The sequence below is a fragment of the Mycolicibacterium llatzerense genome (assembly GCF_025331195.1).
GTDB classification, from domain to species: Bacteria; Actinomycetota; Actinomycetes; order Mycobacteriales; family Mycobacteriaceae; genus Mycobacterium; species Mycobacterium llatzerense.
Map to the genome: position 1 here is coordinate 227,667 of NZ_LXOV01000016.1, position 57,671 is coordinate 285,337.

Annotated in this window: 53 protein-coding genes and 1 pseudogene (2 of these 54 cut by a window edge); 37 read left to right on the plus strand and 17 right to left on the minus strand. The window is 68.6% G+C overall.

What is annotated here, in order from left to right:
* The 5 genes from A7G45_RS25870 to sigC all read right to left on the minus strand — a co-directional run.
* A protein-coding gene (locus tag A7G45_RS25870) for a copper resistance CopC/CopD family protein (RefSeq protein ID WP_260941207.1) crosses the window boundary here: on the minus strand, positions 1–1,198 show its 5' portion. 260 nt of this gene lie to the left of the window's left edge; the window shows 1,198 of its 1,458 coding nt (coding positions 1–1,198); its start codon is at positions 1,196–1,198; its stop codon lies beyond the left edge, outside the window.
* A complete protein-coding gene (locus tag A7G45_RS25875) occupies positions 1,195–1,875 on the minus strand; it encodes a YcnI family protein (protein WP_260941209.1) in 681 nt (226 codons plus the stop codon). The genes A7G45_RS25870 and A7G45_RS25875 overlap by 4 nt, the downstream gene beginning before the upstream one ends.
* A gap of 26 nt (positions 1,876–1,901) precedes the next feature.
* On the minus strand, positions 1,902–2,471 hold the full coding sequence (locus tag A7G45_RS25880) for a DUF5134 domain-containing protein (RefSeq protein WP_260941212.1): 570 nt from the start codon (positions 2,469–2,471) through the stop codon (positions 1,902–1,904).
* 28 nt (positions 2,472–2,499) lie between these two features.
* Complete coding sequence (locus A7G45_RS25885; protein ID WP_260941214.1) at positions 2,500–2,958, minus strand: hypothetical protein; 459 nt, start codon at positions 2,956–2,958, stop codon at positions 2,500–2,502.
* Between the two features lie 76 nt (positions 2,959–3,034).
* On the minus strand, positions 3,035–3,589 hold the full coding sequence (sigC, locus tag A7G45_RS25890; RefSeq protein WP_043403239.1) for an RNA polymerase sigma factor SigC: 555 nt from the start codon (positions 3,587–3,589) through the stop codon (positions 3,035–3,037).
* 202 nt (positions 3,590–3,791) lie between these two features.
* Between sigC and A7G45_RS25895 the strand changes: the two genes are divergently transcribed.
* The gene (locus A7G45_RS25895; RefSeq protein ID WP_377042132.1) at positions 3,792–5,960 is read left to right on the plus strand and encodes a heavy metal translocating P-type ATPase; all 2,169 of its coding nucleotides are present in this window, start codon (positions 3,792–3,794) and stop codon (positions 5,958–5,960) included.
* A gap of 10 nt (positions 5,961–5,970) precedes the next feature.
* Here the strand turns inward: A7G45_RS25895 and A7G45_RS25900 are convergent, their stop codons facing one another.
* Positions 5,971–7,929 (minus strand): cytochrome c oxidase assembly protein, encoded by a 1,959-nt coding sequence (locus A7G45_RS25900; RefSeq protein WP_260941218.1) that lies wholly within the window; start codon positions 7,927–7,929, stop codon positions 5,971–5,973.
* A gap of 113 nt (positions 7,930–8,042) precedes the next feature.
* On the opposite strand from A7G45_RS25900, the gene A7G45_RS25905 reads away from it, so the two are divergent.
* A complete protein-coding gene (locus tag A7G45_RS25905) occupies positions 8,043–9,416 on the plus strand; it encodes a PepSY-associated TM helix domain-containing protein (protein ID WP_260941220.1) in 1,374 nt (457 codons plus the stop codon).
* Positions 9,413–10,069 (plus strand): DUF5134 domain-containing protein, encoded by a 657-nt coding sequence (locus A7G45_RS25910; protein WP_260941222.1) that lies wholly within the window; start codon positions 9,413–9,415, stop codon positions 10,067–10,069. The genes A7G45_RS25905 and A7G45_RS25910 overlap by 4 nt, the downstream gene beginning before the upstream one ends.
* 5 nt (positions 10,070–10,074) lie before the next feature.
* Here the strand turns inward: A7G45_RS25910 and A7G45_RS25915 are convergent, their stop codons facing one another.
* A complete protein-coding gene (locus A7G45_RS25915; RefSeq protein WP_260941224.1) occupies positions 10,075–10,788 on the minus strand; it encodes a zf-HC2 domain-containing protein in 714 nt (237 codons plus the stop codon).
* Positions 10,789–10,900: 112 nt separating this feature from the next.
* Here A7G45_RS25915 and A7G45_RS25920 point away from each other — a divergent pair, with 112 nt between their 5' ends.
* Complete coding sequence (locus tag A7G45_RS25920; RefSeq protein ID WP_260941226.1) at positions 10,901–12,298, plus strand: class II 3-deoxy-7-phosphoheptulonate synthase; 1,398 nt, start codon at positions 10,901–10,903, stop codon at positions 12,296–12,298.
* 72 nt (positions 12,299–12,370) lie between these two features.
* Here the strand turns inward: A7G45_RS25920 and A7G45_RS25925 are convergent, their stop codons facing one another.
* The gene (locus A7G45_RS25925; RefSeq protein WP_276555646.1) at positions 12,371–13,612 is read right to left on the minus strand and encodes a protein kinase domain-containing protein; all 1,242 of its coding nucleotides are present in this window, start codon (positions 13,610–13,612) and stop codon (positions 12,371–12,373) included.
* Here A7G45_RS25925 and A7G45_RS25930 point away from each other — a divergent pair.
* Positions 13,602–14,006, plus strand: coding sequence for an Rv2175c family DNA-binding protein (locus A7G45_RS25930; RefSeq protein WP_043403214.1), 405 nt, complete (start codon positions 13,602–13,604; stop codon positions 14,004–14,006). The two genes, A7G45_RS25925 and A7G45_RS25930, sit on opposite strands and share 11 nt — an antisense overlap.
* Before the next feature lie 38 nt (positions 14,007–14,044).
* On the opposite strand, the gene A7G45_RS25935 is transcribed toward A7G45_RS25930, so the two are convergent.
* Positions 14,045–14,611: a TetR/AcrR family transcriptional regulator gene (locus A7G45_RS25935; protein ID WP_456094112.1), complete on the minus strand. Its 567-nt coding sequence runs from the start codon at positions 14,609–14,611 to the stop codon at positions 14,045–14,047.
* A 76-nt stretch (positions 14,612–14,687) separates the two neighbouring features.
* Here A7G45_RS25935 and A7G45_RS25940 point away from each other — a divergent pair, with 76 nt between their 5' ends.
* Positions 14,688–15,290: a class I SAM-dependent methyltransferase gene (locus tag A7G45_RS25940; protein ID WP_260941230.1), complete on the plus strand. Its 603-nt coding sequence runs from the start codon at positions 14,688–14,690 to the stop codon at positions 15,288–15,290.
* A gap of 2 nt (positions 15,291–15,292) precedes the next feature.
* On the plus strand, positions 15,293–15,682 hold the full coding sequence (locus tag A7G45_RS25945; RefSeq protein ID WP_260941231.1) for a PPOX class F420-dependent oxidoreductase: 390 nt from the start codon (positions 15,293–15,295) through the stop codon (positions 15,680–15,682).
* Here A7G45_RS25945 and A7G45_RS25950 read toward each other — a convergent pair.
* The 4 genes from A7G45_RS25950 to A7G45_RS25965 all read right to left on the minus strand — a co-directional run bounded on the left by A7G45_RS25950 (position 15,679) and on the right by A7G45_RS25965 (position 19,682).
* Complete coding sequence (locus tag A7G45_RS25950; RefSeq protein ID WP_260941232.1) at positions 15,679–17,187, minus strand: alpha-(1->6)-mannopyranosyltransferase A; 1,509 nt, start codon at positions 17,185–17,187, stop codon at positions 15,679–15,681. The genes A7G45_RS25945 and A7G45_RS25950 overlap by 4 nt on opposite strands.
* A 9-nt stretch (positions 17,188–17,196) precedes the next feature.
* Positions 17,197–18,255 carry a bifunctional (2E,6E)-farnesyl/geranyl diphosphate synthase gene (gene idsA2, locus A7G45_RS25955; RefSeq protein ID WP_260941537.1) on the minus strand — a complete coding sequence of 353 codons (1,059 nt, stop codon included), beginning with the start codon at positions 18,253–18,255 and terminating at the stop codon, positions 17,197–17,199.
* A 116-nt stretch (positions 18,256–18,371) separates the two neighbouring features.
* Positions 18,372–18,998 carry an LppM family (lipo)protein gene (locus A7G45_RS25960; RefSeq protein ID WP_260941538.1) on the minus strand — a complete coding sequence of 209 codons (627 nt, stop codon included), beginning with the start codon at positions 18,996–18,998 and terminating at the stop codon, positions 18,372–18,374.
* A gap of 90 nt (positions 18,999–19,088) precedes the next feature.
* Entirely contained in the window at positions 19,089–19,682 is a 594-nt protein-coding gene (locus A7G45_RS25965; RefSeq protein WP_260941233.1) for a GNAT family N-acetyltransferase, read from the minus strand.
* A 253-nt stretch (positions 19,683–19,935) separates the two neighbouring features.
* On the opposite strand from A7G45_RS25965, the gene A7G45_RS25970 reads away from it, so the two are divergent.
* From A7G45_RS25970 to A7G45_RS26110, 29 genes and pseudogenes are all read left to right on the plus strand, one after another.
* Positions 19,936–20,328, plus strand: coding sequence for an SCO2097 family morphological protein (locus A7G45_RS25970; protein ID WP_260941234.1), 393 nt, complete (start codon positions 19,936–19,938; stop codon positions 20,326–20,328).
* Positions 20,329–20,705: 377 nt separating this feature from the next.
* The gene (mraZ, locus tag A7G45_RS25975) at positions 20,706–21,140 is read left to right on the plus strand and encodes a division/cell wall cluster transcriptional repressor MraZ (protein WP_043403199.1); all 435 of its coding nucleotides are present in this window, start codon (positions 20,706–20,708) and stop codon (positions 21,138–21,140) included.
* On the plus strand, positions 21,115–22,263 hold the full coding sequence (gene rsmH / locus A7G45_RS25980) for a 16S rRNA (cytosine(1402)-N(4))-methyltransferase RsmH (RefSeq protein WP_260941235.1): 1,149 nt from the start codon (positions 21,115–21,117) through the stop codon (positions 22,261–22,263). Before mraZ ends, rsmH begins: the two co-directional genes overlap by 26 nt.
* Positions 22,263–23,426 carry a cell division protein FtsL gene (locus A7G45_RS25985; protein WP_260941237.1) on the plus strand — a complete coding sequence of 388 codons (1,164 nt, stop codon included), beginning with the start codon at positions 22,263–22,265 and terminating at the stop codon, positions 23,424–23,426. Before rsmH ends, A7G45_RS25985 begins: the two co-directional genes overlap by 1 nt.
* On the plus strand, positions 23,423–25,369 hold the full coding sequence (locus A7G45_RS25990; protein ID WP_260941239.1) for a peptidoglycan D,D-transpeptidase FtsI family protein: 1,947 nt from the start codon (positions 23,423–23,425) through the stop codon (positions 25,367–25,369). Before A7G45_RS25985 ends, A7G45_RS25990 begins: the two co-directional genes overlap by 4 nt.
* Positions 25,370–25,411: 42 nt before the next feature.
* The gene (locus tag A7G45_RS25995) at positions 25,412–26,959 is read left to right on the plus strand and encodes a UDP-N-acetylmuramoyl-L-alanyl-D-glutamate--2,6-diaminopimelate ligase (protein WP_377042119.1); all 1,548 of its coding nucleotides are present in this window, start codon (positions 25,412–25,414) and stop codon (positions 26,957–26,959) included.
* On the plus strand, positions 26,956–28,455 hold the full coding sequence (locus A7G45_RS26000) for a UDP-N-acetylmuramoyl-tripeptide--D-alanyl-D-alanine ligase (RefSeq protein ID WP_260941243.1): 1,500 nt from the start codon (positions 26,956–26,958) through the stop codon (positions 28,453–28,455). Before A7G45_RS25995 ends, A7G45_RS26000 begins: the two co-directional genes overlap by 4 nt.
* Positions 28,452–29,531 carry a phospho-N-acetylmuramoyl-pentapeptide-transferase gene (gene mraY / locus A7G45_RS26005; protein WP_043403184.1) on the plus strand — a complete coding sequence of 360 codons (1,080 nt, stop codon included), beginning with the start codon at positions 28,452–28,454 and terminating at the stop codon, positions 29,529–29,531. The genes A7G45_RS26000 and mraY overlap by 4 nt, the downstream gene beginning before the upstream one ends.
* Positions 29,532–29,599: 68 nt before the next feature.
* Positions 29,600–30,262, plus strand: a complete 663-nt coding sequence (locus A7G45_RS26010) for a DUF5642 family protein (protein WP_260941246.1) — start codon at positions 29,600–29,602, stop codon at positions 30,260–30,262.
* Between the two features lie 260 nt (positions 30,263–30,522).
* A complete protein-coding gene (gene ftsW, locus A7G45_RS26015) occupies positions 30,523–32,211 on the plus strand; it encodes a putative lipid II flippase FtsW (RefSeq protein WP_260941248.1) in 1,689 nt (562 codons plus the stop codon).
* A 13-nt stretch (positions 32,212–32,224) separates the two neighbouring features.
* Positions 32,225–33,376, plus strand: coding sequence for an undecaprenyldiphospho-muramoylpentapeptide beta-N-acetylglucosaminyltransferase (gene murG / locus A7G45_RS26020; protein ID WP_377042120.1), 1,152 nt, complete (start codon positions 32,225–32,227; stop codon positions 33,374–33,376).
* Positions 33,373–34,824, plus strand: coding sequence for a UDP-N-acetylmuramate--L-alanine ligase (murC, locus tag A7G45_RS26025; RefSeq protein ID WP_260941250.1), 1,452 nt, complete (start codon positions 33,373–33,375; stop codon positions 34,822–34,824). Before murG ends, murC begins: the two co-directional genes overlap by 4 nt.
* Positions 34,821–35,813 (plus strand): cell division protein FtsQ/DivIB, encoded by a 993-nt coding sequence (locus A7G45_RS26030; RefSeq protein ID WP_260941251.1) that lies wholly within the window; start codon positions 34,821–34,823, stop codon positions 35,811–35,813. Before murC ends, A7G45_RS26030 begins: the two co-directional genes overlap by 4 nt.
* Positions 35,814–36,051: 238 nt before the next feature.
* Positions 36,052–37,230 (plus strand): cell division protein FtsZ, encoded by a 1,179-nt coding sequence (ftsZ, locus tag A7G45_RS26035; protein WP_043403167.1) that lies wholly within the window; start codon positions 36,052–36,054, stop codon positions 37,228–37,230.
* 31 nt (positions 37,231–37,261) lie between these two features.
* The gene (gene pgeF, locus A7G45_RS26040) at positions 37,262–37,972 is read left to right on the plus strand and encodes a peptidoglycan editing factor PgeF (protein ID WP_260941252.1); all 711 of its coding nucleotides are present in this window, start codon (positions 37,262–37,264) and stop codon (positions 37,970–37,972) included.
* Positions 37,969–38,772 carry a YggS family pyridoxal phosphate enzyme gene (locus A7G45_RS26045; RefSeq protein ID WP_260941254.1) on the plus strand — a complete coding sequence of 268 codons (804 nt, stop codon included), beginning with the start codon at positions 37,969–37,971 and terminating at the stop codon, positions 38,770–38,772. The genes pgeF and A7G45_RS26045 overlap by 4 nt, the downstream gene beginning before the upstream one ends.
* 65 nt (positions 38,773–38,837) lie before the next feature.
* Complete coding sequence (locus A7G45_RS26050; RefSeq protein WP_043403160.1) at positions 38,838–39,476, plus strand: cell division protein SepF; 639 nt, start codon at positions 38,838–38,840, stop codon at positions 39,474–39,476.
* A 122-nt stretch (positions 39,477–39,598) separates the two neighbouring features.
* Positions 39,599–39,892 carry a YggT family protein gene (locus A7G45_RS26055; protein ID WP_043403156.1) on the plus strand — a complete coding sequence of 98 codons (294 nt, stop codon included), beginning with the start codon at positions 39,599–39,601 and terminating at the stop codon, positions 39,890–39,892.
* Between the two features lie 268 nt (positions 39,893–40,160).
* On the plus strand, positions 40,161–40,964 hold the full coding sequence (gene wag31, locus A7G45_RS26060) for a DivIVA-like cell division protein Wag31 (protein WP_133763079.1): 804 nt from the start codon (positions 40,161–40,163) through the stop codon (positions 40,962–40,964).
* Between the two features lie 10 nt (positions 40,965–40,974).
* Positions 40,975–41,325, plus strand: a pseudogene (locus A7G45_RS26065) (hypothetical protein); the annotation flags it as partial.
* 285 nt (positions 41,326–41,610) lie between these two features.
* The gene (locus tag A7G45_RS26070; protein WP_260941258.1) at positions 41,611–41,946 is read left to right on the plus strand and encodes a DUF2784 domain-containing protein; all 336 of its coding nucleotides are present in this window, start codon (positions 41,611–41,613) and stop codon (positions 41,944–41,946) included.
* Between the two features lie 386 nt (positions 41,947–42,332).
* Positions 42,333–43,826 carry a nitrate/nitrite transporter gene (locus A7G45_RS26075; protein WP_260941260.1) on the plus strand — a complete coding sequence of 498 codons (1,494 nt, stop codon included), beginning with the start codon at positions 42,333–42,335 and terminating at the stop codon, positions 43,824–43,826.
* A 116-nt stretch (positions 43,827–43,942) separates the two neighbouring features.
* Positions 43,943–44,647, plus strand: a complete 705-nt coding sequence (locus tag A7G45_RS26080; RefSeq protein WP_260941262.1) for a FadR/GntR family transcriptional regulator — start codon at positions 43,943–43,945, stop codon at positions 44,645–44,647.
* 12 nt (positions 44,648–44,659) lie between these two features.
* Positions 44,660–45,490, plus strand: a complete 831-nt coding sequence (locus A7G45_RS26085) for a sterol desaturase family protein (RefSeq protein ID WP_260941264.1) — start codon at positions 44,660–44,662, stop codon at positions 45,488–45,490.
* 149 nt (positions 45,491–45,639) lie between these two features.
* Positions 45,640–49,737 carry a bifunctional nitrate reductase/sulfite reductase flavoprotein subunit alpha gene (locus A7G45_RS26090; RefSeq protein ID WP_260941266.1) on the plus strand — a complete coding sequence of 1,366 codons (4,098 nt, stop codon included), beginning with the start codon at positions 45,640–45,642 and terminating at the stop codon, positions 49,735–49,737.
* 65 nt (positions 49,738–49,802) lie between these two features.
* Positions 49,803–51,098 carry a GTP cyclohydrolase II gene (locus A7G45_RS26095; RefSeq protein ID WP_043987143.1) on the plus strand — a complete coding sequence of 432 codons (1,296 nt, stop codon included), beginning with the start codon at positions 49,803–49,805 and terminating at the stop codon, positions 51,096–51,098.
* Positions 51,095–52,336 (plus strand): URC4/urg3 family protein, encoded by a 1,242-nt coding sequence (locus tag A7G45_RS26100; RefSeq protein WP_260941269.1) that lies wholly within the window; start codon positions 51,095–51,097, stop codon positions 52,334–52,336. The genes A7G45_RS26095 and A7G45_RS26100 overlap by 4 nt, the downstream gene beginning before the upstream one ends.
* A gap of 8 nt (positions 52,337–52,344) precedes the next feature.
* Positions 52,345–52,974, plus strand: coding sequence for a uracil phosphoribosyltransferase (gene upp, locus A7G45_RS26105; protein ID WP_043403134.1), 630 nt, complete (start codon positions 52,345–52,347; stop codon positions 52,972–52,974).
* 2 nt (positions 52,975–52,976) lie between these two features.
* Positions 52,977–53,561 (plus strand): nucleoside deaminase, encoded by a 585-nt coding sequence (locus A7G45_RS26110; protein WP_260941271.1) that lies wholly within the window; start codon positions 52,977–52,979, stop codon positions 53,559–53,561.
* A gap of 7 nt (positions 53,562–53,568) precedes the next feature.
* On the opposite strand, the gene A7G45_RS26115 is transcribed toward A7G45_RS26110, so the two are convergent.
* The 4 genes from A7G45_RS26115 to A7G45_RS26130 all read right to left on the minus strand — a co-directional run bounded on the left by A7G45_RS26115 (position 53,569) and on the right by A7G45_RS26130 (position 57,394).
* Complete coding sequence (locus A7G45_RS26115) at positions 53,569–53,922, minus strand: heme-binding protein (protein WP_260941273.1); 354 nt, start codon at positions 53,920–53,922, stop codon at positions 53,569–53,571.
* 79 nt (positions 53,923–54,001) lie between these two features.
* Complete coding sequence (locus A7G45_RS26120) at positions 54,002–55,396, minus strand: family 1 glycosylhydrolase (protein ID WP_377042121.1); 1,395 nt, start codon at positions 55,394–55,396, stop codon at positions 54,002–54,004.
* A 17-nt stretch (positions 55,397–55,413) separates the two neighbouring features.
* A complete protein-coding gene (locus tag A7G45_RS26125) occupies positions 55,414–55,995 on the minus strand; it encodes a TetR/AcrR family transcriptional regulator (protein ID WP_260941277.1) in 582 nt (193 codons plus the stop codon).
* Positions 55,996–56,053: 58 nt separating this feature from the next.
* Positions 56,054–57,394: an FAD-dependent oxidoreductase gene (locus A7G45_RS26130; RefSeq protein WP_260941279.1), complete on the minus strand. Its 1,341-nt coding sequence runs from the start codon at positions 57,392–57,394 to the stop codon at positions 56,054–56,056.
* A 232-nt stretch (positions 57,395–57,626) separates the two neighbouring features.
* Here A7G45_RS26130 and A7G45_RS26135 point away from each other — a divergent pair, with 232 nt between their 5' ends.
* Positions 57,627–57,671: the 5' portion of a DUF6636 domain-containing protein gene (locus A7G45_RS26135; RefSeq protein WP_260941281.1), read on the plus strand. The gene runs 375 nt beyond the window's last position; 45 of the gene's 420 nt are visible here — the first part of the coding sequence; its start codon is at positions 57,627–57,629; its stop codon lies beyond the right edge, outside the window.

A 57,671-nucleotide genomic window follows, 5' to 3' on the forward strand; every position in this document is an offset into this window, starting at 1 on the left:
GACGGCCCTGATCCAACGCGGCAGTGGCGGTGAGCGGCGGGCCGTAGGTGGTGCGGGCCGGTGGCTCGCCGGTGAGCACCGTGGTCAGCACCAGCACCAGCACCGCGAGCGCGGTTTCCAGTGGCACGGTGCGGCGCAGCCGCTCCGGCGTGAGTCGGCGCCGGCCGAGATACGCCAGAGCGGCCATCAGTGTCACCAGGAAAACCTTGGCGCACAAGGCCATTCCGTAGCCGGTCGACCACAACGATTCGATGGGCGACACCTGGCGCCAGGCCTGGTACTCGCCGGTGAGCAGCACCGCCGCGACGCAGCCGAACGCCACCCGGGACCACCGCTGTAGTTCGTCGCTGCGCCGAGCCGGCAGCACGACCAGTGTCAGGACGCACAGGCCGCCCACCCACAGCGCCATGGCCAGTAGGTGGATGGTGGTGACGGCGGTGGCCAGCCACGGGTCGGGCCCGGCCGCGGCGTGCCCCGAGGCGGCGACGCCGACCGCGAGCCACCCGGCGACGACGGCGAAGAGCGGCGTCCCCACCCGGGCGTTGCCGACCAGCGTTATCCCCGCCACACCCAGCAGCGCCACCTGGACATAGAGCCCCGTGCCGGTGGTGGCGGTGTCGATGACGGTCGCGGCGGCCAGCAGCACCCAGCCCGTGCCGGCCAGGATGCGGGTCCGGCCCAGCGCGAGTGCCCACCCCCACACCAACCGGGCCGCAGCGAGGACGCCGACGCACAACGCCAGGCCGGTGTACTTGAGACCGCGCGCGACATCCGACGCCGTCGATGACGAGACGACCGGACGAGCCTCCGGCGACGCGTCCGGCGCCTGCTGCACGCCGAAGCTCACCGAGCCGGACACCTCGTGGCCGTCGGCCGACATCAGCCGCCAGGTGGCGGTATAGCTGCCGCGCGGCAGGGCCGGCGGCAGCTCCAGCTCGACGGCGGTGTTACCCGACTGCTGCCGCACCGCCCGGTCGACCCGGACACCGGAGTTCGAAATCACCTGTACCGCACCGGGAATCAGTCGAACCGGCTCGTCGAAGGTCAGGGTGACCCGGCTCGGCGCGGCCGGCAGGGTGGTGCCGTCGACGGGATCGCTGGAGACCAGGACGGCGTGCGCGTGCGCGACGGGGGCCGGCAGCAGGAGCGCGAGCAGAGTCGCGAGCAGGACGACCGGCAGCGCGGCGACCGATCTCAATTCTTTCGTCGTGACATCGCCAGGTTAGCGATCCCCAGCAGCAGCGCGACCACCGACACGGCCAGCGCCGTCAGACCCGGCCACGCCGGTGCCGCGGACGCGGGGGCAGCGGCCGCGGGTCGGTCGTGGTCGCCGCCGCCGGCGGGCTTCAGGTGCAGGGCGGGCGCCGGGTGCTCGGGCTCGGGCTGCCCCGGGTTGGCCTTCTCGTTCCAGTTCACGACCTTGCCGTCGCTGTAGGTCTGCACCGCCGGCAGCGCCAGCGTGTTGACCTTGGGCAGCGGGCCGGCCGAGATGGCGAAGACGTTGAACTGATGCGGCGGGATGGCCGCATCCGGTGCGGTGGCCTTCCATTCGACGGACGAGACGTACTCGGTGACCTCGACGCCGTCGTCGTCCTTCTGCGGTGTGGGCAGCTTCTTCTTGGTGAGGGTGGCTGTCCAGCCCGCCTTCTGCTGGGTGCTGACCGAGATGATCGGCTGGTCGTCGGGCAGCACGACCAACAGGGCGGTGGTGGACGCGGTGTCCGACTCGGTCGGGACGCGGAAGTTCAGCACGCCCCAGCCGCCCTGGGTGGCGTCGCCGGTCACCTTGACGTGGGCCGCAGCCGGGGCGGCCAGGGCGACGGCGCAGGCGGCCGTCGCAGTGACGGCGGCGAAGGTCTGAAAAGGCTTGGGCATGTTGTCCTTTCGGGGCAATACGAGGGTTAGACGGCCATGACAGCGAAGGTGGCGCTCATTCCGAGCGCCATGAGCAGGTCGGCGTACGGGCGCTTCGGCCCGCGTACCAGCAGATAGAACCACCACAATGCGGCGACGCAGAACGCGACCGCGAGGGCGGTGCACACCACGACGAGCCAGACCGGGGGAGTCACCGCGATGGCGCCGTGGCCGAGATGCGCGCTGTGCGGACCCGAGGCCTGAGCTTCCGCACTGGCCACTGCGACCGGCAGCCCGGCGTTCGGGGCCATGAGCAGGCCCATCAGCGCCATCGCGGCCATCATCGCGCAGTGGTAGACGGGGTGCGGCAGGTCGAACCCGAACAGTGCCAGGTAGGCGAAATACAGCGCACCGGCGGTGAACACCAGGACGTACAGGAGCGGTGACACCCGCATACCGGCCGGCCACAGCATGGCGATCATGCCCACCGACGCCAGCGCGTGCATCGCCCCGACCCCGCGCTGCTGGGGTGCGCGCCGTCCGGCGCCCGCGAACAGCAGCGCCGCCACCGCGAACACGGCGGTCAGCGCCCAGCGCAAGGCGGAGTCGGCGATCACGCTGTCATTAGTCGTATGAAACCGGTCTTCAGTTCCCGGCGGCCTTGGCCCGCATGTCGGGTTGCGACCGGTCCAGCGGTGTCAGTGCCACACCCAGCCAGCAGACCGCGAGAACCGCGGCTGCCACGAAGCCGGCCAGCGGCCACCACACGGCGACGCGCGCCGGCGACGTCTGGCACCACCAGACCGCACCGAATCCCGCCGCAGTGGCCACGCCCGACAGGTACAGCGCCGCGCAACATGCGCGAAACCGTTTGCGCCACAGCGCTGTTGCCGATGCCACCGCGGCCAGGGTGAAGAGCACGGCGACGACCTTCAGTACCCACCGATGAGTTTCGGACCAGCAAATGCCGGCGGACACCGCGAGTACGACGACCGCGACGGCGGTGGGGTAGCGGCGCGCAGGGCCGATCCAGACCTCGTCGAACACCCGTCGCCCGATGGCGCTCAGGGTGTGTTCGAGGTCGATGGTGTGGCGGGTGGACAAGCCCAACTCCGTTCAGTCTGCAGAACAGTCTCGCAGAGTTGGTCGGATGGGTGGGGGCGCGGGTTCCGCGGCCGGCTCAGCCCGCGCTCTGGTCCTGATTCCCTGCCTTCAGCAGGTCGTCGCGGGCCCGGGCGACCCGGGAACGGATGGTGCCGACGGGGCAGCCACAGATTTCGGCGGCCTCGGCGTAAGACAGGCCCAGCACCTGGGTCAGCAGCAGCGCTTCCCGGCGGTCTGAGTCCACGCCGTCGAGCAGCATGCGAATTTCGACGATGTCCTCGAACCGGGCGGTCGGCTGGTGCATGTCGACGACGGTCTCGGGCTCGATGGCGGCGCTGCTGCGCGGACGGCACTGCTTGCGCCGGATGTGGTCCACGACGACGCGGCGGGCGATCGACAACAGCCAGGTGCGGGCGGTCGACCGGCCGCGGAACCGGGGCAGCGAACCGAGCGCCCGCAGGTAGGTCTCCTGCGTCAGGTCGTCGGCGTTGCCGGGCTCGTCGAGATAGGCGACGGTGCGCCAGACATCGCGCTGGGTAGCCTTGATGAACTGGTCCAATGCGGCGCGATCGCCCCGACCGGCAGCCAGAGCCAGGCGGGTCACTTCATCGTCGTCGCCGCGGCTGTTCACGGCCCGACCATATGCGACTGTTGCCGGGAACTCACAGCCGGGCACGTCCGACCAATGTTTTGGGTAGCTCCCGCTTCGCGGGGACAATAGGAGGATGATGACGGCCAGCTCGGTCAGCACAGTGGTTGGCAGCGCGGTCGACGCTGCCGCAACCGCCGACGACAGTGCGGCCGCGCGTCGGGTGCAGCTCGACGTGACCGGCATGTCGTGTGGCGCCTGCGCCGCGCGGGTCGAGCGGACCCTCAACAAGATGCCGGGCGTCCGCGCCACCGTGAACTTCGGTACCCGCGTCGCCACGGTCGACGCACTTCCCGAGATCGCCGACACCGAGCTGTGTGACGCGGTCCGCAAGGCCGGCTGCGATGCCGAGCCCCGGTCGGGGGCGGTCATCGGGGAGCGCGACGACGAGGACCTGTCGCAGGCCCGGTACCTGCTGCGCCGCCTGCTGGTGGCCGCGGTGCTGTTCGTCCCGCTGGCCGACCTGTCGGTGATGTTCGCCGTCGTCCCCAGCACCCGGATCACCGGTTGGCAGTGGATATTGACCGCGCTGGCCCTGCCCGTCGTCACCTGGGCGGCCTGGCCCTTCCACCGCGTGGCACTGCGCAACGCCCGCAACCGGGCCGTCTCCATGGAGACGCTCATCTCGGTCGGCGTGACCGCGGCGACCGTGTGGTCGCTGTACACGATGTTCGTCGGACACCACGCCACCACGACCACCGGCATCTGGCAGGCGCTGGCCGGCAGCGACGCGATCTACTTCGAGGTCGCCGCGGGCGTCACGGTGTTCGTACTGGCGGGCCGCTACTTCGAGGCGCGCGCCAAGTCCAAGGCCGGCAGCGCGCTGCGGGCGCTCGCCGCGCTGAGCGCGAAGAACGTCACGATCCTGCTGTCCGACGGCTCCGAGATGGTCATCCCGGCAGAGGAACTCGCCGAACAGCAGAAGTTCGTGGTGCGCCCCGGTCAGACGATCGCGGCCGACGGACTCGTGGTCGAAGGCTCGGCCGCGGTCGACACCAGTGTGATGACCGGTGAGGCCAAGCCGGTTCGGGCCACCCCGGGCAGCAGCGTCATCGGCGGCACGATCGTGCTCGATGGCCGACTCATCGTCGAGGCCGCCGCCGTCGGTGCCGACACGCAGTTCGCCGGCATGGTTCGGCTGGTCGAGGAAGCGCAGGCGCAGAAGGCCGAGTCGCAGCGCCTCGCAGACCGCATCGCCTCGGTGTTCGTGCCGTGCGTTTTCGGCATCGCCGCGCTGACCGCGCTGGGCTGGGCCCTGGCCGGCGCGGGTCCCGACAAGGTGTTCGCCGCCGCGCTGGCGGTCCTGGTCATCGCCTGCCCGTGCGCGCTGGGTCTGGCCACGCCGACGGCGATGATGGTGGCGTCCGGACGCGGCGCTCAACTCGGCATCTTCCTCAAGGGGCACCGGTCGCTGGAGGCGATCCGGGCCGTCGACACCGTCGTCTTCGACAAGACCGGCACCCTGACCACCGGGCACCTGGCCGTCACCGCGGTCACTGCTGCCGACGGCTGGCAGTCCGATGAGGTGCTGGCCCTCGCCGCGGCGGTGGAGTCGGCTTCCGAGCATGCGGTCGCGGTGGCCATCACCACGGCCGCGCCGGAACACGAGGCAGTCACCGATTTTCAGGCTGTCCCCGGCCGCGGTGTCGTCGGCACCGTGGGGGAGCGCGAGGTGCGGATCGGCAAGCCGTCCTGGGCGGCCGGCCGTGCCGCGGTGCCGCTGGCCCTCGCCGAAGCGCGCCGCAGCGCCGAATCCCGTGGGGAGACGGTGGTTTTCGTGGCCGTCGACGACCAGCTGTGCGGTGCCGTCGCGGTTGCTGACGCGGTCCGTGATTCGGCTGCCGGTGCCATCGCCGCGCTGCACGAACGCGGGCTGAAGACCATCCTGCTGACCGGCGACAACCCCGCGGCCGCCGCAGCGGTGGGTGCCGCGGTGGGCATCGACGACGTCATCGCCGACGTGCTCCCGGACGGCAAGGTCGACGTCATCCAGCAGCTGCGCGACCGTGGCCGCATGGTCGCGATGGTGGGTGACGGCATCAACGACGGACCGGCGCTGGCCTGCTCGGATCTGGGTCTGGCGATCGGCCGCGGCACGGACGTGGCGATCGGTGCCGCGGACATCATCCTGGTCCGCGACAGCCTGGATTCGGTGCCGCAGGCCCTGGACCTGGCCAAGGCAACCATGCGCACGATCCAGATGAACCTGGTGTGGGCCTTCGGCTACAACATCGCCGCCATCCCGGTGGCGGCCGCCGGCCTGCTCAACCCGCTGATCGCGGGCGGGGCGATGGCCTTCTCATCGTTCTTCGTGGTGTCGAACAGCTTGCGGCTGCGCAACTTCGGCCGCTGAGCCGAGGGAACTACTGCTGGCCGCGCTGGCGGGCCAGCTCGCGGAGCATCGCGTTGTAGGCATCGAGGTCGTCGTCGCCGTCGCCGTAGTCAGCATCGGCGTGCCGGTCGGCGCGGGAGGCGGCGCGGCGATCCTGCCGCGCCCACTGTGCCACCAGCGCGATGACCACCAGAATCACCGGCAGCTCGCTCGAGCCCCAGGCGATGGCGCCGCCGAGGTGCTGATCGGCGCCGATGCTGGACAGCCAGGGCAGGCCGACAAAGCGGTAGAACGAACCGCCGATCGTGGCGGTCATGGTCATGGTCGCGATGCCGAAGAACGCGTGAAAAGGCATGACCGCGAACAACAATCCGAGCCGGCCCAGGAACGGCAGGCGCTTCGGCCCCGGGTCGATGCCGATGATGCCCCAGTAGAAGAGGTAGCCGACCAGCAGGAAGTGCACGCTCATCAACTCGTGGCCCCAGTGGTAGCGGACCAGGGTGCTGAAGATCGGGGTGAAGTACACCGCGTACAGCGACGCGACGAACAGCACGAACGCCACGATCGGATTCGACAGGGCGGCCGTCACTTTCGAGTGCACGAGCCACAGGATCCATTCGCGCGGTCCGGGCGGGGCACCTTCGCCGGCGGCGGGCAGGGCGCGCAGGGCCAGGGTCACCGGGCCGCCCAGCACCAGGAGGACGGGGACGAACATGTTGAGGGTCATGTGCTCGCCCATGTGCACGCTGAACATCGCCGACCCGTAGGCCCGCACACCCGAGCTGCTGGTGAAAAGCAGTACCGCACAGCCGATCAGCCACGCGATCAACCGGCCGACCGGCCACTCGTCACCGCGGCGCCGCAACTTCAGATACCCGTACGCATAGGCGCCCGCGAGCACGATCGCACCGATGCCGATGAACGTATCGAACCGCCAGACCGTCAGCAGCCGAACCACATTCGGCGGGTCGGGCAGCTCGTAGCCGAGGAAGACGTCCCAGGTCGTGTACTTGTGGTGCAGCAGGCGCGGCGCCGTCTGCACTGCCATGGCGGCCACCGCGGCGAGCGCCGTGATCGCGGGCAGGCAACTGGCCAACCGGGACGGCTTGTCGCGGCGCAGTGCCGCGGCATCGGTGATCCAGGACGCGGCCAGCGCGATCGCGGCGACGATCGCCCACCGCCCGTAGCCGCTGCCCGTCAGCCCGGTGGGGCCGAGCTGTTCGGCCAGCAGCAGCACGCCGTAGATCAGGGCCGCGGTTCCGCAGGCAACCTGGATGATCAGCACGCGCCGGTAGAGGTCGGCGGCCGGCGGGCTGATGACTGCGGCGATCTTGGTGCCGGCCAGCACCGCCAGCGCCACCGCGAACACGATCACCGCGCTGGTTGTGTAGTCGTGGTCAGGACCTTCGCTCGCGTTGCCGGTGACCGGCAGCGCCAGCACGCCGATCACGCTGGGCAGCAGCAGCACGACCATGGCGATCCAGCGCAAGCTGAACCGCAGGGTCAGCGCGACCAGCGCGGCGCACAGGGTGGCGGCGATCCAGCCGCGGGACATCTCGGATGCGCCGATGGCCTCGCCCAGCCGGCCGCTCTCCACCAGCCGAAGAGCCGGCACCCCCGCATCTGTGGCCGCCTGCACCACCACCATGAGCGCCGAGGCGACCAGCCAGACCAGCGAAACCCGTTCCAGCACAAGGTGGACACGGAAGGCAGGTGGGTCGATGACGCCCTTGGCGTCGGGTCGCGCAGTGGTGACGACGTAGGCCAGGCCGCCGAGACAGATCGCGCCGGCGAAGAGTGCGGTGAAGTACCCGACCGGCTCGGCCACCGAGGTGAGCGTCCCGGGGAAGCTGTCGCCCGTCGCGACGAAACGCTGGTCACCCGAGATGAGCGCGTAGGTGACCAGGGCGGTCACCGCGGCCAGATAACCCAACATCGGCAGTGCGAACCTGCCGGCCTGGCGCGGCGTCGGCGCCTCGTCCGAGCCCATCGAAATACCGGCCTTCCACCTGAAGAACTGATCAGGCCCAGTCTACGACCAGGTGTCGTAGAAATTTTCCGGGCGCAGGAACTCTTGGCGCTGCGGGCCGACCAATACCAGTTGTGAGTCATACCCAGCTGCCCGAATCGGACGCCCCCGCCGCGACCGATCCATCGGTGTGGAAGCGCTTTCGCCCGGCATTGTTGCGGCTGCACTTCTACGCCGGCTTGTTCGTCGCGCCGTTCATCCTCATCGCGGCTGTCACCGGGCTGCTGTACGCGGTGATCCCGCAGATCGACAGCGCGGTGTACCGGCACGAACTCACCGTCGACCACGTCGGTGAGCACCGATTGCCGCTGGCCGAACAACTCGTCTCTGTTCGCCGCGCGCATCCCGAAGGCACCGTCACCAGCATCCGGCCGCCCGCCGCGCCGGACGAGACGACGCAGGTGACGCTCGCGGTGGACGACGTCCCGGCCGACTACGCGCGCACCGTGTTCGTCGATCCGTACACGGGCGCGGTCCGCGGCGCCCTGACCACCTACGGCCAGTGGTTGCCGGTCCGGGCCTGGTTCGACGAACTGCACCGCAACCTGCACCTCGGGGCGTTCGGGCGGAACTACAGCGAGCTGGCGGCCAGCTGGTCGTGGGTGATCGCCGGCGTCGGGCTGCTGCTGTGGATCGGACACAACCGGGGAGAGCCGCGTCGGTTGGTCGTCCCGGATGTGCGGGCGTCCGGGCGGCGCCGGCTGCTGTCGTGGCACGGGACGCTCGGGGTCTGGATCCTCGCGGCGGTGGCGCTGCTGGCGGTGTCGGGCATGACGTGGTCCCGGTTCGCCGGCGAGAACGTCGCGGCGCTGCGGACGCAGCTGAGCTGGACCAGCCCGTCGGTGGACACCGCACTGCCGGGGCAGGCCGCCGGGGCGACCCTCGATGAGGCAACCGCACTGCGCGGGGCCGACGCGACGCTGCAGGTGGCGCACGATGCGCATCTGCGGACCCCGATGTGGATGTATCCGCCGACGACGACGGGCCAGGGCTGGCAGGTCGCCGAGCGCAAGAGGGACTGGCCGACGCAGTACGACGCCATCGTCGTCGACCCGGCCACGAGCAAGGTGACCTCCCGGCTGGACTTCGCCGAGTGGCCGCTGATGGCCAAGATGACCGACTGGGTCATCGACCTGCACATGGGCGTCCTGTTCGGCCTCGTCAACCAGATCGCGCTCATTGCGGTCGCCGTCGCGCTGATCGTCGCGATCCTGCTCGGGTACCGCATGTGGTGGCGCCGGCGACCTACCCGCGGTGCCGGGTTCGCCCTGCCCACCGGCCAGCGGCGCGGCGCGCTGTCGGCGCTGCGTCCGTACGAGGCGGTGCTGTTGGTGGTGGTGCTTGCGGGCGTCGGGTACTTCGCCCCGCTGTTCGGCCTCACCCTGGCCCTGTTCGTCGCGGTCGATGTGGCTCTCGGTTGGCGTCAGCGTCAGCAGGTGACCAAGTGATCGCGGACATCTGGCTGCGGCTGCTCGTCACCGGCCTGTTCCTGCTGAGCGCCGCCCAATGCGTCTACGCCCTGGTCACGGCGCGCGAGAACCGAACCTGGGTCGACCAGATCAGCCGTCTGCTGCATCTGCTGATGGACGTGGCGATGCTGGTCATGGCGTGGCCGGCGGGCATGGGTGTGCCGAACCGGCCGCCGATGGTGTTCTTCCTGCTGGCCGCGGGCTGGTTCGCGGTCGTCCTGGTGACGCGCGCCGGCCACCGGGTCGCCGACGGCTATCACGCGGTGATGATGCTGGCGATGGCGTGGATGTACGCGGTGATGGACGGCCGGCTGCTGCCCGGACAGTGCGCGGGGACAGCCGCCGACGCGCCGCAGCCGACGTCCTCGATGCCGTCCATGCCGGGCATGGACATGTCCGGGCCGGCGTCGCATTCCGGCGCGATGGGCGGCTGCGGGCACCCGGCGCAATGGGTCACCGGCATGAACTGGGTGGTCACCGTGCTGTTCGGGATCGCCGCGGTGTGGTGGGCCATCCGCTACTTCGCGGTGCGCCAGCGGCGCCCGGACGCCCCGGCCCGCCTGTGGTTCGCCGTGGCCTGTCAGGCCATGGCGGCGGCCGGTATGGCGATCATGTTCGCCGTGATGGTCTAGCTGGGTTAAGCCGCGTTGCCGTCGGTCGGCCACAGGTGGCCCCGCCGGCGGCCGCGGGAGGCATTGCCCGGCAGCGTGATGTCGTCGAGCGTGGGTGCCGCGTCCCGGTCCGGCCGGGGCGGCTCGAGGGTGTGGCGGCGCCAGACCAGCACGGTCAGCACCACACCGGCCAGCGCCGGCAGATGGCTCAGCATGCGTACCGCACCTACCGCGCCGGTCAGTCCGTCGACGACGACATATCCGGTGAGTACCAGCGTGAACACCCCACCGACCACGGCCAGGCCCAGGGCCGCGGCGGGCCGGGCGGCGGCCACCAGCATGGCGACGCCGAGCGCGACGGACCAGGCCGTCGACTCGTTGACCACGTGCCCGCCCATCGCGTGCCCGACGTGCACCCCGATGCTGACGCCTGCCGCCTGGAGCACGGCCAGCACGATCTGGATGGACCCCACTGTCGCCAGGCTGATGCGCAGCCAGTCGATGCCGGCGGGGCTGTCGGGAAGGGCAGGTTGAGAGACCGTGTCGGCCACTGCGGTGATCCGGGTGCGGTCCGAGGCGATCAGTCCGCGCAGCAGCTGCATCTGGCTGTTCATCTCGTCCTGCCACTGCCGGCACTCGGGGCAGGACGTCAGGTGCTCGTCGACGCGGCGCGCGGGGACGGGTTCGTGCTCGCCGTCCATGCGCGCGGACAGCGCCTCCCGAGCAATCTCGCACTCCACATCGTCAATAGTCGCGCACCGGGCCCGGTTTTCTCCCGGTGGTCCCAAATCCGTCTTTCGGGGCCGTATTGGCGGGTAAATACCCGCTGGTCGGCGCCGGTACCATAGACACGTGAACTGGACCGTCGACGTACCCATCGACCAGCTGCCCGAGCTGCCCCCGCTGCCAGAGGACCTGCGCGCCCGTCTTGCCGACGCCCTGTCCCGTCCGGCGGCGCAGCAGCCCAGTTGGCCCGCGGACCAGGCCGCTGCGATGCGCAAGGTGCTCGAAAGCGTGCCGCCCATCACGGTGCCGTCCGAGATCGAGAAGCTCAAGCTCCAGCTGGCCGATGTGGCGCAGGGCAAGGCGTTCCTGCTGCAGGGCGGCGACTGCGCCGAGACCTTCGTCGACAACACCGAGCCGCACATCCGGGCCAACATCCGGACCCTGCTGCAGATGGCCGTCGTGCTGACCTACGGCGCCAGCATGCCGGTGGTCAAGGTGGCCCGCATCGCCGGGCAGTACGCCAAGCCGCGTTCGTCGGACATCGACTCGCTGGGCCTGACGTCCTACCGCGGTGACATGGTCAACGGTTTCGACCCGGACCAGGCCGTTCGCGTGCACGACGCGTCGCGTCTGGTGCGGGCCTACGCGAACGCGAGCGCCGCGATGAACCTGGTGCGCGCGCTGACCTCGTCGGGTCTGGCGTCGCTGCAGCAGGTGCACGAATGGAACCGCGAGTTCGTCCGTACGTCGCCGGCGGGTGCCCGGTACGAGGCGCTGGCGGGCGAGATCGACCGTGGCCTGAACTTCATGACGGCCTGCGGCGTCAACGACCGCAACCTGCAGACCGCCGAGATTTACGCCAGCCACGAGGCCCTGGTGCTCGACTACGAGCGCGCGATGCTCCGGCTGTCCACCGAGTTCCCGCTCGAGGCCCCCGAGCCCCGCCTGTACGACCTGTCGGCGCACTACGTCTGGATCGGCGAGCGCACCCGTCAGCTCGACCATGCGCACATCGCGTTCGTGGAGACCATCGCCAACCCCATCGGCATCAAGATCGGCCCGACGACGACGCCGGAAATGGCCGTCGAGTACGTGGAACGTCTTGACCCGCACAACATCCCGGGCCGGCTCACGCTGGTCAGCCGGATGGGTAACGGCAAGGTGCGCGACGTGCTGCCGGGCATCATCCAGAAGGTGGAAGCCTCCGGTCACCAGGTGATCTGGCAGTGCGACCCCATGCACGGCAACACCCACGAGAGCTCGACGGGTTACAAGACCCGGCACTTCGACCGCATCGTCGACGAGGTGCAGGGCTTCTTCGAGGTGCACCGCGCGCTGGGTACCCACCCGGGCGGCATCCACGTCGAGATCACCGGCGAGAACGTCACCGAATGTCTTGGTGGCGCGCAGGATATCTCCGACGACGACCTGGCCGGCCGCTACGAGACGGCGTGCGACCCGCGCCTGAACACGCAGCAGAGCCTGGAGTTGGCGTTCCTGGTCGCGGAGATGCTCCGCGACTAGACCACCCCGCCGAGTGGCCACTTGTCGCACGATTTCGTAAGAAATCCGTGCGGTAGGTGGCCTTTCGGCGTTTCAGAACAACCCGTTGAGATTGGTGCCGAGCGTCCAGGCGCCCGCGGCGGTGAGTGCCGTCAGGGTCAGGATCGCGATGAGCCAGAACAGCACGGCGCGCCGCGACCGCTGCCTGGCCCAGGCGAAATCGTCGAGGGCGATCCCGGCGAATTGCTTTGCCGCCACGGGTGATTCGAGCAGCGCGGGGTCCATCGCCGGATCCATCGTGAACTGCAGGGTGTGCTGGGGCGCCGGTTTCGGTGCCGCTGCCCGACCCGTCGCGACCGTGGTGCGCTCCGCGCGGCCGCGCTGGGCGGCTGCCGCGGTGTGCTGCGCGGAGTTCTGCGGCGCGGGCACCTGAAATTCGGGCAGGCCCAGATCGGTGACGATGGCAGCCAGCTCGGCGGCCATGTCGCCGGCGTCGTGGTAACGATCGTCCACGGCACGGGCCGTCGCGCAGGCCACCAGGTCGTCGAATTGCGTTGGCACACCCGCGATTGCCGCGCTCGGTGGCGGCACGTCCTGGTCCAGCCGCTGATACGCGACGCTCAGGGGGGTGTCGCCGGTGAACGGTGTGGTGCCCGTCAGGAGTTCGTACGCCAGGATGCCGACGGAGTAGACGTCGCTGCGCGGGTCGGCATCGCCGGTGCTGACCTGTTCGGGGGAGAGGTACGCCGCGGTGCCGAGGATGACGCTCGTCGACGTGATCTTGGCCTCAGCGACGGCCCGCACCAGCCCGAAATCGGCGATCTTGACCTCGCCGGTGTCGGAGATCAGGACGTTCTCGGGCTTGATGTCACGGTGCACCAGGCCTGCTTGGTGGGCCACCGCCAGGCCGTCGAGCATCGGGGCCAGTACGGCCGCGACCGCGTGCGGCGGCATGGGGCCGCGCTCGCGCAGCAACTCCCGCAGCGTGCCGCCCTCGACCAGTTCCATCACCAGGAACGGATGGCGGCCGTCGAATCCCTGGTCGTAAACCGCAACCAGCCCAGCGCTTTTCAGGCCGGCGGCGGCGCGGGCCTCGCGCTGGAACCGGGTCAGGAACTGCTCGTCGCCGGAATACCGCGAATCCATCACCTTCAGCGCCACCAGGCGGTCGAGCCGGGTGTCGAGGCCGCGGTACACCGTCGACATGCCGCCGCTGGCGATCGGGGCATCGACCCGGTAGCGCCCGTCCAGTACCGCACCGATCAGTGGGTCCAGTTGGTGGGATGGCTGCACCCGGCAATGGTACGGCTCTAGAATCTCCTGCGTGAGCAGCATTCCGGCCGCCGAGGACGTTATCGATCCCGATGAAGCGGTCTACGATCTTCCCGCAGTGTCAGCCATGCTGGGTATTCCGGTGACCAAGGTGCACCAGCAGCTGCGGGACGGTCACCTGATCGGAGTGCGACGCAACGGCGCCATTGTGGTGCCGAAGATCTTCTTCGACGCCAAGGGCCATGTCGTCAAGCAGCTGCCCGGCCTGCTGGTGCTGTTGCGCGACGGTGGCTACGACGACACCCACATCGTGCGGTGGTTGTTCACTGCCGACGAATCGCTCACGCTGACCCGCGACGGCAGCACCGACCGCATCGCCAATGCGCGTCCGGTCGACGCGCTGCATTCGCACCAGGCCAGGGAAGTGCTGCGCCGCGCCCAGGCCATGGGTTACTGACGGCACCGCCGTCTACACGCCACTGACGGCACCGCCGTCTATGGGCTGCTGAGTAACCCAGCCAGCACCGGCGCCATGATCCGCACGATGTCCTCGTCGGAGGCGGCGGCCAGGTCGGGGAACTGCAGCAGGTAGCGCTGGCTCGCGATACCCATCAGCGCCGCGCTCAGCAGGGCCGCCCGCAACCGCGCGTCGGGTCCGTCGATGTCTGCCGCGACTGACGTGACGACCTGGTCGGTCACCTTGGCCCGCAGCAACTCCAACGCGTCCGGGCTGGTCATCGCGGTGCGGAGCAGCACTGCCATGGGGCCGTCGGGGTCCGCGGCCCAGGCGGTCAGCAGGCCCTGCAGGAAGTTCTGTGCGGTCTCGGCGGGGTCGGCCGTCGTCATCTCCTCGACGGGAATCGTCCACTGCACCGCCTCGTGGAACAGCTCCTGCTTGCTGCCGAAGTGCTTGATCACCGACGCCTTGTCGACGCCGGACAATTCGGCGATGCCACGGATGGTGGCTTTCTCGTAGCCGGCCTCGGCGAACACCTTTCGCGCGGCCAGCAGAATCCGCTGCCGCGTGCGCTGGCCCTTGCGCTCTGGGGTCGGTGCAGTCACGGTCACATCCTCTCAGGGAACAAAAGTAAACATGCGGTGCGTTATTCTGGCGGACATTCGACGAGGAGGAAATGTGATGGATTGGGATGGCGCTTACCGCAACGAGGACGCGCCCGCATGGAACATCGGCGAGCCGCAACCTGAGTACGCCGCACTGATCGACCAGGACGGAGTCGTTCAGGGCGAGGTGCTCGACGCCGGCTGCGGTTACGCCGAACTCGCCCTGGCCCTCGCGGCGCGGGGCCATACCGTGCACGGGATCGACCTGACGCCGACGGCCGTCGCGGCGGCCACCGCTGCCGCGGCCGAACGGGATTTGCGCACAGCCACTTTCGAGCAGGCGGACATCAGCGCGTTCACCGGGCACGACGGGCGATTCGGGACCATCTTCGACAGCGGCCTGCTGCACGCTCTGCCGGCGGAACTGCGGGACGGCTACCTGCAGTCCGCCTACCAAGCGGCGGCACCCGGCGCCACGTTCTACATCCTGGCCTTCGGCACCGGAGCGTTCTCCGACCACGACGGTCCGGGACCCACCCAGTTCACGGCAGACGAACTGCGCCAGATCGTCTCGAAGCACTGGCAGGTGGACAGCATCCGGCCGGCGCAGCTGCAGGCCGGCGCCGGTGCTGAACAGGTGCGGCTGCCCGGACACCTCGTCGTCGCCAGGAAGGCGTGATCATGTCGTTCACCCCGGCCGAGCAGGACTTCCTGGGCATCCAGCCCATCGGGCGCCTCAGCACCATCGGGCCTGGGGGACAACCGCAGATCCGGCCGGTGGGAGTGCACCTGGGGCCGGACGGGACCGTCGACATCGTCGGCCACGCCCTCGCCTCAACCCAGAAGTGGCGCAACGTCATCGCCAATCCGAAGGTGGCGTTCATCGTCGACGAGGTCACCTCGGTGGTGCCGCCGCGGGCGCAGGGGATCGAGGTCAGGGGCACCGCGCAGGCACTGCTCGGCGAGGGGAGCACCGACGGCGGGCTGAGCGGAGACATCGTCCGGCTGACGCCCACCCGGATCGTCAGCTGGGGCATCGAAGGCGAGGGCACGCAGGCCCGTAACGCCTAGCGGGCGGGTTCGGCGGGCTCGGTCGCGACGGCCGGCTCTGGTGCGTGTGCCAGCCAATACCACGCTGCCACAGCACAACCCGTGGCCAGGATGACGTGTAGCCAGGAGTACATGCCGTGCGATCCGTCGGGTTTGAAGATCACCATGATCCAGGTCGAGAACCCGGCGATCAGCGCGATCGCCGACCGGCTCTGCGCCAGTGCCGAGACGATCGCCAGTGGCCAGGTGTAGTACCAGGGCAGCGCGGCGGGCACGAACAGCACGACGACGGCCATCACCAGCGCGATGCCGATCAGCGCTTCCCGGTCGGTGTGGCGGAATCGCCACCACAGCAACGGGAGTGAGATCGCGATGATCGCGATGCCGGTGATCCGGGTGACGTCGAGCACCGCGTAGAAACTGACGGTGGTGAACAGCCCGCCGATGGCGTGGATCAGGTTGGCTATGGCGGTCGGGATCGTCAGCCAGTTGACGATCTTGACCGAGCCCGCCAACGCCGTCAGCCACCCGAGCCCGACGCCTGCCGCCACCGTCACCACGGCGAACACCACGGTGAAGATCGCCCCGGACGCGGCGGTGGCCGCGAGCCAGGTGCGCACCGCGCCCCACGGGTGTCGTTCGCGCAACTGGCGCATCCAGACCCACACCATGAACGGAAGTGCCAGTCCTGCGGTGGCTTTCACCGCCACCGCGAGGGCGATCAGGCTGACGCCGGCGATGGGATGGCGTTCGAAGGTGAGCGCGATGGCGGCCATCATCAGCCCCACCATCAGCATCTCGTTGTGGACGCCGCCCATCAGATGGATGATCACCAGCGGGTTGAGCACGCAAATCCACAGGGCGGCAGCGCTGTTGGCGCCGACGTGCCGGGCCACCCGGGGTGCCGCCCAGATCAACATGATCAGACCGGGCAGCATGCACAGCCGCAGCAGCATGGTGCCCTGCACGACGTGGTCGCCGACGATCATGGTGACGAACTTGGCCACCAGGATGAAGGCCGGTCCGTAGGGCGCGGTGGTGGTGGTCCAGATGGGACTCACGTTGTCCAACAACGAGTTCGGATTGTCCACCGGCCCGACCAGGTAGGGGTCGAGGCCGTCGCGCAGCAGCGCGCCCTGCGCCAGGTACGAGTACGTGTCGCGGCTGAACACCGGGACGCTCAGCAGCAGCGGTGCCAGCCAGAATCCGGTCGTTGCGATCATCGTGTAGTCGGTCGCGGTCCGGTCCACCACGCGCCGGCCCAGCGCCAGCCAGGCGATCAGCATCAGTGCGACGCCGGTCCACAGCAGGATCGACGACACCACCAGCCCATGGCCGAACCGGAACCACGACAGGTGCATCGACTCCAGCAGCGGATCGTGCTGCCGGGTGCTCCCGGCGCCCAAACCGCCCAGCGCGATCAGGATGGCGCCGGTGAAGCCGAGCAGCGCGGGGCGGCCCTCGTCGGATCGCCCGAACGCGATCAGCCGGGCCAGCGCCCCGGGCGCGGTAGTCGAGGTGGTCATCGTCGGCGCCTACGCGGACCGGTTCGACGCGCGCCGGGCGAGCTCGGTGAGCCCGGTCTTGGCGCCCTCGTCGATGGGGGCCGCGGCCAGCGCGTCCAGTCCACGTTCGGTGAGCAGAGAGATGCGCTGTTCCACGGCGGCCAGCGCACCCACGGACTCGATGACGCCGCAGAGCTCGCTGACCTGGCCGTCCGTCAAGTCGGTGCCGATCGCGCTGCGCAGCAGGTCCGCCGCGGTCGGGTCGGAGCTTTCGGCCAGTTCCACGGCCTCGGCCAGCAGCACGGTGCGCTTGCCCGAGCGCAGATCGTCACCCGACGGCTTGCCGGTGACGGCCGGATCGCCGAACACTCCCAGCACGTCGTCGCGCAGCTGGAACGCGATGCCCAGATCGGTGCCGACAGCGTGGAAAATCTTCTGCACGTCGGGCCGGTCGGCGGCTGCGGCGGCGCCCAGCTGCAGCGGCCGGGTGACGGTGTACGACGCGGTTTTGTACAGGTTCACGTTCATGGCCGAGGCCACGGTATCGGCGCCGCTGGATTCGGCGACGATGTCGAGGTACTGCCCGCCGAGGACCTCGGTGCGGATATGTGCCCACACCTCGTTGACCCGCCGCCGCGCGTCGGCCGACAGGTCGGCGTTCGAGACCACGTCGTCCGCCCAGGACAGTGCGAGGTCGCCGAGCAGGATGGCTGCGGACAGCCCGAACTGCTCGGACGAGCCACGCCAGCCCTGCTGGCGGTGCCGCTCGGCGAACAGCCGGTGCACCGTCGGCAGGCCGCGCCGGGTCGCCGAACAGTCGATGACGTCGTCGTGGACCAGGGCGCAGGCCTGCAGCAGCTCCAATGCGGAGAACAGGCGCAACACCGCCGGGTCGGCCGGGTGGCCGGGATCGGGCGCGACCGCGCGCCAGCCCCAGTAGGCGAACGCCGGGCGGACCCGCTTGCCGCCGCGCAGCACGAACTCTTCGAGTGCTCCGGTGACCTCGGCGTAGGCGTCGCCGATGTAGGCGCTGTCCCGCCGGCGTTCGGCGAGATAGTCGCGCAGTTGATCTGTGATGGCATTCGCCAGCTCGCCAGCCGACGGACCTGCGGCATCGACGCTCAGCGCGCGTCCCCTCTCCTGACCCCGGAATTGTGCATCCAGATTAGAGGGTGCCGGGTCGCCGGTCGGACACAGTGACAAAGTCACTCATCGGACACTGCGGCGAGCTTGGGGGAGCGGTCGCGGCTCCAGTAGGCGAGGCCGCCGATGATGCCGGCGATCGCGAAGGCCAGGACGGCCATCCAGATCGCGGCCGTGGTGAACGAACGCGCGCTCGGGTCGGTGTAGCGGGCCTGGGCTTTCATGGTGCTCACGACGCCGGGTTTGAGCTTCCACTGGACAATGTCGCTGGCCACCCGCTCGCCGTTGGTCGACGTGACGTCGCCGGGGAATGCCACCGACAACGTGACATCCGAATCCGGGTCGGTCACCGTGGTCAGGTCGACGCGGCCTTCGAGGATCACCAGGTCACCGGCACGGCGCAGCGAGATGTCGGCGCCGGCCGAGTCCCGGCTCAGGTTGGCCAGCTGGGGCACCTCGGAGAAGCTCAGGTCCGAGAACACGGCCTCGGAGCCGACGTAGTCGTCCTTGCGGTAGTCCGAGACCGCGACCTTCTGCGCGAACGGCAGGTTGTTGGTCAGCTGCGGGCCCCTGTCGTCCGCGTCCTTGGCCTTCGCGGAGGCGACGATCTGGCCGGACACCCGGTCGTCGGGCGAGACGGTGAGCGAGGTGTGGACGCGCACGCAGCCGACCGCCAGGGGGAGCAGCATCAGAAACAGCAGCAAGGCACGCAGGTGGCGGCGGCGGTTCACGCCGTTATCGTGCCAGATCGGGGCAGGGTCAGCGGCACACCGGATGGATCACAGTGGCAGGGCGCGGCCCAAAATGGCGAACGGCCGTGGATCACCGGGGAAGAAGTAGCTGCGCATGACGTCGTGGAATCCCAGCCGGCGGTACAGCCGCCAGGCCCGGTTGCCTTCGCCGAGGATTTCCGGGGTGGACAGCAAGACATGGGATTCCGCGCAGCCGACAAGCAGTCGACGGGTCAGTGCCTCGCCGAGTCCCAGGCCCTGGGCCCGGGGGTGGATGTGCAGCTCGGTGAGTTCGAAGTACCCGTTCAGCAATTGGTCGATGCGTTCGCTGGGCGTGCCGACCTGGCGCAGGCCGGCGGCGACCTGTTGGTACCACCACTGATCGGGAGCGCCGCGGTACCCGTAGGCGACGCCGAGCATGGGGGCGGATCGAAGTGCCGCGTCCGGGGTCTCGTCCTGGCTGAGGACGTCGAACGCGGCGACGCCGGTCCAGCCGTCGCGTCGGGTGTGGTCCAGCCACATCGACGCGCGCTGACGTTCGGTGCCCCGCGGGTAGCGCATGGCGTCGACGTAGACGGACAGCGCGTCGTCGAGTCGGTGCTGCATGTCAGCCGGCGACAGATCGGTCAGGAGCGTCGCCACGGTGTGAGCCTTTCGGTGCAGCAGGGAGGTCTTGGGAGGTGGGTGGGAACGTTGAAGGAGGTGGGTGGGAACGTCGAAGTCGGGTTGCGCAGCAGGCGCTGTCGCCCGGCCGACGTCCCAGTCTTACAATTCGGGAGTCTGAAGTATGTGGTACGTGTCTGTGTGACCTCGTATCATGACTGTTAGGGATCCGTGACCACGGGTGCAGACGTCAGGAGCCGCTGCGGGCAGCGGTGTGAGTTGGGAGGCGCGGATGCCACTCTCCGATCATGAGCAGCGCATGCTCGACCAGATCGAGAGTGCGTTGTACGCCGAGGACCCGAAGTTCGCTTCGAGCGTCCGGGGCGGCACGCTGCAAGCGCCGTCGGCACGGCGGCGGCTGCAAGGCGCGGGGCTGTTTGTCCTCGGTCTGGCGTTGCTGGTGCTGGGTGTGGCGTTTCGGATCCTGTGGATCGACCAACTCCCGATCCTGAGCGTCATCGGCTTCGTGGTGATGTTTGCCGGTGCGGTGTTCGCGGTGACCGGTCCCCGGAAGCTCTCCAAGGAGAAGTCGGCGCCGTCTGCCGGCAAGTCCAAGCGCGCTCGCGCTGGTAACTCGTTCACCAACCGCATGGAAGACCGGTTCCGTCGCAGGTTCGACGACTAAACGCTCACGCGTGACACAGGGGTAGCCGATTCGGCTGCCCCTGTTTTGTTTTTCGCCGGTCCGGTGACGGTGTGACGCGCGACACGCCGGGCTGGTAGCGAAATTTGCCGGCGGCGGCGTCCGCCACGATTTTTCAGGGCTTGCGCTCCGCGGCCCCCCACAACGCCCCACCGCACTCCCACATGCCCTTCCAGCTGGGATTTTGGCGCACAGCCAGGCCGTTTGATGCCGTCCTCCACCCCTGAGTTTCCGTGGTTGCTGCGTCAGGTGGGGCAGATAAGGCCATTTTTAGACTTGGAATGGAGTGAAGTGGGGGATTGTGGGGTAATGTGGCGGACATCGGAGAGACCGGACTCCGGAGTGGCGGGAGGTGCCTGGTGTTTTTGGGTACCTACACGCCGAAGCTCGATGACAAGGGGCGACTGACGTTGCCCGCCAAGTTTCGCGATGCACTGGCAGGAGGGTTGATGGTCGCCAAAAGTCCAGATCACAGCCTCGCCGTGTATCCGAGGGTTGAGTTCGAAGCCGAGATTGCCCGCCGCGTGGCGAGCACTCCTCGAAACGATCCCGCCGCTCGTGCCGACCTGCGCGTTTTCGCCGCGGGCGCCGACGAGCAGCACCCCGACGCTCAGGGCCGTGTCACCCTGTCCGCTGATCACCGTCGCTACGCGAGCCTGACCAAGGAATGCGTCGTGATCGGTGCGGTGGACTACCTCGAAATCTGGGATGCCGCGGCCTGGCAGACCTACCAAGACACTCACGAAGAGAACTTCTCCGCGGCAAGCGATGAAGCGCTCGGCAGCACCCTTTGACCTGCAGGCCCGTGCAGCGTGGCCTCTGTCCGAACCGGCCCTGGCGTACTTCCCCAGCGTCAGGTCCGCGAACTCGGACAGAGACCTCGCTGCGGGGGCCGCACAAATCCACCAGCTGAAGCCTTTTGGGGGTGTTGCGTTGACCGATCGTCGGCCGCACATTCCGGTGCTGCTGGACCGCTGCGTCGAGCTGCTGGCCCCAGCACTCACCCGGCACAGCGCCGACGGCGCCGGCGCCGTCATGATCGACGCGACGCTGGGCGCCGGTGGCCACTCCGAAGCCTTCCTGACTCGCTTTCCCGGTCTGACGCTGATCGGCCTGGACCGGGACCAGACCGCGCTGCGGCTGGCGTCCGAGCGCCTCGCACCGTTCGCTGACCGGGTGCACCTGGTGCACACCGCGTATGACGGCATCGACGATGCACTGACCCAATCCGGTTACCGCCCAGGTGAATTGGACGGCATCCTGTTCGACCTCGGGGTGTCCTCGATGCAGCTCGACCAGGCCGAGCGTGGCTTCGCCTACGCGAAGGACGCGCCGCTGGACATGCGGATGGACCAGACGTCTGGCCTGACGGCGGCAGACATCTTGAACACCTATGACGCCCGGACGCTCACTCGCGTGCTGCGCGAGTACGGCGAGGAGAAGTTCGCGTCCCGCATCGCAGGCGCGATCGTCCGCGAACGGGCCCAGCGCCCGTTCACCACGACGACCCAGCTGGTCGAGCTGCTCTACGCGGTGATCCCGGCCCCGGCCCGTCGCACCGGTGGGCATCCGGCCAAGCGGACGTTCCAGGCGCTGCGCACCGAGGTCAACGGGGAGCTGGACTGCCTGCGCGCGGCGATACCCGCCGCGCTGAACGCGCTGCGGCCCGGCGGCCGGATCGCCGTCGAGGCCTATCAGTCGCTGGAAGACCGAATTGTCAAGGGGTACTTCACCGATGCCATCGCATCGCGTACCCCGGAGGGCCTGCCGATGGAGCTGCCCGGCTACGAGCCGCTCTTCACCTCGTTGACCCGGGGTGCCGAACGGGCCGACGACCACGAACTCGAATTGAATCCGCGTAGCGCGTCGGTTCGCCTGCGTGCATTGGAAAAAGTTGTCACAAGGGGAGGTCTGTGATGGCAAAGCGGCCAGCGCCGGTACGCGGCGGCAACGCTCGACGGGGGACCCGGTCCGGCGAGGCAGAGCCGCGCCGGCGCACAGCGGTACGGCAGGACCCCGTGGACAAGCGGGATGTCAAGCGTGACAACAAGTCCGGTAGCAAGGGCGAAGCCCGCGTCAAGCGCGGCAAGCGCGACGTCCGGCCGCAGCGGTCCAAGCCCACCGGTGCCGGTCCACAGACCACGCCGTTCGCACGGCCGACCGCGGCGCCGTCACGCCCCAAGAGCGCGTCGCAGGCCAAGGCCCGGGCCAAGGCGCGTAAGGCCAAGGCGCCCAAGGTTGTTCGCACCCCGCTGCGGGAGCGGATGCTCATGCGTATCGCCGAGATGGACCTCGACCCGCGGCACCTGATCGCGCGGGTGCCGTTCGTCGTGCTGATCATCGGGGCGCTGGGCATGGGCCTTGGCGTCACGCTGTGGCTGTCGACCTCCGCTGCCGAACGGTCCTATGAGCTGGGCCGCGCCAAGGAGATCAATCAGGCGCTGCAGCAACAGAAAGAGGCGCTCGAGCGTGACGTGCTGGTGGCGCAGGCCGCGCCGGCGCTCGCCGATGCGGCCCGCAACCTCGGCATGATCCCGTCCCGCGACACCGCGCACCTGGTGCAGGACCCGACCGGCAACTGGCTGCTGGTCGGCAGTCCCAAACCGGCGCAGGGGGTTCCGCCGCCACCGCTGAACACACCGCTGCCCGAGGTGGCCCCGCCCGCCCCGGCCGCCCCACGTCCGGTCCCGGCACCTGCCGCGGCTCCCGCCCCGGTCCCGGCACCTGCCGCGGCTCCGGTCCCGGGTGCAGTTCCGGTCCCCGGCGCTGTTCCGGCCCCGGCCGCCGCTCCGGCGCCACTCGTGATTGACCCGCGGGAACAGGTCGTACATGCGCCGGCGCCCGCGGCACCGGTGCTCCCGGTCCCGGCTCCCGCCCTCGCGGCGCCCGTCCCGGCGGCACCGGCCCTCCCGGTGCCCGGACTGGGCACGCTGCCCGGCCCGGCTCTGCAGCCTGAGAGCGTGCTCCCGGCTCAGGCCGCGCAGGTTCCGGCGCCGCTGCCGGTCCAGGTCCCGGCACAGATTCCGGCCCCGGTGCCGGCCCCGCTTCCGGTGCCGTCGGCCCCCGGCGCCCCCGCATGAGCGGCAAGAGCCCGCGCAGGACCGGCGCGCAGCGGACGGCCGCGCCGGGCAAACGGCAACCCGCCGCCAAACCGCGTACCGCGCAACCGCATTCGGCGCACGAACGGCGCACCCGCGAGGCCGTCGTACCGGAGGGCCGCACGGGCTCGTTCGGGTTCCGGCACAAGACCGGCAACATCGTCATCGCGCTGGTGCTGCTGGCCTCGGCAGTGCAGCTGTTCTTCCTCCAGGGCCCGCGGGCTGCCGGTCTGCGCGCCGAGGCGGCCAGCCAGCTCAAGGTCACCGACGTGGAGAAGGCGGTGCGGGGCAGCATCGTCGACCGCAACAGCGCCAAGCTGGCCTTCACCATCGAAGCCCGTGCGCTGACCTTCCAGCCGAACCGGATTCGCCAGCAGCTCACCGAGGCGAAGGCCAAGACCCCGGCGGCACCCGACCCGGACAAGCGACTCAACGAGATCGCCGTCGGCGTGGCCGGTCTGCTGAACAACAAGCCCGACGCCGCGACCCTGGCCAAGAAGATCACCGGCCGGGACTCGTTCGTCTACCTGGCCCGCGCGGTCGATCCCGCCATCTCCGACGCCATCACCAAGAAGTACCCCGAGGTCGGCGCTGAGCGTCAGGACATCCGGCAGTACCCCGGTGGCTCGCTGGCCGCGAACATCGTCGGCGACATCGGCTGGGACGGCCACGGCCTGCTCGGCCTCGAAGATTCCTTCGACGCAAAGCTTTCCGGCACCGACGGCTCGGTCACCTACGACCGCGGCTCGGACGGTGTGGTGATCCCCGGCAGCTACCGGGACCGGCATGACGCCATCAACGGCGCCACCGTGCAGCTCACCCTCGACAACGACATCCAGTACTACGTCCAGCAGCAGGTGCAGCAGGCCAAGGACATGTCCGGCGCGCGCGACGTGTCCGCGGTGGTCCTGGATTCCAAGACCGGCGAGATTCTGGCCATGACGAACGACAACACGTTCGATCCGGCGCAGGAACTGAACCGGCAGGACGACAAGCAGATGGGCAATCTGCCCGCGACGTCACCGTTCGAGCCGGGTTCGGTCAACAAGATCGTCACCGCGGCGTCGGTCATCGAGTTCGGTCTGTCGAATCCCGATGAGGTGCTGCAGGTTCCGGGCAGTTACAACATGGGCGGCGTCACCATCCGCGACGCCTGGGGCCACGGCGTCGACCCGTACACCACCACCGGTGTCTTCGGGAAGTCCTCGAACATCGGCACCCTGATGCTGGCCCAGCGGGTCGGCCCGGAGCGCTTCGCTGACATGCTCACGAAGTTCGGCCTCGGCCAGCGCACGGGCTCGGGTCTGCCGGGTGAGAGCGCGGGCCTGGTTCCGCCGATCGATCAGTGGTCGGGCAGCTCGTTCGCGAACCTGCCCATCGGACAGGGCCTTTCGATGACCCTGCTGCAGATGACCGGCATGTACCAGGCCATCGCCAACGACGGTCTGCGCATCCCGCCGCGCATCGTCAAGTCGGTCGTCTCGGCCGACGGCACCCACCAGGATCAGCCGGCACCCGAGAGCGTCCAGGTCGTGTCCCCGCAAACCGCGGCGACGCTGCGCAACATGTTCCGCGCGACCCTCCAGCGTGACCCGCGCGGCACCCAGCAGGGCACCGGCTGGCCAGGCGCCGTCGAGGGGTACCAGATGGCCGGCAAGACCGGTACCGCGCAGCAGATCAACCCGGCCTGCGGCTGCTACTACGACGACGATCACTACTGGATCACCTTCGCCGGCATGGCACCGGCGGACGATCCGCGCTACGTCGTCGGCATCATGGCCAACAACCCGCTGCGCAATGCCGACGGCACGCCCGGACACTCGATGGCACAGCTGTTCCACAACATCGCGGCGTGGCTGATGCAGCGGGAGAACGTGCCGCTGTCGCCGGACCCCGGTCCGCCGCTGGTCCTGCAGGCCACCTGACGGGCCGGTTGCCCGTCACCGGCCCGGTACTGTGTCATGGCCATGTCTTTGCCTACCTTGCGCCCCGCTGATCCCGCCGGAGCCGCGCTGGGCTCGTTGGCCGACCACGTTGGCGCAGCGCCGCCAGCCGGTGCCCAGGCCCGGGAGCTGCGGGTCACCGGCGTCACGCTGAGCAGCCGGGACGTCGTCGCCGGTGATCTGTTCGCGGCGCTGCCGGGATCGGCCGCACACGGCGCGCGGTTCGCCGCCGACGCCGTCGCTGCCGGGGCCGCCGCGGTACTGACAGACCCGGAGGGTCTGGAGCTGCTCGACATCGGTGTCCCGGTGCTGGTCCACGCCGACCCGCGGGCGGTGCTGGGTGAGATCGCCGCCGAAATCTACGGCCGGCCATCCGAGCGGCTGCGTGTCATCGGCATCACCGGGACCTCCGGCAAGACCACGACCACCTATCTGGTGGAGGCGGGGCTGCGTGCCGCGGGGCGAGTGGCCGGACTGATCGGCACCGTCGGTATCCGGATCGACGGCCGCGACCTGCCGAGTTCCCTGACCACCCCCGAGGCGCCGGCGCTGCAGGCGCTGCTGGCCGCGATGGTCGAACGCGGCGTGGACACCGTCGTCATGGAGGTGTCCAGCCACGCGTTGTCGCTGGGCCGGGTGGACGCCCTGCGCTTCGCCGCCGGCGGTTTCACCAACCTGTCGCGGGACCACCTGGACTTCCACCCGACCATGGACGACTACCTGGACGCCAAAGCCCGGCTGTTCCAACCGGATTCGCCCAACCACGCGGCAGTGTCGGTCGTCTGCGTGGACGACGACTGGGGCCGCCGGATGGCCGCCCGCGCCGCCGACCCGGTGACCGTCAGCACCACCGGTGACGCCAACTGGACCGTCGCCGATATCGAAGCGGACCGCGAGGGCCAGCAGTTCACGGCCGTCGGGCCCGACGGCGCCCGGCACGAGCTGCGGATCGGCCTGCCCGGCGGCTACAACGTCGCCAACGCGCTACTGGCCGTGGCGCTGCTCGACGCCGTCGGCGTCACCCCGGAGCAGGCCGCACCGGGACTGGCCACCGCCAGCGTGCCCGGCCGCCTGCAGCCCATCGACCGCGGGCAGGACTTCCTGGCCCTCGTCGACTACGCGCACAAGCCGGGTGCTCTGGAGGCGGTGCTGCAGACGCTGCGCCCGCAGACCCAGGGCCGGCTGGCAGTGGTGTTCGGCGCCGGCGGCAACCGGGACGCCGGGAAGCGCGAACCGATGGGACGCATCGCCGCCGCACTGGCGGATCTGGTGGTCATCACCGACGACAATCCGCGCGACGAAGACCCCGACCTCATCCGGGCGACCATCGCGGCGGGCGCCGCGGACGGATCGGCCGAGGTGGTGGTGATCGGTGACCGGCGGGCGGCCATCGACCATGTCGTCGGCTGGGCCCGTCCGGGGGACACGGTCCTGATCGCGGGCAAGGGACACGAGTCGGGCCAGACCCGAGCCGGTCAGACCCGGCCGTTCGACGATCGTGATGAGTTGGCTGCCGCTCTGGATAAGGCCCTGCATGCTGCGACCTTGAAGACTGGAGAGTCACCCGCATGATCGACCTGACCCTGGCGGAGATCGCCGACATTGTCGGCGGCGAGCTGTCCGACGTCACACCTGAGGCTGCCGCCGCGACGCACGTGACCGGGACCGTCGAGTTCGATTCGCGGGCCGTCACCGCGGGCGGTTTGTTCCTGGCGCTGCCGGGTGCCCGGTCGGATGGGCACGACTTCGCCGCGGGCGCGGTGGCGGCGGGCGCCGTCGCGGTGCTGGCGGCCCGGCCGGTCGGAGTGCCGGCCATCGTCGTGAAGCCGGTTGCCGGACAGGTCGATTCGTCCTCGGGTGCGCTGGAGTACGACACCGACGGCTCGGGTGCCGCGGTGCTGGCGGCATTGGGCAGGCTCGCCCGCGCAGTCGCCGACCGGTTGGCCGCCGGGGGACTGCGGATCATCGGCGTCACCGGCTCGTCGGGCAAGACGTCGACCAAGGATCTGCTGGCCGCGGTGCTGGCGCCGCTGGGTGAAGTGATCGCGCCGCCGGGATCGTTCAACAACGAGCTCGGCCATCCGTGGACGGTGCTGCGGGCCACCCCGGAGACCGACTTCCTGGTGCTGGAGATGTCAGCGCGGCACCCCGGCAACATCGCCGCCCTCGCCGCGATCGCACCGCCGTCGATCGGTGTGGTGCTCAACGTCGGCACCGCGCACCTCGGTGAGTTCGGCTCGCGCGACGTCATCGCGGCGACGAAATCCGAACTGCCACAAGCTGTCCCGGCGACCGGTGTTGTCATCCTCAATGCCGACGACCCAGCGGTGGCCGCCATGGCGGAGCGCACCGAAGCCCGCGTGGTGCGGGTATCCCGGTCTCCCGGAGCCGATGTCTGGGCCGGTGACGTCACGCTCGACGAGCTGGCCCGCCCGCGCTTCACCCTGCATGCGGGGGAGCAGCACGTCGACGTCGCGCTGGCGGTGCACGGTGATCATCAGGTGTCCAACGCGCTCAGTGCCGCCGCGGTCGCGCTGGAATGCGGCGCGAGCCTGCAGCAGGTGGCCGACGCGCTCGCCGGTGCCGGCCCCGTCTCCAAGCACCGCATGCAGGTCAGTGCCCGCGCCGACGGTGTGGTCGTGGTGAACGACGCCTACAACGCCAACCCCGACTCGATGCGCGCGGGTCTCAAGGCGCTGGCCTGGATGGCCAAGTCGGCGCGTGCCGAGTCCGGCGCGCAGGTGCGTAGCTGGGCGGTGCTCGGCGAGATGGCCGAACTGGGTGACGACGCCATTGCCGAGCATGACAGCATCGGTCGACTGGCCGTGCGTTTAGATGTGTCACGACTGGTTGTCGTCGGAACCGGGAGGGCTATGGGCGCCATGCAACACGGCGCGGTGATGGAAGGTTCGTGGGGCAGCGAGGTATCGCCCGTCCCCGATGCCGCTGCCGCACTCGATTTGCTGCGTGCCGAGCTTGCGCCCGGCGATGTCGTGCTGGTCAAGGCCTCGAACTCGGCCGGGCTGGGCACGCTGGCTGAGGAACTGGCGCGGGAGGGGCAAGCGTGATTCAGATCCTGTTCGCCGTCGGCATCGCGCTCGCGGTGTCGATCGTGCTGACGCCGGTGCTGATCCGGCTGTTCACCCGCAGGGGTTTCGGCCACGAGATCCGCGAAGACGGTCCGGCCAGCCACCAGAAGAAGCGCGGCACGCCGTCGATGGGTGGCGTCGCGATCGTGACCGGCATCTGGTGCGGCTATCTCGGCACCCACGTCGTCGGGCTGTTGGTCGACGGCGAAGGGCCGTCGGCCTCGGGTCTGCTGGTGCTCGGGCTGGCCACCTCACTGGGTGCCGTCGGCTTCCTCGACGATCTGATCAAGCTTCGTCGGGCCCGCAACCTGGGTCTGAACAAGACCGCCAAGACGGTCGGTCAGCTGGTGTCCGCCGTCCTGTTCGGTGTGCTGGTGCTGCAGTTCCGCAACGCCAACGGGCTGACGCCGGCGAGTGCCGGCCTGTCCTATGTGCGCGAGATCGCGACCGTCACCCTCGGGCCGCTGCTGTTCGTGTTGTTCATCGTGGTGCTGGTCAGTGCCTGGTCCAACGCGGTCAACTTCACCGACGGCCTGGACGGCCTGGCCGCCGGTGCCATGGCGATGGTCAGCGCGGCGTACGTGCTGATCACGTTCTGGCAGTACCGCAACGCGTGCGCCACCAGCCCGGGACCGGGCTGCTACAACGTCCGTGATCCGCTGGACCTGGCACTGGTCGCGGCCGCGACGGCGGGCGCCTGCATCGGATTCCTCTGGTGGAACGCCGCGCCGGCCAAGATCTTCATGGGCGACACCGGCTCGCTGGCGCTCGGCGGCATCATCGCCGGTCTGTCGGTGACCAGCCGGACCGAGACGCTGGCCATCGTGCTCGGCGCCCTGTTCGTCGCCGAGGTCACCTCGGTGGTGGTCCAGATCCTGGCGTTCCGGACCACCGGTCGCCGGGTCTTCCGAATGGCGCCGTTCCATCATCACTTCGAGCTGGCCGGCTGGGCCGAGACCACGGTGATCATCAGGTTCTGGTTGCTCACCGCGATCGCCTGCGGGCTCGGGGTGGCGCTGTTCTACAGCGAGTGGCTGTCCGCGGGTGGCCGCTAGACACGCGGCTCCCAGCCAACATCCAGTATGTCCGCGGTGGCACCGGAACCGCTGTTAGGGTTCGCGCCATGAATGTCGAGAAATACCTGGTCGGGCCCGTTGTCGTGCTGTCGGGTGTGGCGTTGATCGCGGGCTGCGGCGGTTCGGACGGCAAGTCCGGGACCAGCCAGGCCGCGGCGAAGTACGACATCTCGAAGGTCGGCGGCGTCAAGAGCAGCTTGCCCGCGGGCTATGACCCCATGGATCTGGAGCAGGACACCGTCACCCAGGAGAAGCTGGACGCTCCCGGTGTCGGCGCGCTCACCACCACGCCGCCGTCGGTCGTCACCCCCGCCGAGTGCGCGTCGCTGCTCAAGCCGCTCGCGCCGGCCGGCGTCGGGGCCAAGGCCGAGGGATTCGTCGGCAGCAACCAGGAGGGCCACACCATCATCGTGGTGGCGGCGGAGGCGGCCAAGAACGCCGGCGAACTCGGCCACGCCGGCTGCGATCACATCACCGTCGACACGACCGACGGTGTCACCGCGACGGTCGACCGCGTCCCCGGCCCCGATATCGCGGGGGCGAAGACCATGGGCGTGCAGGCGCACATCACCGCCAACGGGAAGTCCATCGAGGAAGCGACCTACACCGCGGTCATGGGCGACAAGACCGTGGCCGTCGTCCAGGCCGACATCGACCCGCAGGTGGCGAAGGACCTGCTCGTCAAGGTGGTCGCCGCGCTCAAGGGGTAGCGCACAGGATTCTTCGCGCGCCGCTCGCCGGCTCGTCACGAGTGCAACTGAGCGGCGGAGAAACGGCCCGAAATTCGCCGTGCAGTTGCGTTCGCGACGGAAACGCATCGCGGCAGCGCACCAGCTGTGGCAAATCACCCCATTCCGGCGACACGCGCCGGATGTGCCGCCCCCGACGGCGGTGACAGGGGAGGATTTTGGGATGCAAGGGACAGTTGTGGTTTTTGTGACCAATGTGAATGACGAGGTCGGGTAGTCACATGCCGGACATCCTTGCAAAGCTTCGCCGGAGCAAAGCCGGCCCGGACGAGCCACAGGCTCCGGACGAGAAGAACCAGAGCGCATCCGAAGGTGCGGCCGCCAAGCCCGCCGAGCCCAAGCGGCAGGGTCCCCGGGCCCGGGTCGGGGCCTGGCTGAGCCGGCCGATGACATCGTTCCACCTGGTCATCGCCTGCGCGGCACTGCTGATCACGCTGGGCCTGACCATGGTGCTCTCGGCCTCGGGCGTGCACTCGTACGACGAGGACGGCTCGCCCTGGACGATCTTCGCCAAGCAGGTGCTGTGGACGATCATCGGCCTCGTCGCGTTCTACATCGCGCTCCGGCTGCCCATCGCGTTCATGCGCCGGATGGCGCTGCCGGCGTTCATCGTCAGCCTCGTGCTGATCGCCCTGGTGCTGATCCCGGGCGTCGGCCACCTGTCCAACGGTGCCCGCGGCTGGTTCGTCGTCGCCGGCTTCTCGATGCAGCCGTCCGAGCTGACCAAGATCGCCTTCGCGATCTGGGGTTCCCACCTGCTCGCGACCCGCCGGATGGAGCACGCCGGGCTCAAGGAACTGCTGTTCCCGCTGCTGCCCGCGGCGGTGCTGGCGCTCGCGCTGATCGTCGCCGAGCCCGACCTCGGCCAGACGGTGTCAGTGAGCATCGTCCTGCTCGGCCTGCTCTGGTACGCCGGTCTGTCGCTGCGGGTCTTCCTCAGTTCCCTGGTCCTGTGCATCGGTGCGGCGGCCATCATGGCGGTCTCGGCCGGCTACCGCTCCGACCGCGTGCGGGCCTGGCTGGACCCCGATTCCGACCTGCAGGGCATCGGTTACCAGTCGCGGCAGGCCAAGTACGCGCTGGCAAACGGCGGCATGTTCGGCGACGGGCTGGGACAGGGCACCGCGAAGTTCAACTACCTGCCCAACGCGCACAACGACTTCATCTTCGCGATCATCGGCGAGGAGCTGGGTTTCATCGGTGCGGCGGGCCTGCTCGCGCTGTTCGGCCTGTTCGCCTACACCGGCATGCGGATCGCCCGCCGGTCGGTCGACCCGTTCCTTCGGCTGCTGACCGCCACCACGACGCTGTGGGTGGTCGGCCAGGTGTTCATCAACGTCGGCTATGTGCTCGGCCTGCTGCCGGTCACCGGCATCCAGCTGCCGCTCATCTCCGCAGGTGGAACAGCAACGGCCACAACACTTCTGCTGATAGGCCTGATCGCCAATGCGGCGCGCCACGAACCCGAGGCGGTGGCCGCCCTGCGGGCCGGCCGCGACGATCGGATGAACCGGATCCTGCGGCTGCCGCCGCCGGTGCCGTACTCGCCGACCACCTTGGACTCGGCCCGGGACCGGATGCGTGGCCGCGGCGACAAGCCCGCCCGTAAGCCGGCTGCCCGGCAGGCCCAACCCACCAAGCCGGCCAGGCCCACGAAGTCGGCACGCCCCACCCGGCAGGCGGCCAGGCAGGAACCGCCGGCCCGGCAGCGCCGCGCCGACGCCCCGAGGCGGGCACGACGCACCGAAGAACCCGACCGGCGATCGGGCCACAGCCGCCGAAACCCCGTACCGGCCGACGGCGCCGGACGGCGGACAAGGCAAAATGATGACCCGAAGGGTCACGGGCGACGTGATCCGCGCCGGTCGGACCCGAGAGTCCGCACATTGGAAGGTCAGCGGTACGGGTGAGTCAGGAGTTGGTGTGAGTTCGGGTCGAGGCGAGCGCAGCGACGGGGGAACTCACGGCATCTCGGTGGTTCTGGCCGGCGGCGGCACTGCAGGTCACATCGAACCCGCGATGGCGGTCGCCGACGCACTGGTGGCGCTGCGGCCTGACGTCCGGATCACGGCTCTCGGCACGGCCCGCGGGCTGGAAACTCGGCTGGTCCCCGAACGCGGCTACGACCTGCAGCTGATCACCCCGGTTCCGTTGCCACGCAAGCCTTCTGCCGACCTGGCCCGGCTGCCGCTGCGGATTCGTGCCGCTGTCCGTGAGACACGCGAGGTCCTCGACTCGGTCCAGGCCGACGTCGTCGTGGGCTTCGGCGGCTATGTCTCGCTGCCCGCCTACCTGGCCGCCCGTGGTGGCGGGCTGCGCCGGCGCCGCCGCATTCCGGTCGTGGTGCACGAGGCCAACGCCAGCGCGGGCTGGGCCAACCGGGTCGGTGCCCGCTCGGCGCGCCGGGTGCTGGCCGCCGTGCCGGATTCCGGTCTCAAGGGCAGCGAGGTCGTCGGCATCCCGGTGCGGGAATCGATCACCTCGCTCGATCGGGCCGCGCTGCGTGCGCAGGCCCGGGAATTCTTCGGTTTCGCCGACGACGCCCGCGTGCTCCTGGTGTTCGGCGGTTCCCAGGGTGCGCAATCGCTGAACCGTGCCGTCTCGGGCGCGGCCGAAAACCTCGCCGCGCAAGGCGTTTCGGTCCTGCACGCCTACGGGCGCAAGAACACCCTTGAGCTGCCGGAGCCGGTACCGGGCGGCGCGCCGTATGTCGGCGTGCCGTACCTCGATCGCATGGATTTGGCTTATGCGGCAGCGGATCTGGCCATCTGCCGGTCCGGGGCCATGACCGTCGCCGAGGTCAGCGCGGTCGGTCTGCCCGCGGTCTATGTCCCGTTGCCGATCGGCAACGGCGAACAACGACTCAACGCACTCCCGGTGGTCGATGCCGGCGGCGGCCTATTGGTCGAGGACGCCGAGCTGACCCCGGACTTCGTCACCGAACGGATCGGAACTTTGATGGGCGACACCGCCGCACTGGATCAGATGACGACGGCGGCCTCGCTGGCCGGCCACCGCGACGCGGCGCGGCGCGTCGCGCAGATCGCGCTGGACGTGGCAGCGGGTATCCGGTGACGGCGCGCGAGCTGCCACCCGAGCTGGCTCGGGTGCACATGGTCGGTATCGGCGGTGCCGGCATGTCCGGTATCGCCAGGATCCTGCTGGACCGCGGCGGCCTGGTGTCCGGCTCTGACGCCAAGGAATCCCGGGGTGTGGCGGCGCTGCGGGCGCGCGGCGCCGAAATCCGGATCGGGCACGACGCGTCGTCGCTGGACATGCTGCCCGGCGGCCCGACCGTCGTGGTCAGCACGCACGCCGCCATCCCCAAGGACAATCCGGAGCTGGTGGAGGCCCAGCGGCGCGGCATCCCGGTGATCATGCGTCCGGTCGTGCTCGCCAAGCTGATGAACGGCTACCGCTCGGTGCTGGTGACCGGCACCCACGGCAAGACCACGACCACCTCGATGGTCATTGTGGCGTTGCAGCACAGTGGTTTCGACCCGTCGTTCGCCGTCGGTGGCGACCTGGGTGAGGCCGGCACCAACGCGCACCACGGCAGCGGTGACTGCTTCGTCGCCGAGGCCGACGAGAGCGACGGCTCGCTGCTCGAATACACCCCCGACGTGGCGGTGGTGACCAACATCGAGGCCGATCACCTCGATCACTTCGGCAGCGTCGAGGCCTACACCGCGGTGTTCGACGACTTCGTGGCCCGGCTGCGTCCCGGCGGTGCGCTCGTGGTGTGCGCCGACGATCCGGGTGCCGAAGCCCTGGCCCAGCGGTCGGCGGAGCGCGGTGTCCGGGTACTGCGGTACGGCATGGGCAATGGGCAGCGCACGGATCTGGAAGCGACGCTGCTGACCTGGCAGCAGCAGGGCACCGGTGGGGTAGCGGCCGTTCAGCTGGCGGGCGAGCCACACCGGCGCGGCATGCGGCTGTCGGTGCCGGGCAAGCACATGGCGCTCAACGCCCTGGCCGCGCTGCTGGCGGCACGGGAAGCCGGCGCCGATCCGGAGGCCGTGCTCGACGGCCTCACCGGCTTCGAAGGCGTGCGGCGGCGCTTCGAGTCGGTCGGAACCGCTTACGGTGTCAGGGTTTTCGACGACTACGCGCACCATCCCACCGAGGTCCGGGCGACGCTCGACGCGTTGCGGGCAGTGGCCGGCACATCGCGGTCCATCGTGGTCTTCCAACCCCACTTGTATTCGCGGACAAAGACTTTCGCGAAGGAGTTCGGCCAGGCGCTGGATCGTGCCGACGAGGTGTTCGTCCTCGACGTGTACGCCGCGCGGGAAGCCCCGATGGCCGGCGTCAGCGGCGCGAGCATCGTCGAACACGTTTCCGCCCCGGTGCATTACGTGCCGGACTTCTCCGCGGTCGCCGAGCAGGTGGCGGCCAAGGCCGGACCCGGTGACGTCATCGTCACCATGGGCGCCGGCGACGTCACCCTGCTGGGTCGCGAGATCCTGACCGCGCTGGAGGCCAAGGCCGACCGCGCAGCTCCGGGACGGCCCACGCCGTGACAGTGGAGGACGGCTCGGGGGAGCCGGTTCCGGAACCTGTTGCGGCGCAGGACGACCTGGTGCAAGAAAACGCGGCGGAGGACATCGCAGCTGAGGCCACCGAGCCGGACACCGCGGTTGACGAGCCCGCGGCCGAGGCCGCCGACGCCGCGGCGGTCGATCCCGCGTCACCCGACTATGAGGGTCCGCGCCGCCGCGCCCGGCGCGAGCGGGAGGAACGCCGGATCGCGCTGGACCGGGCCAGGGCCCTGGAACAGGCGCGCCAGGAGGCGCGGCGCCGGGCGGCCGGCCTCTCGGAGCAGCCCAAGGCACCCACCCGGGGCGTCATCCGCGGGCTGAAGTTGTTGCTGTGGTCGGCGGTGACGGCCGTCGTCGCGGTCACGTTGGGCCTGGTGCTGTACTTCACGCCGATCATGGCGGTCCGCCACACGGTGGTCACCGGCGTGGCGACGCTGACCGAGGACGAGGTGACGCTGGCGGCCGCGGTCAAACCGGACACGCCGCTGCTGCAGGTCAACACCGACGCGGTGGCCGAACGCGTGGCCACCATCCGGCGGGTGGCCAGTGCCCGGGTGCAGCGGGAGTACCCGTCCACCCTGCGGATCACGGTGGTGGAGCGGGTTCCGGTGGCGGCCAAGGAGTATCCGGACGGTCCGCACCTGTTCGACCGGGACGGCGTGGATTTCGCGACCGAGCCGCCGCCGCAGGGGGTGCCGTTCCTGGACGCAGACAATCCCGGGCCGAAGGATCCCGCGACCCTCGCCGCCCTCGAGGTGCTGTTGTCACTGCGTCCCGAGGTGTTCGGCCAGGTCGCTCGCGTCGGGGCGCCGTCGGTCGCCGGCGTCACCCTGACCCTGAACGACGGTCGCGAGGTCATCTGGGGGACCACCGACCGCACCGAGGAGAAGGCCCTCAAGCTCGGGGCGCTGCTGACTCAGCCGGGACACACCTATGACGTGTCCAGTCCTGACCTGCCGACTGTGAAGTAGCTCATCCGTTTTCAGTCGTTTCGCACGACTGGGGCCATTTCCCGTCGCTTCGCTCGCCCTGGGCACGAGAAAAAACGCGTGAACTCTCGGCGCGCCTGCGCGGCAGCGGCGCGGCGGCACCCTACCGTTCTGTTTGCGCGGAACAACTTGACATAACTCTAACCCTATGGTTGAGGTTTAGGGTTTTAATTCGAGAAGTTTTGCTCCGGACAAACCGAGCCAGGGAGGAAGACGACACATGACACCCCCGCATAACTACCTCGCCGTCATCAAGGTGATCGGTGTCGGCGGCGGCGGCGTCAACGCCGTCAACCGCATGATCGAACAGGGCCTTCGCGGCGTCGAGTTCATCGCGATCAACACCGATGCACAGGCGCTGCTGCTCAGTGAGGCGGACGTCAAGCTCGACGTCGGCCGCGACTCGACGCGTGGCCTGGGTGCCGGTGCCGACCCCGAGGTGGGGCGCAAGGCTGCCGAGGACGCCAAGGATGAGATCGAGGAGCTGCTGCGCGGCGCCGACATGGTGTTCGTCACCGCTGGTGAGGGTGGTGGCACCGGCACCGGTGGCGCTCCCGTCGTCGCCGGCATCGCCCGCAAGCTCGGCGCGCTGACCGTCGGTGTGGTGACCCGCCCGTTCTCCTTCGAGGGCAAGCGCCGCTCGAACCAGGCCGAAACGGGTATCCAGGCGCTGCGCGAGAGCTGCGACACCCTGATCGTCATCCCGAACGACCGCCTTCTGCAGATGGGCGACGCCGCCGTCTCGCTGATGGACGCGTTCCGCAGCGCCGACGAGGTGCTGCTCAACGGTGTTCAGGGCATCACCGACCTGATCACCACGCCCGGTCTGATCAACGTCGACTTCGCCGACGTCAAGGGCGTCATGAGCAGCGCCGGTACCGCGTTGATGGGCATCGGTTCCGCCCGCGGCGACGGTCGTGCCCTCAAGGCCGCCGAGATCGCCATCAACTCGCCGCTGCTGGAAGCCTCGATGGACGGCGCCCAGGGCGTGCTGATGTCGGTGGCCGGTGGTAGCGACCTGGGCCTGTTCGAGATCAACGAGGCCGCGTCGCTGGTGCAGGACGCCGCACACCCCGAGGCCAACATCATCTTCGGAACCGTCATCGACGATTCGCTGGGCGACGAGGTCCGGGTCACGGTCATCGCGGCCGGTTTCGACACCGCCGGTCAGAGCCGCAAGCCGGTCACCTCGGCGGTGCCCGGTGCCGCGGCAGCCGCCTCGGCTGCCGGTGGTGCCCATCGGGCCCAGACGTTCTCGGCCGCCAGCGCGGGCAAGCTCGGTGCCTTCGGGACCGATCCGGGCAGCGTGCCGGCAGCGACCAACGGTGTGACGGTGAGTGTTGGTGGTCGCGGCGACGACGACGATGACGTCGATGTGCCGCCCTTCATGAAGCACTGATTGTGACTGCGCGACGCGGATACTTGGAATCGTGACGTTCCGTATCCGCAGAGTGACTACGACGCGTGCGGGCGGGGTCTCCAAGGCCCCGTTCGACACGTTCAACCTGGGTGACCACGTCGGCGATGATCCAAAGGCCGTGTCGGCCAACAGGACTCGGCTGGCCGACGCCATCGGGCACGGCCCGCTGGTGTGGATGAACCAGGTGCACGGTGACCATGTCGAAGTTGTCGAGGGCCCTGGAACTGGAGCCGGGGGAGCCTACGACAACACCGACGCTGTGGTCACCGCGACACCGCGGCTGCCGCTCGCGGTGATCACGGCCGATTGCGTGCCGGTGCTGTTGGGTGATGCGCGCGCGGGTGTGGTGGCCGCCGTGCACGCCGGACGCGTCGGTGCGGCGGGTGGCGTGGTGCTGCGGACGGTCGAGACCATGCAGAAGCTCGGCGCGCAGCTCGAGGACATCACTGTCCTGCTCGGCCCGGCGGTCAGCGGACGTAACTACGAGGTGCCCTACGAGATGGCCGACGACGTGGAGGCCGTGCTGCCCGGCAGCATCACCACCACCGCCCGCGGCACCGTGGGTCTCGACCTGCGGGCCGGCATCGCCAAGCAGTTGGCGGGGTTGGGCATCAAGGCCATCGACATCGACCCGCGCTGCACGGTCGACGATCCGAATCTGTTCAGTCACCGACGTGGCGCCCCGACCGGGCGGCTGGCGTCGGTGGTGTGGATGGAATGAGCAGCGCGCCGCGCGAGGCCGAACTGGCCGCGTCGCTGGCCCGGATTCAGGCGCGGATCGACGCTGCGGCGGCGGCTGCCGGCCGGGATCGGGCCGACATCGAATTTCTTCCGGTGACCAAATTCTTTCCGGCGACTGATGTTGTCGCGCTGTTCGGATTGGGGTGCCGGGCATTCGGCGAATCGCGGGAGCAGGAAGCCGCGAGCAAAGTCGCTGAGGTGTCGAACGCTTTGTCGAACAGGAAATTGATCACAGCGTCCGGGGAATTGTTGGATGCGTCATCGAACATAGGGTCGAATTCGGCAATTCGGTGGCACATGATCGGCCGAATTCAACGCAACAAAGCGCGGGCTGTCGCCGGCTGGGCGTCGGTGGCGCATTCGGTGGACGCCGCGCCTTTGGTCGCGGCGCTGTCCCGTGGCGCGGTCGAGGCGCTGGACCAAGGCCGCAGGTCCGAGCCGTTGCAGGTCTACATCCAGGTCAGCCTCGACGGGGATCCGGCCCGCGGCGGCGTGCCGGTGGACCGGCCCGACCTGGTCGACGAATTGTGTGCCGCCGCGCACGCCGCCCCGGGCCTGGGTTTGGCGGGTCTGATGGCGATCCCGCCGCTGGCCAGTGCGGCCGACGAGGAGTTTGCGCGGCTGGAGGCTGAATTGCTCAGAGTCCAAACGCAATACCCGCAGCGGCTGGGGTTGTCCGCGGGCATGTCGAACGACCTCGAAATCGCGGTGCGACACGGGTCAACGTGTGTGCGTGTCGGTACCGCGCTAATGGGACCGCGTCCTCTAACGTCACCATGAGTAGTCACTCCAGTCACACTTACATCACAGTCACCAGACACCACATTCTTAGCTAGGGGCATCCGATGAGCACACTGCACAAGGTAAAGGCCTACTTCGGTATGGCGCCGATGGACGATTATGACGACGAGTACTACGACGACGAAGACCGTCCCGCGCGCGCCTACGCGGCCCCGCGTCGCCCGCGCGAGGAGCGCTTCGAGGACGAGGACTACGGCCGTGGCGAGGCGCGCGGCTACGACGACCGCATGGGCCGCGATTACGAAAGTGCCCCAATGGGTTACCGCGGTGGCTACGAAGAGATGCCGGCTCGCGGGCCGCGTGAGTTCGAGCGTCCCCGCTTCAACACCCTGCGTGGCGCCACCCGTGGCGCCGTCGCCATGGAGCCCCGCCGCATGGCCGAGCTGTTCGAGGCCGGCAGTGCCCTGGCCAAGATCACCACGCTGCGGCCGAAGGACTACAGCGAGGCCCGCACCATCGGTGAGCGTTTCCGCGACGGCACCCCGGTGATCATGGACCTGGTGTCGATGGACAACGCCGACGCCAAGCGCCTGGTCGACTTCGCCGCCGGCCTGGCCTTCGCGCTGCGCGGGTCGTTCGACAAGGTCGCCACCAAGGTGTTCCTGCTGTCGCCGGCCGACGTCGACGTCAGCGCCGAAGAGCGTCGCCGGATCGCCGAGGCGGGCTTCTACAGCTACCAGTAATCCCTACGCAGCTCTACGCAAGACCCCTTCGGCCCCCGGCCGGAGGGGTCTGCGTTAGGTAGGCTCGTGCTCAAGCGCCGACATCGGTCGGCGCTTTTCCCGCGCTAGTGAGGTCTGTTGCATTGACCCTGTTCTTCGACATTCTGGGTTTTGCGCTGTTCGTCTTCTGGCTCCTGTTGATCGCCCGCGTGGTGGTGGAGTTCATTCGCGGATTCAGCCGGGACTGGCAGCCGAGAGGGCTGACGGTGGTGATCCTCGAAGCGATCATGACGATGACCGATCCTCCGGTGAAGCTGTTGCGGCGCTTGATCCCTCCGCTGACCATCGGGCCGGTCCGGGTCGATCTGTCCATCGTGGTGCTGCTCATGGTGGTGTTCATCGGTATGCGGCTGTCTTTCGATCAGGTCGGTGCCTGAGCGCGACGTTCCCCTGACCTGCGAAAGCGCATTAATTACATTTATGTAATTAATGCGCTTTCTCTGTTTAGGTCTATTGGCGCCGAGCGTCGGGTGGCGCCCGCGAATTCCAATGAAACATTGAAATTCGTTCTTAATTCCGGCCCTCGCCTGCAACCGACGGGTCTGCTGTGACAGGATGGACGCCAGTTACTCCACGATCGCTCTACACTTTGATCGCTCTACACTTTGACACCGATTGACGGTCCAGACTGCAAGGGGGCAGAAGATGCCGCTAACTCCGGCTGACGTCCACAACGTCGCATTCAGCAAGCCGCCGATTGGCAAGCGCGGTTATAACGAGGACGAGGTCGATGCATTCCTCGATCTCGTCGAAACCGAGCTGACCCGGCTGATCGAAGAGAACAGCGATCTGCGGCAGCGGGTCGCCGAGCTCGACGCCGAGCTCCAGTCCGCCCGTACCGGACAGCCGGTCGCGGCACCTGTGTTCACCAAGCCCGAGCCCAAGCCGGAGCCCGAGCCCGTCGCAGCGCCCGTCCCGGTCGCCGCGCCCGTGGCCGCGCCGGTCGGCGAGGACCACCACGTCCGCGCGGCCAAGGTGCTGAGCCTGGCCCAGGACACCGCCGACCGACTCACCGGTTCGGCCAAGGCCGAGGCCGACAAGACCCTCGCCGACGCCCGCGCCCAGGCCGATGCTCTGGTCAGCGATGCCAAGCACACCGCCGAGACCACGGTCGCCGACGCCAAGGCACGTGCCGAGGCCATGCTGGCCGACGCGCAGACCCGTTCGGACACCCAGCTGCGTCAGGCCCAGGACAAGGCCGACGCCCTGCAGGCCGACGCCGAGCGCAAGCACACCGAGATCATGGGCAACATCAACCAGCAGCGCACGGTGCTGGAAGGCCGCCTCGAGCAGCTGCGCACGTTCGAGCGCGAGTACCGCACCCGCCTCAAGACCTACCTGGAGTCCCAGCTCGAAGAGCTCGGCCAGCGCGGTTCTGCCGCACCGGCCGACTCGGCGGCCGGCGGCGAGGGTGCTGGCTTCGGCCAGTTCAACCGAGGCAACAGCTGACGGCTGACAAATGCTGATCATTGCCCTGGTCCTTGCCCTCATCGGCCTGACAGCGCTGGTGACCGCAATCGTCACCAGCAATGAGCTGATCGCCTGGGTGTGCATCGGCGCCAGCGTCATCGGAGTGTTGCTGCTCATCGTCGACGCGCTGCGGGAACGCTCGCGCGGCGGTGAGGCGGCGGCCGAGTCCGAGGCCGCCGGTGACGATGCCACCGCTGATACCGCTGTGGTGGACACCGAGGACTACCCCGAGGATGAGCCCGAGGCCGAACCGGAAACGGTTGTCGCCGAAGCGGTTTCGGAAGACGACGCCGTCGAGGCCGCAGCTGACGAGGCTGAGGCCGAAGAGTCTGACGAGTCCGAAGGCGATGAGCCCGAGGCTGAAGCCGAAGCCGAAGCAGCCGTCGACGAGACCCCGGAAGAGTCGGCGAAACCCGAGGCGGCCGACGAATCCGACGAGTCCGAGGACGTCCCGGCTGAAGACGCCGGCGAAACCGACGAGTCTGAGGCCACCGAAGCCACCGAAGCCACCGAAGACGCCACAGCGGACGAGGACGAAGCCAAGAAGGCCTGAGCCCTGGCGCTCCCAGTTTCAACCGATGTCACCGTCACGACGGGATTCCCACTGCTGGTTGTGGTGGCCGTCGTGGCGGTGCATTTTTCTTTCATCGCCTTCATGGTGTTCGGCGGTTTCCTGACCTGGCGCCGGCCCTGGGTCATCTGGTTGCACGTACCCGCGGTGCTGTGGGGCATCGGCAGCACCGCCTGGGGCGTCGACTGTCCACTGACCGACGTCGAACGGTGGGCCCGCCCACGCGCGGGCCTGGCGCAGCTGCCGCCCGACGGATTCATCGCGCACTACCTCACCGGCGTGCTCTATCCGGCCTCGGCGACGAATGTGGTGCGCGTGCTCGCCGTTGTAGTGGTGCTCGTCGCCTGGGTGGGCTGGTTTCGGCGCCGGCGGGTCAGCAGAACTCAGTAACGCTCGGCCAGGGATACGTGGCTTCAATCGCGAGGCGCTCGACGCCGCCGCGATTGAACTCAGGTATCGATTCGGGCCGCCAGACGTCCCTGACTGCAATAACCGGCGGCAGACCGCCCCACCATTGCGCTCACGTACTTTTCCACCCTGTTCACGGGCCTCCGGCACAACCACTGGGGCGTTGATTGCGTACTGAGGGTCAACGCGAGCACTCGCGCCCACATTTCCTGCTTGTTGCGTCGATGAGACGGCCGTGAATCACACCGGTCACGAACCACAGGGACCTCCAAGTGAGTCGGTATTGACTTTGCTGACATCGCCGGGCAACAGCTGCGGCATGGGAGGCCCGTACATATATCTCAACTGTTCATCAGCTGGGAGGCACTGTGAGTGTGTTAAAACGCAACCGCGACATCGACGACTGGGATGCAGAGGACGTTGCTGCGTGGGATGCCGGCAATAAGGACATCGCCAAGCGGAACCTGATCTGGTCGATCTTCGCCGAGCATGTCGGCTTCTCGGTGTGGTCCATCTGGTCGGTGATGGTGCTGTTCATGCCGCAGGCTGTTTACGGCATCGACGCGCTGGGCAAGTTCGTCCTCGGCGCCGTCCCGATCGCGGTGGGCGCCTTCATGCGCATCCCGTACACCATCGGACCCGCGAAGTTCGGTGGCCGCAACTTCACCATCTTCAGCGCGTTGATGCTGGCCGTCCCGTGTGCGCTGACCATGTACTTCATGATGCATCCGGGCACGTCGTACACGACGTTCCTGATCGTCGCGGCGGTCGCCGGTTTCGGTGGCGGTAACTTCGCGTCGTCGATGACCAACATCAACGCCTTCTACCCGCAGCGGCTGAAGGGCTGGGCCCTGGGCCTGAACGCCGGCGGCGGCAACATCGGTGTCCCGGCGCTGCAGATCATCGGCCTGGTCGTCATCGCCACGCTCGGCAACCGTCGTCCCGAGGTCGTCTGCGCCATCTACCTGGTGCTGCTGGCCGCCGCGGCCCTCGGCGCCGCGCTGTTCATGGACAACATCCAGGGGCAGAAGTCGAACCTCTCGGCGATGGTCGAGGCCATGAAGTTCCGCAACTCGTGGGTCATGTGCTTCCTCTACATCGGCACGTTCGGCTCGTTCATCGGGTTCAGCTTCGCGTTCACGCAGATTCTGAACATCAACTTCACCGCGCAGGACGTCGCGCCGCTGCTGGAGAAGTACCACGTCGCGTCAGTGGCCAAGCTGCCCAAGGACGCGGCCAAGGAACTGGCCAAGGCCAACTTCGACGCCTCTGTGCACACCGCGTGGATCGCCTTCCTGGGTCCGCTGCTCGGTTCGATCTCGCGGCCGTTCGGCGGCAAGCTGGCTGACAAGATCGGTGGCGGCAAGATCACGCTGTACGTCTTCACGGCGATGACGGCCATCACTGCCGTCCTGGTCGGCGGCGGTATGTGGGACGACGCCACCAAGGGCCCTGCGACCGGTAGCCAGATGATCGTCTACATCGTGGCGTTCATGGTGCTGTTCATCCTGACCGGCCTCGGCAACGGCTCGACCTACAAGATGATCCCGTCGATCTTCGAGGCCAAGGCGCAGAGCAAGGACGAGTTGGGTGCCGCGGAGAAGACCCTGTGGTCGCGCAGCATGTCCGGTGCCCTGATCGGCTTCGCCGGCGCGGTCGGCGCGTTCGGTGGTGTGCTGGTCAACATCGTGCTCCGGACGTCCTACGCCGGACCGTCCCACTCGGCGACCACCGCGTTCTGGGTGTTCCTCGCTTTCTACGTGGTGTGCGGCTTCGTCACCTGGTTCGTGTTCCTGCGGCAGCCGCACCTGCGTGCGGCGACGGGCGAGCACGTCGGCCGGGATTTCGTGCCGGCAACGTAGCCGGAAGTACGCCGGAGTGCCCCGCGGGAGTTTCCCGCGGGGCACTTCCGTGTTTGTGACCCAGATAACTGGTCCAACCAGTTGACCAGTTTGCGGATAACCCCGATTATCGATGCATGGACATCGCACCCGTCTCCCGCGCGGCGGTCAGTGACACGGTGTTCGCGCACCTCGTCGACGAGATCCTGTCCGGCCGCGTCGCGGTCGACGAAGCGCTGCCGTCCGAGCGGGAGCTGGCGCTGGCCTTCGCGGTGAACCGGCACGCCATCAGGGAAGCGCTCAAGCGGCTGCAGCAGGCCCGGCTGGTACGGATCAGCCACGGCGGCAAGACGCGGGTCCAGGATTGGCGCCTGACGGCCGGTCTGGACGTGCTCAGCACGCTCGCCGCGACCGGCGCGGTGCCGGCCGTGCAGATCGCCCGCGACATCATGGTGATGCGCCGGACCGTGGCCGCCGACGCGGCCCGGCTGTGCGCCCGGAATGCCACCGACGACCAATTGGCGACGATCGCCGGCGCGGCCGCGGCGTACCCGGCACAGCGCACCGACGAATCCTTCGCCGTGGACCTGACGTTCTGGACCGCGATCATCGACGGCAGCGGCAACCTGGCCTACCGGCTGGCGTTGAACACGCTGGTCGCGGCATTCGCCGACATCGGCTTCGGTTCGATAGCCGACCTCGGAATGGCGGCCGAACTGGCCGACCGCGACGCCCACCTCACGCTGGCCGAGCACCTCGTCGCGCGCGACGCCGACGCCGCCCACCGCGTGGCCGACGACCTGCTGGGCCGGGTCGTCGACACCCTTTCCGCTCAGCAGTAGGAGTCATTCCCCATGTTCGATCTGATCCTGCACGCCGTGCCGGTGTTCGTGATCTGTCTGGTGCTCGAGGCGCTGTCCTTCCGGTTCCTGCCGGACGACGACGAAGTCGGTTACGAACTCCGCGATTCCCGAACCAGTCTCACCATGGGGATCGGCAACGTCATCATCAACGTCGGCTGGAAGTTGGTGGTGCTGGCGGCCTACAGCGCGGCGTACCTGGTGGCGCCGGTGCATCTGCCGGCCGACAATCCGCTGACCTGGATCGCGCTCTTCGTCGCCGACGACTTCCTCTACTACTGGTATCACCGCACCCACCACACGATTCGGGTGTTCTGGGCCAGCCACGTCGTGCACCACTCCAGTGAGCACTACAACCTGTCGACCGCACTGCGGCAGACGTGGACGCCGTTCACCGCGCTGCCGTTCTGGTTGCCGTTGGCATTCCTCGGGTTCTCGCCGTGGATGATCCTGCTGCAGCAGTCGGTGAGCCTGCTGTACCAGTTCTTCATCCACACCGAGCGCGTCGGAAAGCTTTGGCGGCCAATCGAGTTCGTGATGAACACACCGTCGCACCACCGGGTGCACCACGGCTCCAACGACCAGTACCTGGACACGAACTACGGCGGCATCCTGATCATCTGGGACCGGCTGTTCGGCAGTTTCGAACCCGAGGGCGAGCGCGTGGTCTACGGTTTGACCAAGAACATCAAGACGTTCAACCCGGTGCGGGTTGCCACGCACGAGTACACCGCCATCTGGCAGGATTTGCGCGCGGCAAAGACCTGGAAGCACCGCTTCGGACACACGTTCCGCGGGCCGGGCTGGTCGCCCGACAGCGCGTAACCCAGGTCACAGATTTCCGGCACATTTCCATCATGATTCCGGCATGAAACATGTTGCGCACCACGGCCTGACGGGCATGTGAGCTTGGGTTGACGCGCAGTACATGGTCGCGCAACGGTTGCGGAATTGACGGCCCGTAGAACTGAAGCATGACCACCGCAGGGCCGCACAGCACGCGCACGGCGTGCTCCTACTGCGGTGTCGGTTGCGGAATTTCGGTCGAGACCCGCACCGACGCGGGCACCGGGCTGCCCGTCATCGCGCGCGTATCCGGGGACCGGCTGCACCCCACCAACTTCGGTCGGCTGTGCACCAAGGGCGCCACCCACGCGGAGATGATGGGTGCCGACGACGGCCGGCTCACCACGGCACTGGTCCGGCACGGCCGTGGCGCCGAAGCGGTCAGCGTCGCGGTCGACGATGCCGCCGCCGAAGCCGGCCGCCGGCTGCGGGCCATCATCGACGAACACGGCCCCGACGCTGTGGCCCTCTATGTTTCGGGCCAGATGACCATCGAGGCCCAGTACCTCGCCAACAAGCTGGCCAAGGGCTTCATCCGCACCGTGCACATCGAATCGAATTCCCGACTGTGCATGGCCAGCGCGGGCACCGGCTTCAAGCAGTCGCTGGGTGCCGACGGCCCGCCTGGGTCCTACACCGATTTCGATTCCGCCGACCTGTTTTTCGTCAGCGGCGCGAACATGGCCGACTGCCACCCGATCCTGTTCCTGCGCATGGCCGACCGGATGGCCAAGGGCGCCAAGCTGATCGTCGTCGACCCGCGCCGCAACGCGACCGCCGAGAAGGCCGATCTGTTCCTGCAGATCAAACCGGGCACCGACCTGGCGCTGCTCAACGGCCTGCTGCACCTGCTGGTCGAAAGCGGTGCGATAGACACCGAATTCATCGCCGAGCACACCGAGGGCTGGGAGACCATGCCCGCGTTCCTGGCCGACTATCCGCCGGCGAAGGTCGCCGAGATCACCGGAATTCCCGAAGCCGACATCCGCCGCGCCGCCGAGATGATCGCGGAGGCAGGGGAGTGGATGTCGTGCTGGACCATGGGGCTGAACCAGAGCACCCACGGCACCTGGAACACCAACGCCATCTGCAACCTGCACCTGGCCACCGGCGCCATCTGCCGGACGGGCAGTGGTCCGATGTCGCTGACCGGCCAGCCCAACGCCATGGGCGGCCGCGAAATGGGTTATATGGGACCGGGTCTCCCCGGGCAACGGGCCGTGACGTCGGCCGAGGACCGGGCCTTCGTCGAAGAACAGTGGGAACTGGAACCGGGCACCATCCGCACCGACGTCGGCCCCGGCACCATCGAGATGTTCCGCCGGCTGGGCACCGGTGACATCAAGGCCGTGTGGATCATCTGCACCAATCCTGTTGCCACCGTGGCCAATCGGCAGACCGTCATCGACGGCCTGCGGGCCGCCGAACTGGTCATCACCCAGGACACCTACCAAGACACCGCGACCAACGCCTACGCCGACATCGTGCTGCCCGCCACCCTGTGGGCCGAGGCGGACGGCGTCATGGTCAACTCCGAACGCAACCTGACCCTGTTGCAGCAGAGCATCCCCGCTGCCGGCGACGCGCGGCCCGACTGGGAACTGATCTGCAATGTGGCCCGGCACATGGGCTTTGGTGATGAGTTCGACTACAAATCCAGCGAGCACGTGTTCGCCGAGATTCGCCAGTTCGCCAATCGCCGTACCGGTTACGACCTGGGTGGCGTGACCTACGAGCGGCTGCGGGAGACCCCGCTGCAGTGGCCCTGCCCGCCCGAGGGCCTGCCCGGTGGCGGCAGCGACCGGAACCCGATCCGCTATCTCAATGACGGGGTCAGTCAGGACCTGTTCGTCGACGCCGACGGAAACCGGCCACGGCTGGCGTTCCCGACGCCGTCGCGGCGGGCGGCGTTCCACGCCAGACCGCACCTGGACGCGGCGGAACTGCCCGACGACGAGTTCCCGTTGGTGCTCAATACCGGTCGGCTGCAACACCAATGGCACACCATGACCAAGACCGGGAAGGTCGCCAAGCTCAACAAGCTCAACGGGTCGCCCTTCGTGGAGATTCACCCGATCGATGCGGCAGACCTCGGCATCACCGAGGGCGGGTCCGTCGAGATTTCGTCGCGGCGCGGCACCGCGGTCCTGCCCGCGGTGCTGACCGACCGGGTACGTCCGGGCAATTGCTTTGCGCCGTTCCACTGGAACGATGCGCAGGGTGAGCGACTGACCATCAACGCGGTGACCAACGACGCGGTGGATCCGGATTCGTTGCAGCCCGAGTTCAAGGTGTGTGCCGTGCGGTTGGCGCCGGTCGCGATCGAACCCGTGGCGGGGACGACGGCCGCACCGGTCGCGGCACCCTCGGTCGCCGCGTCCCATCCGCTGGCCGCGACCCTGGGCCTGAGCGGCCCGCCCGCGCTCGATGAGACCGAAAAGGTCTACCTGGCCGGCTTTTTCGCCGGTGTCCAGCATGCCGCCGGGGTGCCCGTGTTGCCGGAGTCGGCTCCGGTCAGCGGCATCGTCCGGCTGTGGGTCAACGGGGCGCTGGCCGGCGCGCACAGTTCGACGGCGCCTGCCGCGGTGATCGACGCGGTGCCCGCGTCGGCACCGCTGGAGTCCCCGAAGCCGGGTCCGTTGGTGCTGTGGGCATCGCAGACCGGTACCGCCGAGGAATTCGCCGCGGGACTTGCCGCGAGGATCGTCGGGGCCCGGTTGCAGGTACTGGACGACACCGCACTGGACGAGATCGCCCAAGCGGGCGAAGTGCTGGTTGTGACAAGCACTTTCGGCGACGGCGGACCACCCGACAACGGCGCGGACTTCTGGGCTCGCTTGAGCGCTGCGGACGCGCCCGACTTGAGCGGGGTGCGGTACTCCGTGCTCGGCATCGGTGACCGCGCGTACGAGAACTTCTGCGGCTACGCCAAATCCCTGGACGGCCGGTTCGCCGAACTCGGAGCCACCGCGCTGCTGGACCGCGCGGACTGCGAGGCCTACGACGACGAACCACTCGCCCAATGGGCCGCTGCCGCAGCCGACTTGGTCGTCGTCGCTGCTGCTGAAGCGCCCGTCGTCACACCCGCGGCGCCGGCCACGCCAGCCAAGCCGGCTCCCACGCCCGCCAAGCCCTTCACCCGCAACAACCCGCTGCCGGCCCCGTTGTGCCGCAACACTCTGCTGACCAACGGCGGCGCGAAGGAAGTACGCCAGATCGGCTTCGACCTGTCCGGCCACGACGTCAGCTACGGCGTCGGCGATGCGCTCGGCGTGGTGGTGGCCAACTCCCCAGAGGCCGTATCGACGTGGCTGGCGGCCACCGGGCTCTCCGGCGACGAGGTCATCGAAATGGATGGCGGCGAAGCCCCGTTGCGTGCTGCGCTCACCGTGGCGTACGACATCTGCAAGGTGTCGCCGACCCTGCTCAACTTCCTGGCCGAACGCAGCAGCGCCAAGATTCTCCGGGCGCCCCGCGAAGAGCGCGACCGCTGGCTCGACGGCCGCACCGGCCTCGACCTCGTCGAAGAGTTCCAGATTCGGGCGGCACCCGAGGAATGGCGAGATGCCCTGGTGCGCCTGGCGCCGCGCTCGTACTCGATCTCGTCGAGCCCCCTGGTGAGCCCCGACGAGGTGCAACTGACGGTGTCGGTCGTGCGGTATGAAGGTGCCCGCGGCGGTATCCGGCACGGCGTCGCGTCCACCTATCTGGCCGACCGGGCCGAGACGGTGCCGGTGTTCTTGCAGTCGGCGCCGCATTTCCGGCCGCCCGAGGACGCGCTGACCCCGATGATCATGGTCGGCCCCGGTACGGGTGTCGCACCGTTCCGCGGCTTCCTGCATGAACGTCGCGCACTGGGCCACACGGGGCGTAACTGGCTGTTCTTCGGTGACCAGCACCGGGCCGAAAACTATTACTATCAAGAGGAATTGGAGGCCTTCGCCGCCGACGGGCTGCTGACCCGGCTGGACACCGCGTTCTCCCGAGACCAGGCGCGGCGGGTGTACGTGCAGCACCGGATGCGTGAGCACGGCGAGATTCTGTGGCGCTGGTTCGAAGACGGGGCGCACTTCTATGTGTGCGGCGACGCTGCCCGGATGGCCAAGGACGTCGACGTGGCGCTCACCAACATCTTCAAGACGCACGGCGGCATGTCCGAATCGGCGGCGCACGACTACAAGCGCGAGCTGATCGCCGACAAGCGCTACGTTCGCGACGTCTACTGACCCGTACCGCTGCACGCCCGGCAATTTCAGGGTTGACTGGAGCTTGCCGGGAAGGAGCGCTGCTGATGGTCTTGGGTTCTGACGCTGCATCCGGCCCCGCCGCGTCCGCGGTCCCGCCGCGCGGCTCTGGCCGCCACATCAGGTTGACGTCTCACAGCGGCGCCGCCGATGCCCTGCCGATCCGCTGGGGCGCGGCGACCGCCGCCGAGCGCGGCCCGGTGCTCGGGACCACGACCACGCGAGCGCACCGCAATGTGATCGGCACGCACAGCGGCTCCTACAGCGTCTACCGGGCATTGGCGGTCGCGGCCGGGGCGCTCTCGCCCGCGCACCGCGCGGACCTGACCAACACCGCGCCCACCGACGTGATCGGCCCATACCCGCAGTGGGCCGAACCCGGGGCGATCGTGAGTCTGGACCCGTGGGGTGCCATGGTCGCGGATGCGTTCAGTGCCGAATTGGCGGCCGGCCACGACATCCGGCCGACCATCGCCATCACCAAAGCCCATGTGATCCTGCCCGAGGTTGCCGAAGCGATCGGCAAGGGCCGGCTCCGCCCGGACGGTCGGGTGCTGCTGGACAACGGCGCCGCGCTGGTGACCAAGGCGGCCATCGAGCCCGTCTGGTTTCTCCCCGGCGTCGCCGCGCGATTCGGTTGCAGCGAAAACGAACTGCGCCGCGTGCTGTTCGAGGAGACCGGCGGCATGTACCCCGAACTCGTCACGCGCGGTGATCTCGAGGTCTTTCTGCCACCGATCGGCGGGCAGACCGTCTACATCTTCGGCCAGCCGCGCGATCTTGCCGACCCCGACGTGGAGCTGACCGCACGGGTGCACGACGAATGCAACGGATCCGATGTGTTCGGCTCCGACATCTGTACCTGTCGGCCGTATCTCACCCATGCCATCGAGGAGTGCATCCTGGGTGCGCAGCGCGGCGGGGTCGGGCTGGTGGCCTACTCCCGCAAGGAGGGCCGCGCGCTGGGCGAGGTCACCAAATTCCTGGTGTACAACGCGCGTAAGCGGCAGGTTGGTGGCGACACCGCCGACCAGTACTTCGCTCGCACGGAATGCGTTGCCGGAGTGCAGGATATGCGCTTCCAGGAACTCATGCCCGACGTTTTGCACTGGCTCGGTGTCCGCAAGATTCATCGCCTGGTGTCGATGAGCAACATGAAGTACGACGCCATCACCGGCTCGGGTATCGAGGTCGTCGAGCGCGTGAACATCCCCGACGACCTGATCCCGGCCGATGCTCGCGTCGAGATCGACGCCAAGACGGCCGCCGGTTATTTCACCCCCGGCCCGGTGCCCGACGCCGACGAACTCAAGGTCGCCAAGGGCCGCGGACTCACGCCATGACAACCAGCGCCGGCCCCGACACGGATGCCGACAGTGCCGTCGCGGTCGGCATCCTGCGCCGCACCGACGCGATCCGCGAACGTGCCGAATTCCTGCTGCGCCGGGCACGTGCGGGGGAGTCCCGCTGGTTCGTCGTCGACGACGAGTTGATGCCGCAGGCCGCTGACCTCGTCGCCGCCGTCACCCGGACGCGCTACCCGGACCTGGCGATCCCGTATCACAGCCGTTGGCGCCATTTCGAGGCCGGCGGCGTCGACCGCAACGCCGACCTGCGCGCCCGGTTGGCCGCGCTGGACACGCGCTCGCAGGCCCGCGCGATGATCGACCTGGCTGTGGTCAGTGTGCTGCTCGACGCCGGTGCCGGGCCGGACTGGGGATACATGGAACCCGTTACCGGACAACGGTTTACGCGGTCCGAGGGGCTCGGGGTGGCCAGCTGGCACGCCTTTGTCGACGGGGCGTTCTCCAGCGACCCGAGCCGGCCGTGGCAGGTCGACGCCGTGGGACTACGCAGTGTCGACGACGCCGCCCTCGGCCGGGCATTTCAGGTGGGGCCGGACAATCCGTTGGTGGGGCTCTCCGGGCGGGTGCAGCTGCTGCGCCGCCTCGGTGCCGCCCTGGCCGCCCAACCCGAGGTCTTCGGGCCGCAGGGGCGTCCCGGCGGCTTGTTCGACGTGCTGACCGGACCGACCGTCGCGGCCCACGACATCCTGGCGCAGCTGCTGGACACGCTGTCCGGGGTCTGGTTGGCCGACAACGATATTGGCGGTATCCCGCTCGGCGACTGCTGGCCCCACCCGTCGGTGCCGGGGGTGGGGTTGTCGCGCGGGTGGATGCCGTTCCACAAACTGTCGCAGTGGCTGACCTATTCGCTGTTGGAGCCGTTCGAGTGGGCCGGCGTTGCGGTCACCGGCTTGGACGCCCTGACCGGCCTGCCCGAGTACCGCAACGGTGGTCTGCTGCTCGATACCGGGGTCCTGCGTTTGCGTGATCAGGCGGCCGCGGCCCGAACCTGGTCGGTGGCCGACGAATTGGTGGTCGAATGGCGGGCCTTGACCGTCGCGCTGCTCGACGCGCTCGCGCCGCTGGTGCGCACCCGGCTCGGGCTCGACACTGCGGCCCTGCCGCTGGCGTGTGTCCTCGAGGGCGGCACCTGGGCCGCCGGGCGCACCCTGGCGCAGCAGCGGCGGGCCGGCAGCCCGCCGCTGTCCATCAGCAGTGACGGCACGGTTTTCTAGGAGGCGCCATGGGTAACCTGCATCTCGTCGACCACCCGCTGGTCCAGCACAAGCTCACGCTGATGCGGCAGAAGGACGTATCCACCAAGGGTTTTCGTCAGCTGCTCAACGAGATTTCCATGCTGATGACCTACGAGGTGCTGCGCGACATCCCCGTGCACGAGATCGAGATCGACACTCCGCTGGAATCCACCACCGGCATGGTCATCGACGGCAAGAAGCTCGTCTTCGCGTCCATCCTGCGGGCGGGCAGCGGCATTCTGGACGGCATGCTCAGCGTTGTTCCTGGCGCGCGCATCGGCCATATCGGTCTGTACCGCGACCCGAAAACCCATGTCGCCGTGGAGTATTACTTCAAGATGCCCAGCGAGTTGCACGAGCGCGACGTGGTGGTGTGCGATCCACTGCTCGCCACCGGCAACTCGGCGGTGGCCGCGATCGACCGCCTCAAGGAGTACCGGCCGCGCTCCATCAAGTTCGTCTGTCTGCTGACCTGTCCGGAAGGCGTCGCCGCGATGCAGGCGGCCCACCCCGAGGTCCCGATCTACGCCGCGGCGCTGGACCGCCAGCTCGACGAGCACGGTTACATCGTGCCCGGCCTGGGTGACGCCGGCGACCGCATCTTCGGAACCAAGTAGTCGTGCACGAGCTGAACAGAAGGGCGGCATTCGGAGTATTTCTCGGTGCATCGGCCCTGCCATTGGCTGGGGCAGGCGTCGCCGCCGCCTCGCCAGAACCCAGTCCGGAGGACCTCATCCACCTCCGGCGCACCTTCGCGCTGGCAGCACAAGCGCGCCAAGCCGGTGGCGCGCCGTACGGCGCCCTGGTCGCCGATGCCGCGGGCAACGTGGTGGCCGAGCACGGCAATACCTCCTCGGTCGACGGCGGCGACCCGACCGATCACGCCGAGATGGTCACGGTTCGCAGCGCCTGGCGGGCGCTCGGCGGAGGAGATGAACAGGCCGGCATGAAGTCGGCGACGCTGTACGCCAGCACTGAACCGTGCACGATGTGCGCCGGCGGCGCCTTCTGGAGCGGCATCGGCCGGGTTGTGTACGGCATGTCCAATCGCCGGCTGTTCCAATTCACCGGAGACGACCCGGCGCACGCGGCCTACGCGCTGCCGTGCCGCGACATCCTGTTGCACGGATACCGCCCGGTCACCGTCATCGGGCCGCTACTGGAAGACGAAGCGGCACAAGCGCATCAGGGTTACTGGCACTGACGTCCGCTCACGACGACAACGCGTCGAACAGCGCAGACATCTGCGCGGGCGAGACCGACATGCCGCCGCACTGACCCCGCAGCGTGGTCAGGGGCCGCGCGATGTTCTTCAGGTCGAAGAACTCGCCGGGGTGCGCGGTGAAGTATGCCCGGACGGCTCCTTCCGCGTCGCCCGACGAGCCCGCGTTGGTCAGGGCGTCGTTGGCACCCGGGTGCGCATCGAGGTAGGCGCCGGCCTGGGCCAGGACTCCGCCCGCGGTGCTGGCCAGTCCGCTCGCGGAACACGGAGCGGCGGTGGCGTTCGGGATGGCGATCGTAAGCGAGGCGAACCCGGCGAGCGCGAGCATGGCAGTCAGCTTCATACCTGTGATCCTGCTGGAAACCCGGCGATCTCGGGCGCGTTGCGTGGAATTGGTCGCGATGGTGCCGGAGGTCGGCGGCTCAGTGCAGCACGACCGTCGGCCCGTTCGCATCCAGCGGCGCGCAGCTGTCCTGGCCGACAGTCGTCGAGCAATGCGCCGCCGGGAGTACGGGGTGGTACCCCGGCGGGGTCCCGCCGTCGCGGGTGATCTGGGTGTAGGTCTGGACAGCGTCGGTCGGCACCCGCCGCAACGCCGGATCACCCATGGCGTCAACCGAATACAGGCCGAAGCGAGGCCGATAGCTGCCCCACTCGTAGTTGTCGACCAGAGACCAGTAGTTGTAGCCGATGATCGGAATGCCGTCAGCCTTGGCGCGCTGCAGCCAGAAGACGGTGTCGCTGAGGTACTGCGACCGCGTCACGCCGTCGGTCCGCGGTTTGGCGTTGTCGGTCACCATGCCGTTCTCGACGACATAGATGGGCAAGCCGGGGTACCGCTGGGCGTAGTGGCGTGCCACGTAGTAGATGTCCTCGGCCTGCAGCTTGGTGTTCCACCGGGCGGTCATGCTCTGCGCCGAAGCCGGATTGTCCTGCGCCGTACCCGTGTAGTAGTCGAACCCGAGGTAGTCGAGGCTGTCCCTGACCCGGTCGAAGAACGAGCCCTCGATTCCCTTGACGCCGAATCCGGCGAACTGCGCCAACACTTCTGGCGGAATGTAGGCCTCGTTCGTGGTGACCTTGGCCTTGGGATCGGCGTCGTGCGCGGCGCGATACACCGCGCGGTGGGCGTCAGCGACGCGGTCGAGGAACGTGCCGAACTGGTCGGGCTTGATGGCGCCGGTGCGCACTTCCATCGCGCCGAAGGCCAGTGGCTCGTTGACGCTCACCCACAGCACGCCCTGCCCCGCGTAGCGTTTGGTGATCGCCTTGGCGAAGTCTTCGAACGCGGGGCCATTGTTGAGGAAGCCGCCGCGGTCGGCGATCCAGCCGGGGTATACCCAGTGCATCAGCGTGATCATCGGCGTCATGCCGTTGGCGAGCAGTGTCGCGACCACGTCGTCGTAGTAGGCCAGCTCCTTGTCGTCCCACTTGCCGGGCTGCGGCATCACCCGCGACCATTCGAGGCCGAAGCGAAAAGTGTTGACGCCCATGGCATGCGCGTTGGCGATGTCTTCCTTGTAGCGGTGCCGGAAGTCGTCGGCCTGTTTGTAGGGCTCCACCGGACTCGCCTCCAGCAGGCCCGCTCCGGGTGATACGGGCTTGTCGGCTGTCCGGTCGACGTATCGGCGCCAATTGCTGTCGGGGGCGTCGCCTTCCACCTGGTATCCCGCCGTCGCGGTACCCCAGTAGAAGGTGCGGCTCCAGGACGAGCTGTTGTCCGTCCGCTCCTGCTTCGCGCCGCACGCGGAGAGTCCGAAGGCGAGGGCCACGGCTGATGCCAGGAAAACCCGGTTCCACTTCATACCCAAAACCATACAGTGCACTGTTTTGGTCAGGCGAGGATGCGGTGCCACACGGCGCGCACATGAGCGCCCATGTCGATCGACCGATCGGACATCCATTGGATCTGAATCCCGTCGGCCGCGGCGATCAGTGCGGTGGCGGCGAACTCGGCGTCGACGTGTGCGGGGAGCGCACCGGCCGCCTGTTGGCGGCCGACATACTCGGCGATTGTCGCGCGCATTCTCTCGTATCGCCGGCGCAGGTATTCCGCGGCCGGATGCGACGGATCGACCGCGGCGGCAGCCGCCAGCGACAGATAGACCGTGCCCGATCCCGGCTTCGCGGCCTTGTCCACCATCGCCTGCGCCATGACCTCGCCCGGATCGATGTCGACCTTCGAATTGTGATACCACTCTTCGAATTTCGCATCGGCGTCGCGATGCAACTCGGTCAGCAGGACATCGCGCGTGGGGAAGTAGTGCATCAGGCCCGCGAGGCTGATGCCGGCCTCGTTGGCGATCACCCGCATCGACGCGCCGGCCTCGCCGTCGCGTTCCAGGACCGCGAGCGCGACGTCCTTGATCTGCGCGCGCTTGGCCTCACCTTTGGCGTACCGCCCCACAGTTGGCATGACGTGAGGCTAGCGACAACCAGCGCCGGGAGTCGTCGATAACTACAGCTGCGACTCTCTAGCTCCGGCCGGCTCTGATCATGTCGATGCGGGGCACCACCTTGACCCGCTCTCGGCCCTGCTGCGCGCCGAGAGCCATCTCATGGGCGTCGAGGCGTTCCCATTCCTCCCACGTGGTGTAGTCGATGCCGCTGCCGGACAGGTGCTCCAGGATGGCGTCAGGCCCGGCTATCTCGGGTGCGCGAAGTCCGGGTAGGTCGGCCAGCAGGCTGGTGATCGTCTCGGACGCATCGGATTTGGTGTGCCCGATGAGTCCGATGGGCCCGCGTTTGATCCAGCCGGTGACGTAGGTTCCTTCGATCAGCTCGCCGTCGAGGTCCAGTACCCGGCCGGCATCGTGCGGGACCACGCCGGCGTGGTGGTCGAACGGCAGATCGGCCAGGTGTGAGGACAGGTAGCCGACGGCGCGGTAGACGGCCTGCACCGGCCAATCGGTGAATTCGCCGGTGCCCCGGGCGGTTCCGTTCCCGATCAGTTCGGTGCGCTCGGTCCGCAGTCCTTCGACCCGGTCCGTGCCGAGCACGGCGATCGGTGATTGGCACAGATGGAGGTGGATGCGGTGCGGGGCGCCAGTGGGCTCGACGTCGAGGTACCGCATCATGGTGTTGACGACGAGCTTGGTGGATTTGCTTGAGTTGATGGCCTGCTGGCTGGCCTCGTCGATCTCGAACCCGTCTGGGTGCACGATCACGTCGACGCTGGGGGAGTGGGACAACTCGCGGAATTCCATTGGCGAGAACTTGATCTGCGCGGGGCCCCGTCGGGCGAACACGTGTACGTCGGTGGCCTGATTCAGCGAAAGCCCTTGGTAGACATTGCCGGCGATGTCGGTGCTCAGTTGCTCATCGGCCGGCTTGGCCAGCATCCTGGCGACGTCGAGGGCCACATTGCCGGCACCCAGGACCGCGACGCTCTTGGCCTCCAGTGGCCAGGTTCGTGGCACATCGGGGTGGCCGTCATACCAGGAGACGAAGTCGGCGGCGCCGTAGCTGCCGGGCAGATCGATGCCGGGGATGTCCAGCGGGCGGTCGGCGCGCGCACCGGTCGAGAAGATGACCGCGTCGTAGTAGCGCCGCAGATCGGACAGCTTCAGGTCGGTGCCGTAGTGCACGTTGCCGATGAAGCGGATCTCATCGCGAGACAGCACGCGGCGGAGCGCCTTGATGATCTCCTTGATCCGCGGGTGATCGGGTGCCACCCCGTACCGGACCAGCCCGTAGGGGGCCGGCAGTCGATCGAACAGATCAACTCTGGCCTGCGGGTATTCCTCGGTCAGGATGTCGGACGCATAGATTCCGGCCGGCCCTGCCCCGATCACCGCCACACGGATGTCGCGCATTCAACACCTCCACTAGATTAGGTAAGGCAAGCCTAAATTCGTACGCAGGTACCGCAAGGCCTACGTCCGAGATGGAGATGCTGATCACAGCGCCCGTTCGGCAGGCTCCGCGTAGTCGCGCAGTGCGCCCGGTTTTACCCACGTTGACCTGCGTCGCAAGAAACCGCCAAGGCTCCTACCGAAGCCTTGCGGGTGACCGAAGCACCATTTCGAGAAGAGGCAGTCCACGAAGATGATGAAGCTGGCGCTGATCGCAACGACGGCGGTCGCGGCAACG

Coding starts and splice junctions, on each gene's coding strand:
- A7G45_RS25875 (WP_260941209.1), bottom strand. CDS start 1,875: ATGCCCAAGCCTTTTCAGACCTTCGCCGCCGTCACTGCGACGGCCGCC.
- A7G45_RS25895 (WP_377042132.1), top strand. CDS start 3,792: ATGTCGTGTGGCGCCTGCGCCGCGCGGGTCGAGCGGACCCTCAACAAG.
- A7G45_RS25900 (WP_260941218.1), bottom strand. CDS start 7,929: ATGGGCTCGGACGAGGCGCCGACGCCGCGCCAGGCCGGCAGGTTCGCA.
- A7G45_RS25925 (WP_276555646.1), bottom strand. CDS start 13,612: ATGCTGCTCACGCAGGAGATTCTAGAGCCGTACCATTGCCGGGTGCAG.
- A7G45_RS25940 (WP_260941230.1), top strand. CDS start 14,688: ATGGATTGGGATGGCGCTTACCGCAACGAGGACGCGCCCGCATGGAAC.
- A7G45_RS25945 (WP_260941231.1), top strand. CDS start 15,293: ATGTCGTTCACCCCGGCCGAGCAGGACTTCCTGGGCATCCAGCCCATC.
- A7G45_RS25950 (WP_260941232.1), bottom strand. CDS start 17,187: ATGACCACCTCGACTACCGCGCCCGGGGCGCTGGCCCGGCTGATCGCG.
- A7G45_RS25960 (WP_260941538.1), bottom strand. CDS start 18,998: ATGCTGCTCCCCCTGGCGGTCGGCTGCGTGCGCGTCCACACCTCGCTC.
- A7G45_RS25970 (WP_260941234.1), top strand. CDS start 19,936: ATGCCACTCTCCGATCATGAGCAGCGCATGCTCGACCAGATCGAGAGT.
- rsmH (WP_260941235.1), top strand. CDS start 21,115: ATGAAGCGCTCGGCAGCACCCTTTGACCTGCAGGCCCGTGCAGCGTGG.
- A7G45_RS25985 (WP_260941237.1), top strand. CDS start 22,263: ATGGCAAAGCGGCCAGCGCCGGTACGCGGCGGCAACGCTCGACGGGGG.
- A7G45_RS25990 (WP_260941239.1), top strand. CDS start 23,423: ATGAGCGGCAAGAGCCCGCGCAGGACCGGCGCGCAGCGGACGGCCGCG.
- A7G45_RS25995 (WP_377042119.1), top strand. CDS start 25,412: ATGTCTTTGCCTACCTTGCGCCCCGCTGATCCCGCCGGAGCCGCGCTG.
- A7G45_RS26000 (WP_260941243.1), top strand. CDS start 26,956: ATGATCGACCTGACCCTGGCGGAGATCGCCGACATTGTCGGCGGCGAG.
- A7G45_RS26010 (WP_260941246.1), top strand. CDS start 29,600: ATGAATGTCGAGAAATACCTGGTCGGGCCCGTTGTCGTGCTGTCGGGT.
- ftsW (WP_260941248.1), top strand. CDS start 30,523: ATGCCGGACATCCTTGCAAAGCTTCGCCGGAGCAAAGCCGGCCCGGAC.
- ftsZ (WP_043403167.1), top strand. CDS start 36,052: ATGACACCCCCGCATAACTACCTCGCCGTCATCAAGGTGATCGGTGTC.
- A7G45_RS26045 (WP_260941254.1), top strand. CDS start 37,969: ATGAGCAGCGCGCCGCGCGAGGCCGAACTGGCCGCGTCGCTGGCCCGG.
- A7G45_RS26050 (WP_043403160.1), top strand. CDS start 38,838: ATGAGCACACTGCACAAGGTAAAGGCCTACTTCGGTATGGCGCCGATG.
- wag31 (WP_133763079.1), top strand. CDS start 40,161: ATGCCGCTAACTCCGGCTGACGTCCACAACGTCGCATTCAGCAAGCCG.
- A7G45_RS26080 (WP_260941262.1), top strand. CDS start 43,943: ATGGACATCGCACCCGTCTCCCGCGCGGCGGTCAGTGACACGGTGTTC.
- A7G45_RS26085 (WP_260941264.1), top strand. CDS start 44,660: ATGTTCGATCTGATCCTGCACGCCGTGCCGGTGTTCGTGATCTGTCTG.
- A7G45_RS26090 (WP_260941266.1), top strand. CDS start 45,640: ATGACCACCGCAGGGCCGCACAGCACGCGCACGGCGTGCTCCTACTGC.
- A7G45_RS26095 (WP_043987143.1), top strand. CDS start 49,803: ATGGTCTTGGGTTCTGACGCTGCATCCGGCCCCGCCGCGTCCGCGGTC.
- A7G45_RS26100 (WP_260941269.1), top strand. CDS start 51,095: ATGACAACCAGCGCCGGCCCCGACACGGATGCCGACAGTGCCGTCGCG.
- upp (WP_043403134.1), top strand. CDS start 52,345: ATGGGTAACCTGCATCTCGTCGACCACCCGCTGGTCCAGCACAAGCTC.
- A7G45_RS26115 (WP_260941273.1), bottom strand. CDS start 53,922: ATGAAGCTGACTGCCATGCTCGCGCTCGCCGGGTTCGCCTCGCTTACG.
- A7G45_RS26120 (WP_377042121.1), bottom strand. CDS start 55,396: ATGGTTTTGGGTATGAAGTGGAACCGGGTTTTCCTGGCATCAGCCGTG.
- A7G45_RS26125 (WP_260941277.1), bottom strand. CDS start 55,995: ATGCCAACTGTGGGGCGGTACGCCAAAGGTGAGGCCAAGCGCGCGCAG.
- A7G45_RS26130 (WP_260941279.1), bottom strand. CDS start 57,394: ATGCGCGACATCCGTGTGGCGGTGATCGGGGCAGGGCCGGCCGGAATC.